General features: G+C 55.2%; 53 protein-coding genes and 1 other annotated feature (1 of these 54 running past the window's edge). Of the genes, 18 read left to right on the forward strand and 35 right to left on the reverse strand.

Annotated features, from left to right (window positions below):
• Nucleotides 1–12 precede the first annotated feature (12 nt).
• Together QRD42_RS04695 and QRD42_RS04700 are read right to left on the reverse strand one after the other, a co-directional pair.
• Entirely contained in the window at nucleotides 13–1,335 is a 1,323-nt protein-coding gene (locus tag QRD42_RS04695; RefSeq protein WP_321988293.1) for a 6-phospho-alpha-glucosidase, read from the reverse strand.
• Nucleotides 1,332–2,939 carry an alpha-glucoside-specific PTS transporter subunit IIBC gene (locus tag QRD42_RS04700; RefSeq protein WP_321988294.1) on the reverse strand — a complete coding sequence of 536 codons (1,608 nt, stop codon included), beginning with the start codon at nucleotides 2,937–2,939 and terminating at the stop codon, nucleotides 1,332–1,334. The genes QRD42_RS04695 and QRD42_RS04700 overlap by 4 nt, the downstream gene beginning before the upstream one ends.
• Before the next feature lie 262 nt (nucleotides 2,940–3,201).
• Here QRD42_RS04700 and QRD42_RS04705 point away from each other — a divergent pair, with 262 nt between their 5' ends.
• Nucleotides 3,202–3,906, forward strand: coding sequence for a GntR family transcriptional regulator (locus QRD42_RS04705; RefSeq protein WP_072570919.1), 705 nt, complete (start codon nucleotides 3,202–3,204; stop codon nucleotides 3,904–3,906).
• A 3-nt stretch (nucleotides 3,907–3,909) separates the two neighbouring features.
• Here QRD42_RS04705 and QRD42_RS04710 read toward each other — a convergent pair whose 3' ends face one another.
• The 3 genes from QRD42_RS04710 to ibpA form a co-directional block, all read right to left on the reverse strand.
• The gene (locus QRD42_RS04710) at nucleotides 3,910–5,571 is read right to left on the reverse strand and encodes a putative transporter (RefSeq protein WP_072570917.1); all 1,662 of its coding nucleotides are present in this window, start codon (nucleotides 5,569–5,571) and stop codon (nucleotides 3,910–3,912) included.
• Between the two features lie 156 nt (nucleotides 5,572–5,727).
• A complete protein-coding gene (gene ibpB, locus QRD42_RS04715) occupies nucleotides 5,728–6,156 on the reverse strand; it encodes a small heat shock chaperone IbpB (RefSeq protein WP_072570916.1) in 429 nt (142 codons plus the stop codon).
• Between the two features lie 108 nt (nucleotides 6,157–6,264).
• A complete protein-coding gene (ibpA, locus tag QRD42_RS04720; protein WP_072570914.1) occupies nucleotides 6,265–6,678 on the reverse strand; it encodes a small heat shock chaperone IbpA in 414 nt (137 codons plus the stop codon).
• Nucleotides 6,672–6,742: a sequence feature (ROSE (Repression Of Heat Shock gene Expression) occurs in the 5'-region of heat shock genes and acts as an RNA thermometer to modulate expression.), on the reverse strand. It overlaps the preceding gene by 7 nt.
• A gap of 233 nt (nucleotides 6,743–6,975) precedes the next feature.
• On the opposite strand from ibpA, the gene QRD42_RS04725 reads away from it, so the two are divergent.
• Complete coding sequence (locus QRD42_RS04725; RefSeq protein WP_072570912.1) at nucleotides 6,976–7,299, forward strand: YceK/YidQ family lipoprotein; 324 nt, start codon at nucleotides 6,976–6,978, stop codon at nucleotides 7,297–7,299.
• A 1-nt stretch (nucleotide 7,300) separates the two neighbouring features.
• Here QRD42_RS04725 and QRD42_RS04730 read toward each other — a convergent pair whose 3' ends face one another.
• From QRD42_RS04730 to dnaA, 6 genes are all read right to left on the reverse strand, one after another.
• Nucleotides 7,301–8,527: a DUF3748 domain-containing protein gene (locus QRD42_RS04730; protein WP_072570910.1), complete on the reverse strand. Its 1,227-nt coding sequence runs from the start codon at nucleotides 8,525–8,527 to the stop codon at nucleotides 7,301–7,303.
• 23 nt (nucleotides 8,528–8,550) lie between these two features.
• A complete protein-coding gene (gene yidA / locus QRD42_RS04735; protein WP_072570908.1) occupies nucleotides 8,551–9,363 on the reverse strand; it encodes a sugar-phosphatase in 813 nt (270 codons plus the stop codon).
• Between the two features lie 193 nt (nucleotides 9,364–9,556).
• Nucleotides 9,557–11,971, reverse strand: coding sequence for a DNA topoisomerase (ATP-hydrolyzing) subunit B (gene gyrB, locus QRD42_RS04740; RefSeq protein WP_321988296.1), 2,415 nt, complete (start codon nucleotides 11,969–11,971; stop codon nucleotides 9,557–9,559).
• Between the two features lie 28 nt (nucleotides 11,972–11,999).
• Nucleotides 12,000–13,073 (reverse strand): DNA replication/repair protein RecF, encoded by a 1,074-nt coding sequence (recF, locus tag QRD42_RS04745; protein WP_072570905.1) that lies wholly within the window; start codon nucleotides 13,071–13,073, stop codon nucleotides 12,000–12,002.
• Nucleotides 13,073–14,173, reverse strand: a complete 1,101-nt coding sequence (gene dnaN / locus QRD42_RS04750) for a DNA polymerase III subunit beta (RefSeq protein ID WP_072570903.1) — start codon at nucleotides 14,171–14,173, stop codon at nucleotides 13,073–13,075. Before dnaN ends, recF begins: the two co-directional genes overlap by 1 nt.
• Before the next feature lie 18 nt (nucleotides 14,174–14,191).
• Complete coding sequence (gene dnaA, locus QRD42_RS04755; RefSeq protein ID WP_072570902.1) at nucleotides 14,192–15,586, reverse strand: chromosomal replication initiator protein DnaA; 1,395 nt, start codon at nucleotides 15,584–15,586, stop codon at nucleotides 14,192–14,194.
• Nucleotides 15,587–16,199: 613 nt separating this feature from the next.
• Between dnaA and rpmH the strand changes: the two genes are divergently transcribed.
• The 7 genes from rpmH (at nucleotide 16,200) to QRD42_RS04790 (ending at nucleotide 21,403) form a co-directional block, all read left to right on the forward strand.
• A complete protein-coding gene (rpmH, locus tag QRD42_RS04760; protein ID WP_000831330.1) occupies nucleotides 16,200–16,340 on the forward strand; it encodes a 50S ribosomal protein L34 in 141 nt (46 codons plus the stop codon).
• Nucleotides 16,341–16,355: 15 nt separating this feature from the next.
• On the forward strand, nucleotides 16,356–16,715 hold the full coding sequence (gene rnpA / locus QRD42_RS04765; protein ID WP_072570900.1) for a ribonuclease P protein component: 360 nt from the start codon (nucleotides 16,356–16,358) through the stop codon (nucleotides 16,713–16,715).
• Complete coding sequence (yidD, locus tag QRD42_RS04770; RefSeq protein ID WP_072570898.1) at nucleotides 16,679–16,936, forward strand: membrane protein insertion efficiency factor YidD; 258 nt, start codon at nucleotides 16,679–16,681, stop codon at nucleotides 16,934–16,936. The genes rnpA and yidD overlap by 37 nt, the downstream gene beginning before the upstream one ends.
• A gap of 2 nt (nucleotides 16,937–16,938) precedes the next feature.
• Nucleotides 16,939–18,585 (forward strand): membrane protein insertase YidC, encoded by a 1,647-nt coding sequence (gene yidC, locus QRD42_RS04775; RefSeq protein WP_072570896.1) that lies wholly within the window; start codon nucleotides 16,939–16,941, stop codon nucleotides 18,583–18,585.
• A 102-nt stretch (nucleotides 18,586–18,687) separates the two neighbouring features.
• Nucleotides 18,688–20,052 carry a tRNA uridine-5-carboxymethylaminomethyl(34) synthesis GTPase MnmE gene (mnmE, locus tag QRD42_RS04780; protein ID WP_318362498.1) on the forward strand — a complete coding sequence of 455 codons (1,365 nt, stop codon included), beginning with the start codon at nucleotides 18,688–18,690 and terminating at the stop codon, nucleotides 20,050–20,052.
• A 213-nt stretch (nucleotides 20,053–20,265) separates the two neighbouring features.
• Nucleotides 20,266–20,478 carry an RNA chaperone/antiterminator CspA gene (gene cspA, locus QRD42_RS04785; RefSeq protein ID WP_003860775.1) on the forward strand — a complete coding sequence of 71 codons (213 nt, stop codon included), beginning with the start codon at nucleotides 20,266–20,268 and terminating at the stop codon, nucleotides 20,476–20,478.
• A 199-nt stretch (nucleotides 20,479–20,677) separates the two neighbouring features.
• Nucleotides 20,678–21,403: a 4'-phosphopantetheinyl transferase family protein gene (locus QRD42_RS04790; RefSeq protein ID WP_072570893.1), complete on the forward strand. Its 726-nt coding sequence runs from the start codon at nucleotides 20,678–20,680 to the stop codon at nucleotides 21,401–21,403.
• Nucleotides 21,404–21,454: 51 nt separating this feature from the next.
• Here QRD42_RS04790 and QRD42_RS04795 read toward each other — a convergent pair whose 3' ends face one another.
• The gene (locus tag QRD42_RS04795; RefSeq protein WP_318362497.1) at nucleotides 21,455–22,792 is read right to left on the reverse strand and encodes an NCS2 family permease; all 1,338 of its coding nucleotides are present in this window, start codon (nucleotides 22,790–22,792) and stop codon (nucleotides 21,455–21,457) included.
• A 171-nt stretch (nucleotides 22,793–22,963) separates the two neighbouring features.
• Here QRD42_RS04795 and yieH point away from each other — a divergent pair, with 171 nt between their 5' ends.
• A complete protein-coding gene (gene yieH, locus QRD42_RS04800) occupies nucleotides 22,964–23,629 on the forward strand; it encodes a 6-phosphogluconate phosphatase (RefSeq protein WP_072570892.1) in 666 nt (221 codons plus the stop codon).
• 75 nt (nucleotides 23,630–23,704) lie between these two features.
• Here the strand turns inward: yieH and phoU are convergent, their stop codons facing one another.
• The 20 genes from phoU to asnC all read right to left on the reverse strand — a co-directional run bounded on the left by phoU (nucleotide 23,705) and on the right by asnC (nucleotide 44,215).
• Nucleotides 23,705–24,430: a phosphate signaling complex protein PhoU gene (gene phoU / locus QRD42_RS04805; protein WP_072570890.1), complete on the reverse strand. Its 726-nt coding sequence runs from the start codon at nucleotides 24,428–24,430 to the stop codon at nucleotides 23,705–23,707.
• Nucleotides 24,431–24,444: 14 nt separating this feature from the next.
• Nucleotides 24,445–25,218, reverse strand: coding sequence for a phosphate ABC transporter ATP-binding protein PstB (gene pstB, locus QRD42_RS04810; RefSeq protein ID WP_088221266.1), 774 nt, complete (start codon nucleotides 25,216–25,218; stop codon nucleotides 24,445–24,447).
• 47 nt (nucleotides 25,219–25,265) lie between these two features.
• The gene (gene pstA, locus QRD42_RS04815; protein ID WP_072570886.1) at nucleotides 25,266–26,156 is read right to left on the reverse strand and encodes a phosphate ABC transporter permease PstA; all 891 of its coding nucleotides are present in this window, start codon (nucleotides 26,154–26,156) and stop codon (nucleotides 25,266–25,268) included.
• Nucleotides 26,156–27,115 carry a phosphate ABC transporter permease PstC gene (pstC, locus tag QRD42_RS04820; RefSeq protein WP_072570884.1) on the reverse strand — a complete coding sequence of 320 codons (960 nt, stop codon included), beginning with the start codon at nucleotides 27,113–27,115 and terminating at the stop codon, nucleotides 26,156–26,158. Before pstC ends, pstA begins: the two co-directional genes overlap by 1 nt.
• A 140-nt stretch (nucleotides 27,116–27,255) precedes the next feature.
• Nucleotides 27,256–28,296, reverse strand: coding sequence for a phosphate ABC transporter substrate-binding protein PstS (gene pstS, locus QRD42_RS04825; protein WP_072570882.1), 1,041 nt, complete (start codon nucleotides 28,294–28,296; stop codon nucleotides 27,256–27,258).
• Nucleotides 28,297–28,620: 324 nt separating this feature from the next.
• Entirely contained in the window at nucleotides 28,621–30,450 is a 1,830-nt protein-coding gene (gene glmS, locus QRD42_RS04830; RefSeq protein ID WP_072570881.1) for a glutamine--fructose-6-phosphate transaminase (isomerizing), read from the reverse strand.
• 211 nt (nucleotides 30,451–30,661) lie between these two features.
• On the reverse strand, nucleotides 30,662–32,032 hold the full coding sequence (gene glmU / locus QRD42_RS04835; RefSeq protein WP_321988299.1) for a bifunctional UDP-N-acetylglucosamine diphosphorylase/glucosamine-1-phosphate N-acetyltransferase GlmU: 1,371 nt from the start codon (nucleotides 32,030–32,032) through the stop codon (nucleotides 30,662–30,664).
• Nucleotides 32,033–32,721: 689 nt separating this feature from the next.
• Nucleotides 32,722–33,141, reverse strand: a complete 420-nt coding sequence (locus QRD42_RS04840) for a F0F1 ATP synthase subunit epsilon (RefSeq protein WP_032615508.1) — start codon at nucleotides 33,139–33,141, stop codon at nucleotides 32,722–32,724.
• Nucleotides 33,142–33,161: 20 nt separating this feature from the next.
• The gene (gene atpD / locus QRD42_RS04845; protein WP_006177559.1) at nucleotides 33,162–34,544 is read right to left on the reverse strand and encodes a F0F1 ATP synthase subunit beta; all 1,383 of its coding nucleotides are present in this window, start codon (nucleotides 34,542–34,544) and stop codon (nucleotides 33,162–33,164) included.
• 26 nt (nucleotides 34,545–34,570) lie between these two features.
• The gene (atpG, locus tag QRD42_RS04850) at nucleotides 34,571–35,434 is read right to left on the reverse strand and encodes a F0F1 ATP synthase subunit gamma (RefSeq protein WP_072570878.1); all 864 of its coding nucleotides are present in this window, start codon (nucleotides 35,432–35,434) and stop codon (nucleotides 34,571–34,573) included.
• Between the two features lie 50 nt (nucleotides 35,435–35,484).
• The gene (gene atpA / locus QRD42_RS04855; protein WP_072570876.1) at nucleotides 35,485–37,026 is read right to left on the reverse strand and encodes a F0F1 ATP synthase subunit alpha; all 1,542 of its coding nucleotides are present in this window, start codon (nucleotides 37,024–37,026) and stop codon (nucleotides 35,485–35,487) included.
• 12 nt (nucleotides 37,027–37,038) lie between these two features.
• Entirely contained in the window at nucleotides 37,039–37,572 is a 534-nt protein-coding gene (gene atpH, locus QRD42_RS04860; protein WP_072570874.1) for a F0F1 ATP synthase subunit delta, read from the reverse strand.
• A 14-nt stretch (nucleotides 37,573–37,586) separates the two neighbouring features.
• Complete coding sequence (gene atpF / locus QRD42_RS04865) at nucleotides 37,587–38,057, reverse strand: F0F1 ATP synthase subunit B (RefSeq protein WP_072570872.1); 471 nt, start codon at nucleotides 38,055–38,057, stop codon at nucleotides 37,587–37,589.
• 58 nt (nucleotides 38,058–38,115) lie between these two features.
• Complete coding sequence (gene atpE, locus QRD42_RS04870) at nucleotides 38,116–38,355, reverse strand: F0F1 ATP synthase subunit C (RefSeq protein WP_000429386.1); 240 nt, start codon at nucleotides 38,353–38,355, stop codon at nucleotides 38,116–38,118.
• A gap of 47 nt (nucleotides 38,356–38,402) precedes the next feature.
• Nucleotides 38,403–39,221: a F0F1 ATP synthase subunit A gene (gene atpB / locus QRD42_RS04875; protein ID WP_072570870.1), complete on the reverse strand. Its 819-nt coding sequence runs from the start codon at nucleotides 39,219–39,221 to the stop codon at nucleotides 38,403–38,405.
• A gap of 8 nt (nucleotides 39,222–39,229) precedes the next feature.
• Nucleotides 39,230–39,610: a F0F1 ATP synthase subunit I gene (atpI, locus tag QRD42_RS04880; RefSeq protein ID WP_072570869.1), complete on the reverse strand. Its 381-nt coding sequence runs from the start codon at nucleotides 39,608–39,610 to the stop codon at nucleotides 39,230–39,232.
• Between the two features lie 616 nt (nucleotides 39,611–40,226).
• On the reverse strand, nucleotides 40,227–40,850 hold the full coding sequence (rsmG, locus tag QRD42_RS04885) for a 16S rRNA (guanine(527)-N(7))-methyltransferase RsmG (protein ID WP_318362495.1): 624 nt from the start codon (nucleotides 40,848–40,850) through the stop codon (nucleotides 40,227–40,229).
• 105 nt (nucleotides 40,851–40,955) lie between these two features.
• A complete protein-coding gene (gene mnmG, locus QRD42_RS04890) occupies nucleotides 40,956–42,845 on the reverse strand; it encodes a tRNA uridine-5-carboxymethylaminomethyl(34) synthesis enzyme MnmG (RefSeq protein WP_072570865.1) in 1,890 nt (629 codons plus the stop codon).
• A 371-nt stretch (nucleotides 42,846–43,216) separates the two neighbouring features.
• Entirely contained in the window at nucleotides 43,217–43,666 is a 450-nt protein-coding gene (mioC, locus tag QRD42_RS04895; RefSeq protein WP_321988302.1) for an FMN-binding protein MioC, read from the reverse strand.
• A gap of 90 nt (nucleotides 43,667–43,756) precedes the next feature.
• Complete coding sequence (asnC, locus tag QRD42_RS04900) at nucleotides 43,757–44,215, reverse strand: transcriptional regulator AsnC (protein ID WP_088221282.1); 459 nt, start codon at nucleotides 44,213–44,215, stop codon at nucleotides 43,757–43,759.
• A gap of 150 nt (nucleotides 44,216–44,365) precedes the next feature.
• On the opposite strand from asnC, the gene asnA reads away from it, so the two are divergent.
• On the forward strand, nucleotides 44,366–45,358 hold the full coding sequence (gene asnA, locus QRD42_RS04905; RefSeq protein ID WP_321988303.1) for an aspartate--ammonia ligase: 993 nt from the start codon (nucleotides 44,366–44,368) through the stop codon (nucleotides 45,356–45,358).
• A 1-nt stretch (nucleotide 45,359) separates the two neighbouring features.
• Here asnA and viaA read toward each other — a convergent pair whose 3' ends face one another.
• A complete protein-coding gene (viaA, locus tag QRD42_RS04910; protein WP_321988304.1) occupies nucleotides 45,360–46,811 on the reverse strand; it encodes an ATPase RavA stimulator ViaA in 1,452 nt (483 codons plus the stop codon).
• On the reverse strand, nucleotides 46,805–48,301 hold the full coding sequence (ravA, locus tag QRD42_RS04915) for an ATPase RavA (protein ID WP_321988305.1): 1,497 nt from the start codon (nucleotides 48,299–48,301) through the stop codon (nucleotides 46,805–46,807). Before ravA ends, viaA begins: the two co-directional genes overlap by 7 nt.
• Before the next feature lie 220 nt (nucleotides 48,302–48,521).
• On the opposite strand from ravA, the gene kup reads away from it, so the two are divergent.
• The 7 genes from kup (at nucleotide 48,522) to rbsR (ending at nucleotide 56,459) form a co-directional block, all read left to right on the forward strand.
• Nucleotides 48,522–50,390, forward strand: a complete 1,869-nt coding sequence (gene kup / locus QRD42_RS04920; protein WP_321988307.1) for a low affinity potassium transporter Kup — start codon at nucleotides 48,522–48,524, stop codon at nucleotides 50,388–50,390.
• A 223-nt stretch (nucleotides 50,391–50,613) separates the two neighbouring features.
• Nucleotides 50,614–51,033, forward strand: coding sequence for a D-ribose pyranase (gene rbsD, locus QRD42_RS04925; protein ID WP_072570852.1), 420 nt, complete (start codon nucleotides 50,614–50,616; stop codon nucleotides 51,031–51,033).
• 7 nt (nucleotides 51,034–51,040) lie between these two features.
• The gene (gene rbsA / locus QRD42_RS04930) at nucleotides 51,041–52,555 is read left to right on the forward strand and encodes a ribose ABC transporter ATP-binding protein RbsA (RefSeq protein WP_318374953.1); all 1,515 of its coding nucleotides are present in this window, start codon (nucleotides 51,041–51,043) and stop codon (nucleotides 52,553–52,555) included.
• Entirely contained in the window at nucleotides 52,552–53,517 is a 966-nt protein-coding gene (gene rbsC, locus QRD42_RS04935; protein WP_072570849.1) for a ribose ABC transporter permease, read from the forward strand. Before rbsA ends, rbsC begins: the two co-directional genes overlap by 4 nt.
• Nucleotides 53,518–53,543: 26 nt before the next feature.
• Entirely contained in the window at nucleotides 53,544–54,434 is an 891-nt protein-coding gene (gene rbsB, locus QRD42_RS04940) for a ribose ABC transporter substrate-binding protein RbsB (RefSeq protein ID WP_218338264.1), read from the forward strand.
• 96 nt (nucleotides 54,435–54,530) lie between these two features.
• Nucleotides 54,531–55,460 carry a ribokinase gene (gene rbsK / locus QRD42_RS04945; RefSeq protein ID WP_321988308.1) on the forward strand — a complete coding sequence of 310 codons (930 nt, stop codon included), beginning with the start codon at nucleotides 54,531–54,533 and terminating at the stop codon, nucleotides 55,458–55,460.
• Between the two features lie 6 nt (nucleotides 55,461–55,466).
• Nucleotides 55,467–56,459 (forward strand): ribose operon transcriptional repressor RbsR, encoded by a 993-nt coding sequence (rbsR, locus tag QRD42_RS04950; protein WP_072570844.1) that lies wholly within the window; start codon nucleotides 55,467–55,469, stop codon nucleotides 56,457–56,459.
• Here the strand turns inward: rbsR and mdtD are convergent.
• Nucleotides 56,456–57,671 carry the 3' portion of a multidrug transporter subunit MdtD gene (mdtD, locus tag QRD42_RS04955; protein ID WP_318376993.1) on the reverse strand. 182 nt of this gene lie beyond the right edge of the window, so the window shows 1,216 of its 1,398 coding nt (coding positions 183–1,398); its start codon lies off the right edge, out of view; its stop codon occupies nucleotides 56,456–56,458. The two genes, rbsR and mdtD, sit on opposite strands and share 4 nt — an antisense overlap.

Consider the following 57,671-nt stretch of genomic DNA (forward strand, 5'->3'; position numbering starts at 1 on the left):
GGCCGGGAAGGATCAACTTAATCGCGGCCAGTAGTCTTTATTGGCTTCAATTAAGTCATCAAGGATCGCTTTGGCAACAGAGGCGCTCGGTACAGTTTTTGAGAGCGTGATGGCCTGCCACAGTTTCAGATATGACCCCTGCTCCCAGGCATCGACCACCAGTTTTTCCACCGCCACCTGCTGGCTCATCAGCCCTTTCTGAAAATGCGGGATAGTGCCGACCGTCAGCGGCTCCGGACCGTTTTTGCCCACCAGACAGGGGATCTCCACCATCGCGTCGGCATCGAAATTGGCGATAGCGCCGTTGTTCGGCACGATCAGCAGCATGCGCTCTTGGGTGTTAAAGGCGATGGCGGCGGCCAGGTCGACGATATAAGAGGCGTGTTCGTCAATTTCCAGCTCCCCGGCTGCGGAATGCCCGGCCTCAATAATGGCGCGACAGGCGCTGAACACGTGCTTTTCACGGTGATCCATCACCTCGTTTGCCCGTGTGCGCCCGGGGTTAGCGTGCGCGACGACATAATCCGGGAAGAGATAATATTTCAGATAGGTGTTGGGCAGCGTAGCCGGATCCAGCGCCTGCACGTCCTTCGCTTTGGCGAAGGTGTCGTTCCAGCTCGCTTCCGTATGCTCATCATTCGACGGAGGAATATACCCGTGTTCAGACACGTACTGGCGCAGCGCGGGCATTAAATCGTTACCGTCCAGGTCCTCTATCCCATGCCACCAGCCAAAGTGGTTCAGCCCGTAATAGCGGGTGATCATCTGTTTGCGGTCTTGTAGGCCGAGGATTTGGGCCATGCGTCCTTCGATGCCAATCGGCATATCGCAAATGTTAAGGATTTTTGCCGTCGGGCGCAGCCGCCGCGTGGCTTCCGCGACAATCGCCGCCGGGTTGGAGTAGTTCAGCATCCAGGCGTGTGGCGACCAGGTCTGCATATAATCCACCAGCTCCAGCACGCCGCCGATGGATCGCATCCCGTAGGCAATACCGCCCGGCCCGCAGGTTTCCTGACCGACCACGCCGTGGCGCAGCGGGATCTTCTCGTCTTTTTCGCGCATCGGGTATTTGCCCACGCGGATATGCGCCATCACAAAATCGACGTCGCTGAACGCGGTTTGCGGATCGGTGGTGTAGCAAAAATCGATGTCCGGGGCTTGCTCGCGCAGAATGATTTTGCAGGCTTCAGCAATCACCTCCTGGCGCGCGCCGTCGTTGTCATAAAACTTCAGCGCCCGTAACGGCAGGCGATGTTGATTAGCGAGTAACATCAACACGATACCTGGCGTAAAGGTGCTGCCGCCGCCGGCAATAACAACCGAGAATTTTTTCATGATATGACCTCTGTCATGGGGGAAGGTTGGTTTGATAACGGGACTTTCATCAGACTTTCCAGCTGATCGCGCACCAGGGGAACGTGCAGGCCGACAATCACCTGAATGGCGTTGCCGCTGCGCACGACACCATGGGCGCCCAGGGCTTTAAAAACATCGTCGCTGTGCGTTTTCGCCATGTCGACCAGCGTGATGCGCAGACGCGTGGCGCAGTTGTTAAGCGTTGCAATATTGCCCGCGCCGCCGAGGGCCGCGAGGTAAGCCGCGGCCGGATTTTTCTCCGCCGCCGGGGTTTGCGCCTGCAACGCTTTGTAATCCGCTTTGCTGTACAGCTTAATTTCCGCGTCGTCGCGTCCCGGCGTTTTCAGGTTGAAGCGCAAAATCAGCGTGCGAAACACCACAAAGTAGATGGCGGTAAAACTCAACCCGATGCCGAGCTGCGTGAATATCATCGGGGCATGATTGTTAAACATCGGGATCCAGTTCTGGGGCAGCATGGTGTCAAGGAAGCCGCCGCCCAGGTTTCCCACCACGCCGCCCATATACATCAGCGTCGCCATGGTCGCCGCCAGCACCGCATGGATGGCGAAAAGCACCGGCGAGATAAACAGAAAAGTGAATTCCAGGGGTTCGGTGATGCCCACCAGCACTGCCGTTAATACTGCCGGGATCAGCAGACCGGCGATTTTTTTGCGATTATGTACGGCGGCGGTGTAGTAGATCGCCAGCGCAATCCCAGGCGAGGCGAACACCTTTGAATTACCGAATAAGCCGAATCCGCCTTCCGGAAAGAGCGTTTTCAGCGGCGTGGTGGTCTGGCTGAATTCCAGCAAATGGTTGGCCCAGTACACCTGAATACCGCCTTCTACCGCCGCCGGGCCGAACATAAAGGGGCCGTAAATAAAATGGTGTAATCCGGTTGGGATCAGAATGCGTTCCAGGAAGGTATACACCCAGACGCCCGCCGCCCCGGCGCTGCGTAAAAAAGCCTGCAATGATTCAATCCCAAACTGTACTTTCGGCCAGCCCCAGAGTGTTAACCATGCGCAGGGCAGCATCATTAAAAACGCCACGATAACCACGAAAGAGGTGCCCTGAAAAACACCTAAAAATACTGGCATGGGTTTATCGAAATAGCGGTTATGTATCGCCGTTACAATACCGGCAATGACAATGCCGCCAATAATACTGGTATCCAGCGTTTTAATTCCGGCAATAGTGGTTAAACCGCTTCCGGCAACAGCATCAATACTAAAGTCAACGCCGAAAAAAGTGCCCCAGGCTACACCCATGGCATTAATAAAATAATTCCATGTCATAAAGCTAATCAGTACGGCTAAACACGCCCGCGCCTGCGCTTTATTTGCGAGGCCAACAGGTAATCCCACAGCAAAAACCAACGGCATATTTCTGAATACTGTCCAGCCACCTTCTTCAATAATATTAATCACTTGTGCAAAGAGTGAATCAGGCGATGTTAATGCTTCGCCTACAAAAAGCGGATTCTGCAATAATATTGCTAAACCGACGACGATCCCTGCAAATGGAAATAGCAATACCGGGGTGAACATAGCGCCACCAAAGCGTTGTATTTGACTCAGCATTTTCATAATCCTTATAAATATTGCATATAACTTCCGGAAGGGCTGATAATGGATAACTGCAATAATCATAAAGCAGGGCAGACACGGCGCTTATTTAATAAATAATTATTTTGTGATGCTGCACAGGATTTTATTTCGGTGCACCTGTCTATATTTTCGGAAATAAGCAGACATGTCATAAATAATGCGGTAGTGATAGCAGAACAGGGACGCCTGGTGACTGACGAGCAGGGAATGAAAATGACAAAAAAGAGGTCTAAAAGTGATCTATAAATCGCTGGCGGAAACATTACGTGCCCGGCTGAATGAAAAAGAGATGCAGACGGGAAGCGTGCTGCCCGGCGAGAAAACGCTGGCGCAGGAGTATGGCGTGTCGCGCATGACCATGCGCAGAGCGCTGGCTGTACTTGTCGAACAGGGGCTGATTGAACGGCGGCACGGCAGCGGCACCCGTCTGCTGAAAAAAGATGTGCACCACGAAACCCGCAATCTCACCGGCTTTTGCGAAATTATGAAAGCGCAGGGGCGCAGCGTGATGAGCGAGGTGCTTGAATTCGAAGTGATGCCCGCCCCACCCGCGATTGCCAGTCAGCTACGTCTGCAAATCAATGAACGCATCTACTATTCACGCCGGTTACGCTATGTGGATGGCGCGCCGTTGCTGCTGGAAGACAGCTATATGCCGGTGAAGCTGTTTCACGACCTGGCGCTGGTGCATCTGGAGGGATCGAAATTCGACTACATCGAAAAAAACTGCGGGATAGATATTAGCGGGAATTATGAGAGCCTGACGCCGGTGCTGGCGGACGGGGAGATGTCGAGACTACTGAAGGTAGCTCGCGATACGCCGTTATTGCGGATCACGTCGCTGTCCTACAGCGACAGCGGCGTGTTTCTTAATTATTCCATCATGTACCGCAATGCCAGCGATTATCAGGTGGATTACCACCTGCGGCGTGGCCGCTGACGCTTAACCTATCCCCCAGAACAGTACCGCCAGCAGCTGCGGGGTGATGATGCGCAGAAACATCACCAGCGGGTAGACGGTGGCATAGGAGAGCGCCGCCGCGCCGCTGGTGGCGTGCAGACCACTGGCGAAGGCCAGCGCCGGGGGATCGGTCATTGAACCGGCCAGCATGCCGCACAGCGTCAGGTAGTTCATTTTGGTGAAGATACGCGCCAGCAGGCCGACGGCGATCAGCGGCACGGCGGTAATAAGGATGCCGTAGCCCATCCAGTTAAGGCCGTCGCCATTGATCAGCGTGTCGATAAAATCGCCGCCGGATTTTAAGCCGACCACCGCCAGAAAGAGCACAATACCCAGTTCGCGCAGCGCGAGGTTGGCGCCGGGCGGCATAAACCAGTACAGCTTACCGATACTGCCGATTCGCCCGAGGATGAGCGCCATAATCAGCGGTCCGCCCGCCAGCCCGAGCTTTAACGCCACCGGAAATCCCGGCACATACAGCGGCAGAGAGCCTAACAGCACGCCAAGCCCGATGCCGATAAACACCGGCAGCATCTGCACCTGCTGGAGTTTTTGCTGCGCGTTGCCCACTTCGGCGGCCACCGCGTCAATAGACGCCTGCCGCCCCACCAGGTTGAGAATATCGCCAAATTGCAGGCTGGCGTGGCTGCTCGCCACCAGCTCCACCCCGGCGCGATTAAGGCGTGAGATCACCACGTCGTAACGCTGTTTAAGGTGCAGATCGCGGATTTTTTTGCCGAGCACTTTTTCGTTGGTCACCACCACGCGCTCGACGTGCAGATCGGTGCCGCGCGTGGACAGCGAGGTATCCACCTCCTGACCGATGACCACCAGCGCGCTGCGCAGATCCGCTTCCTGACCCACCAGATGCAGCAGATCGCCGTGCCTGATGATTGTGGACGGCGACGGCACCATCAGGGTGTCATCGCGTTTCAGGCGGGAGCAGATGATCCTGTCGCTGTTGAGCACCGGCACATCCTGGATCGCCATGCGGTTCAGGTTCGGATTTTCCACGCGGATATTAATGGTTTTAAGCTGCGGATGGCCGTTCCCGGCGCTGTGCTCGTGCTGCTGCGCTTCCTGGTCGATATTGACGCGGAACAGCCGCCGCATCAGCCACATGGTCAGCAGAATGCCGCAGATGCCGAATGGATAGGCCATCGCATAGCTCATACCCATCTGATCGACGACATCCCCCGGCGTGCCTAAATCACGCAGAATTTGCTGCCCTGCTCCCAGCGCAGGGGTGTTGGTGACCGCGCCCGAGAAAATCCCCAGCACTACCGGTAAAGGGATGGCAAAGAGTTTATGCAGCAGCGTGGTGACCAGCCCGCCCATAATGACGATCAGCACGGCGAACAGATTGAGGCGTAATCCTGATACGCGCAGCGAGGCGAAAAAACCCGGCCCGACCTGAATGCCGATGGTGTAAACGAACAGGATCAGGCCGAACTCCTGCATCACGTGCAGCATGTCGCTGCTGAGGCCAATCCCGGCCTGATCGACGAAGTGCCCGACGATAATGCCGCCAAACAGTACGCCGCCAATACCAAAGCCCACGCCGCGGATTTTGATATTGCCGATCCACAAACCCACGACAGCAACCAGCGCCAGAATACTGACCGTTAACGCTATCTCACTCATAAAGGGATCCTTGTGAATAACACTATTATTTACAGGGATTTTCGCAGAGCGCAGCGCGGCTGTATGGGTGGTGGCGCACAAAAGGGAGTAAGCAGAGACAAGCAGGCCGGGTCAGCATGGCGCTGGCCCGGCCAGAAGATCAGAGGTAATAAAGACTTAGCTGTTCAGCGCAGGGCGTTCGCTGATGGCGATACGCTGCGGCGCGATGGCTTCCGGCACATTGCGGGTCAGATCGATGTGCAACAGGCCGTTGTTGAAGGTCGCGTTAGCCACTTCCATATGTTCGGCCAGGGTGAAGCCCAGGCTGAACGGCTGGATGACCAGACCCTGATGCAGCCATTTCGGCTCGCTGGCAGGTTTTTCCGGCGTGCCTTTAATGGTCAGACGCTGACCTTCAAGCTGGATCTCTAAATCGTCCTGACGGAAACCGGCCAGCGCCAGCGTAATGCGGTAGTGGTTATCGTCGCTTTTTTCGATGTTGTACGGCGGGAAAGACTGCCCTTCAGCCGTGTTTTGCAGCGCATTAGCCAGTTTGTCAAAACCGATCCATTGACGCAGAAGTGGGGATAAATCGTAGTTACGCATGGTTTTCTCCTTCTGAGAAGCGAGTAAATATCTGCCTGTATGAAGACAGGCATCTGCTCCCTGACGGCGAGCAAGGTGATTCGGGCACGCCCAGGCATGCCCTGGCAATTAGTTGATTTCGATACGGCGCGGTTTGTTCGCTTCCGGAATGACACGTTCCAGATCGATATACAGCAGGCCGTTGACCAGGTTAGCGCCACGTACGTGGATATTTTCGGCTAACTGGAATTTACGCTCGAAATTGCGTTCGGCGATGCCCTGATAGAGATAAGTACGCTCTTTTTGCTCAGCGGCATGGGCACCTTTCACCACCAGCATATTGTCCTGGGCGGTGATCTCCAGCTCGCTTTCTGCAAAGCCGGCAACGGCAATGGCGATGCGGTAGTGATTTTCGTCAACCAGTTCAACGTTATACGGAGGGTAACCGCCGTTGCTTTGGGTCTGATTATTTTCTAACAGGTTGAACAGGCGATCGAAACCAATAGCAGAACGGTAAAGCGGAGAAAGATCGAAGTTACGCATAAATAAGCTCCTGAAATCAGCGAGAATTTCCAGCCTTCCACCATGGACAGGCTTGTCGGCCCCCGAACACCCCGCAGGCGTGTTCTTTCCGGGACATTACCTAAAATGGGTGCAGTCATTTTCTTTTCAAGGGTGTTTATCTGACTTTTTTTTGCACTTTCGCAGTCATTGCATAGACTGGGTTACAGCATAAATTGTTAAATTGCGATGACCGCCACAGTGTGGCGCTCCATCACTACTCTTTTACGTTCAGGATCGCTATAAGCGTGTACGGCCACTCACTATGATCAAATCGTTATGAAAAACATTCTTCTAATACTGGCTGTCGTAAGCGGGATGATGTCGATCGGCGGTTGCTCCAGCGTGATGTCCCATACCGGCGGCAAAGAGGGGCTTTACCCCGGCACCAGCGCCAGCACAAAAATGCTCGGCGACGATGACACCAGCATCGGCATGAAATCGCTGGTGGCGCTGGATATGCCTTTTACGGCGGTAATGGATACGCTGCTGCTGCCCTGGGATTTATTCCGCAAAGATAATTCGCTGCGGTCGCGCGTCGAGAAAAGCGAGCAGGCGAATCTGGCGACCAACTCGGTGATCCCGCCCGCCGTCGCGCCCTGATTTACAATCCGGTGGCCGTTAACCACAGTTGACGGTATCCCTGCGTCTCCTCCATCCAGGCGATATGCCGCCCGTCCGGCGAAAAGACCACCGCGTCTGCGGCCGGGATATTTTCGTGATCGGTAGTCAAAAAAGTGATGTCGCCGCATTGCGCGTCGCACATCGCGATGCGGTTTTCCAGCACAAAGCCCAGCGCATTACCTGCCGGATGCCAGTTAAACGCCGACTGAATATCACTGGCATTGTGCGTCAGCTGGCGCGGTTCCCCGCCCTCCGGCGATATCAGCCATAACTGAACAATACCCCGCTCATCACGCATCAGAAACGCAATGGAAGTTGCCTGCGGATTGCTGCGCACCCAGTGGCGCGGAGTGTTCACCAGTCCCGGGAAAGCCCGTTCATGAGTAAAGGTCAGACGTTTTTGCAGTACGCCTGCGGGCGGCGCGGGCAGCGTATCGGGCGTTCCGGCTAAAGGTCGATCGCCCGCCTGCTTCCAGGCCGCCTCTGTGCGCGGCAAGGTGACGATAAACAGCTCCGGCACCTTCTCCCCGCGAAGGGACAGCGTATCGCCGATAAACGCCAGCGCGTCGTTCCCCACCCAGCCTTCTTCATAAGCCCGGTTGATGTCATCGCTGCCGGGCTGCGGTGTGGCGGTTGTTTTACTGACCAGCACGCACCAGTGGCTGCCGCAGTATTCCCGCGGATGCGTGCGCGGCGGTTCCACCGGACCAAAGGGCGCTGCCACGCCAACGTTGCGCAAATCCAGCGCCGGGGAGAGCGTATGTATGACATGATCGTTATAGGTAAAGCTGACGTACTCACCGTTCGGGCTATAAACGTGAACATGGCTGCCGCCGCGCAGCGCGCCCGGGGTGAAGGGCGCGGTGATGTCCATCGCGTCCAGATTTTGGGTGTTACCCGCATGCGTCACCACGCCGCGCCGGTGGTGAAAATCGTACTGCCACTCTGCGTCGGGGTTTTCCGGCCCATGGATAAAGACATATTTTTCCGCCGCCGGATGCACCGTCACCACGCCGACATGCGCCCCCTCAGGGGCGGTATAAATCACCTCAACCGCACCGGTGTGTATATTGACGCGCTCAATGGTGCGCCCGGTAAAAGAGGCGCCCGAAGGCCGCACGTCGTAGACCAGCCACTGGCTGTCCGGCGTCCAGGTCCGGGTATTGGTCAGCTGATGGTGTTGTGCGGCAAAGGTGATCTGTTTCATGTCGTTTTGCGTCTTCAGGCCGATCAGTTCAGGACGAATTTTTCGATAGCGTAAGCGACGCCGTCTTCCAGATTGGATTTGGTGACGAAATCCGCGACCTCTTTCACCGAATCAATGGCGTTATCCATTGCCACGCCAAGACCGGCGTATTCGATCATCGCGATGTCGTTTTCCTGATCGCCGAGGGTCATGATCTCGTCAGGCGTAATGCCCAGCGTATCGGCCAGCGATTTCACACCGGTGCCTTTATTGACGCGTTTATCGAGGATTTCGAGGAAGTACGGCGCACTTTTCAGCACGGTGTATTTCTCTTTCACTTCTGCCGGAATACGCGCAATGGCTTTATCCAGAATGGCCGGCTCGTCGATCATCATCACTTTCAGCAACTGGATCGCCGGGTCCATTTTTTCCGCTTCGCAGAACACCAGCGGGATGGTGGCCACGTAGGATTCGTGCACCGTGTAGTAGCTGATGTCACGGTTGGCGGTGTAGAGCGTATTGCGATCCAGCGCGTGGAAGTGTGAGCCCACTTCGCGGGACAGCTGTTCCAGATAGCGGTAATCGTCGTAGCTCAGGGTGGTCTGCGCCACTGTGCTGCCATCGCTCGCTTTCTGCACCAGCGCGCCGTTGTAGGTGATGCAGTAATCACCCGGCTTATCCATGTGCAGCTCTCTCAGGTAGTTGTGTACCCCGGCATAAGGACGCCCGGTGGTCAGCACAACGTTAACGCCCTTTTCACGCGCCGCGGCAATGGCATTTTTAACCGCAGGTGAAATGGTATGGTCCGGCAGCAGCAATGTACCGTCCATGTCGATTGCAATGAGTTTGATAGCCATGAGTTCCCCGCAGTAAATGAGTCTTAACGCATGCTAACGCGATTCTGCCGAAAAAACACGGTAAGAAAGGGGGATGGAGTCCGGGGAGAAGATCCTCCTTTTGCGGCCAAAAAAAAGCCCGGTGGCGCTGACGCTTACCGGGCCTGATGCTGCTGTAGCCCCGGTTAGCAACGCGCCACCGGGGACAAACGGCTTAGATATCGATGTTCGCGGCTTTCAGGGCGTTCTCTTCGATAAAGGCGCGGCGCGGTTCAACGGCGTCGCCCATTAAGGTCGTGAACAGCTGATCGGCGGCAATAGCATCTTTCACCGTGACGCGCAGCATACGGCGGCTGTCCGGATCCATGGTGGTTTCCCACAGCTGCTCCGGGTTCATCTCGCCCAGCCCTTTATAACGCTGAATGGACAGACCACGACGGGACTCTTTCACCAGCCAGTCCAGCGCCTGCTCGAAGCTGGCCACCGGCTGGCGACGTTCGCCACGCTCGATAAAGGCGTCTTCTTCGATCAGACCGCGCAGTTTCTCACCCAGCGCGCACAGACGGCGGTATTCGCCACCGACAATGAACTCATGCTCCAGCGGATAATCGGTATCCACACCGTGAGTACGTACGCGCACGACCGGCTCGAACAGTTTCAGCTCGGCGTTCTCGCGCACCGCGACGTTCCAGGTGCTGCCGTGCATTTCGTTTTCATTCAGCGTGTTGATGAGCTGCGTCACCCAGCCCGTCACTTTCGCTTCGTCGGTGAGATCGTCTTCCGCCAGCGTCGGCTGATAGATCAGCTCTTTCAGCAGCGCGCGCGGGTAGCGACGCTCCATGCGGCCAATCATTTTCTGCGCGCCATTGAATTCAGCCACCAGTTTTTCCAGCGGCTCGCCAGCCAGAGCCGGAGCGCTGGCGTTGGTGTGCAGCGTGGCGCCGTCGAGAGCGATAGCGATCTGATACTGATCCATCGCTTCGTCGTCTTTGATGTACTGTTCCTGCTTGCCTTTCTTCACTTTGTACAGCGGCGGCTGCGCAATGTAGACGTGGCCGCGCTCAACGATTTCCGGCATCTGACGGTAGAAGAAGGTCAAAAGCAGCGTACGGATGTGCGAGCCATCGACGTCCGCATCGGTCATGATGATGATGCTGTGATAGCGCAGCTTGTCCGGGTTGTACTCGTCACGGCCAATGCCGCAGCCGAGCGCGGTGATAAGCGTTGCCACTTCCTGCGAGGCGAGCATCTTGTCGAAACGCGCTTTCTCAACGTTAAGGATTTTACCCTTCAGCGGCAGGATCGCCTGGTTCTTACGGTTACGTCCCTGCTTGGCAGAGCCGCCCGCAGAGTCCCCTTCCACCAGGTACAGTTCGGAGTGAGCCGGGTCGCGCTCCTGGCAATCCGCCAGTTTGCCCGGCAGACCGGCCAGATCCAGCGCGCCTTTACGACGGGTCATTTCACGGGCGCGACGGGCAGCCTCACGGGCGCGCGCCGCATCAATGATTTTACCGACGACGATTTTCGCGTCGTTCGGGTTTTCCAGCAGGTATTCTGACAGCAGTTCGTTCATCTGCTGCTCAACCGCCGATTTCACCTCGGAAGAAACCAGTTTGTCTTTGGTCTGGGAGGAGAATTTCGGATCCGGCACTTTCACCGATACCACGGCAATCAGGCCTTCACGCGCATCGTCGCCGGTGGCGCTGACTTTCGCTTTTTTGCTGTAGCCTTCTTTGTCCATGTAGGCGTTCAGGGTACGGGTCATTGCCGCACGGAAGCCAGCCAGGTGCGTACCGCCATCCCGCTGCGGGATGTTGTTAGTAAAGCAGTAGATGTTTTCCTGGAAACCATCGTTCCACTGCAATGCCACTTCAACGCCGATACCGTCTTTTTCGGTGGAGAAATAGAAGACATTAGGGTGGATCGGCGTTTTGTTTTTGTTGAGGTATTCAACAAACGCCTTGATGCCGCCTTCATAATGGAAGTGGTCTTCTTTACCGTCACGCTTGTCGATCAGGCGAATGGAGACGCCGGAGTTCAGGAACGACAGCTCGCGCAGACGCTTGGCCAGGATGTCATATTCAAATTCAACGACGTTGGTGAAGGTTTCATGGCTCGGCCAGAAACGCACCTGCGTACCGGTAGCGTCGGTTTCACCGGTGACGGCCAGCGGTGCCTGCGGCACGCCGTGCACGTAAGTCTGCTGGTGGATTTTGCCTTCACGACGGATCAGCAGCTCCAGTTTTTGCGACAGGGCGTTAACCACTGATACGCCCACACCGTGCAGACCACCGGACACTTTATAGGAGTTATCATCAAATTTACCGCCTGCGTGCAGTACGGTCATGATAACTTCCGCCGCCGACACGCCCTCTTCCGGGTGAATACCGGTCGGGATGCCACGGCCATCGTCCGTTACGGAGACAGAGTTATCGGCGTGGATCGTCACCACAATATCTTTACAGTGACCCGCGAGCGCTTCGTCGATAGCGTTATCCACAACCTCGAATACCATATGGTGCAGGCCGGTGCCGTCATCCGTATCGCCGATATACATACCCGGGCGCTTACGCACCGCATCCAGCCCTTTGAGGACTTTGATACTGGAGGAGTCATAAGAATTCGACATCAACGTTTCTCGCTCATTTAGTCTTGGGTTAATCCGTTATTTTACCCTTTTCCACGGTGAACATCTTCGAATTTTTGTCCGACATGTCCAGAACGTGTTCAGCGCTGATGGCGCTGACAAAGACCTGTGACTGCGTGGCTTTTAAGCGGCTGGCAAGCAGTCCGCGCCGTGCGTCATCAAGCTCTGAGGCAAAATCATCTATCAGGTATAAACAGCGTCGCCCGCTTTCACGGGTTAAGAACTCGCCCTGCGCCAGACGCAACGCACACATCAGCAGTTTTAACTGCCCGCGTGAGAGCGTATCTTCCACCGGCGCGCCGTCGGCACGAATGCGGAAATCCGCCTTGTGCGGGCCGTGCGCGGTGTACGTCAGCATGCGATCGCGCTCGAAGCTACGCTCCAGCACCTCGCCATAGTCGGTCTCTTTTTCCCAGCCGCGCTGGAAAGAGAAGCTCAGGGTGAATTCGGGTAGAAACTGTTTGCAGGTATCCGCCATATCTTCAGCGATGGCGGCGCTGTATTCGGCGCGCCATTGACTGATTTGTTCCGCCAGCGGGATCAACTCCTTATCCCACGGGCGCAACTGCGCATAGTGACTCACCTGGCGCAGCGCGGCGTTGCGTTGTTTCAGCAGACGCTTCAGGTTGCTCCAGGCGTTAAAGAATCCGGCTTCATTGTGAAAGCATCCCCAGTCGATGAATGCTCTTCTGTATTTGGGGCCGCCGTTGAGTAAAGTAAACCCCTCGGGCGTAATCAGTTGCATCGGCATCAGCAGCGCCAGCTCCGCGACTTTGTGACCGTCGGTGCCGTCGATACGCACCGTGCTGTCGCCGAGCTTGTCTTTAGTCAGGCCGATTAAGGTTTCGCGCTCCTCGCCCTGCAGACGCCCGTGCAGAATAAACGACTCCTGCTCGTGGCGGATGACGCGGCCAATTTGCAGACTGCGAAACGCCCGGCCATGGCCGAGGGTGTAGATCGCCTCCAGCACGCTGGTTTTGCCGCTGCCGTTCGCGCCAACCAGGAAGTTAAAGCCGGGGGATAAAGCGAGATCCGCGCTCTCGATGTTGCGAAAGTCGCGGATCAACAAGCGGGTGAGCGACATTACAATCTCATTGGCATGACAACGTAGGCCGCGCTTTGGCTGGCTGCATCTTCAATCTGCACACTGGAAACCGAATCCGTCAGCATGATGCGGACGTTTTCGCACTTCAGCGCGTTCAGCACATCCAGCACGTAACTGACGTTAAAGCCAATTTCCATATCCGTGCCGCCGTAAGTCACGTCGAGGATCTCTTCTGCCTCTTCCTGCTCAGGGTTATTGGCGGTGATTTTGATCTGGTTCTGGCTCACATAAAGACGTACACCGCGGAATTTCTCGTTGGAGAGGATCGCTGCGCGGGCAAAGGCCTGCTTCAGGATGTCGCAGCCTGCTTCCAGATGCTTGTCCGGATTCTTCGGCAATACGCGGCGATAATCCGGGAAACGGCCATCAACCAGCTTGGATGTGAAGATAAAATCGCCGACGTGCGCGCGAATATTGTTGCTGCCGATTTGGATGCGCAGCGGCGAATCACCGCCGTCCAGCATACGCATCAGCTCGATCACGCCTTTACGCGGCACGATCACCGAATGGTTGGGCAGCGACTGCCCGACCGGCATGGAACAGACTGCCAGGCGGTGACCATCGGTCGCCACGGTGCGCAGCTCTTCGCCTTCGGTTTCAAACAGCATACCGTTTAAGTAATAACGCACGTCCTGATGCGCCATGGAAAACTGGGTCGCTTCGATCAGGCGCTTCATGGTCGCCTGCGGCAGGGTGAATTCCACTTCGCTCTGCCAGTCGTCCAGATTCGGGAAGTCTGCCGCCGGCAGGGTCGACAGCGAGAAACGGCTGCGCCCGGAGCGTACCAGCATACGGTCGCCCTCCAGCTGTACGGCGATCTCGGCGCCTTCCGGCAGGCCACGGCAAATATCAAAGAATTTGCGCGCCGGAACGGTGGTCGCACCGGGTTCGTGCGGCTGCAGCAGCGCGACGCGGGCCACCATTTCCATTTCCAGATCGGTACCGGTCAGCGACAATGCGCCGTCAGCAACCTGCAACAACAGGTTACCCAGAATAGGCAGCGTAGGACGACCACCCAGCGGGCCGCTGACCTGCTGGAGCGGCTTGAGTAAATGTTCACGTTCAACGGTAAATTTCATAGCGTCACTTTCATCGCATCACGAAGATAATGTTCTGATTAAATTGGAAAAGTCTTCTTTGATATCATGACTTTCTTCACGCAACTGCTCGATCTTACGGCAGGCATGCAGCACGGTAGTGTGGTCGCGGCCACCAAAGGCATCGCCGATTTCCGGCAGGCTGTGGTTGGTGAGCTCTTTCGCCAGCGCCATCGCCATCTGGCGTGGACGCGCTACCGAGCGGGAGCGGCGTTTGGAAAGCAAATCCGCCACTTTAATTTTGTAATACTCCGCCACCGTTTTCTGGATGTTGTCGATGGTGACCAGTTTTTCCTGTAACGCCAGCAGATCGCGCAGGGCTTCCCGCACGAAATCAATGGTAATGGCGCGACCGGTAAAGTTGGCGTTGGCAATGACGCGGTTCAGCGCGCCTTCCAGCTCACGTACGTTTGAGCGCAGACGCTTGGCGATAAAGAACGCCACTTCACCCGGCAGACGAATATCGTTTTCGTCGGCCTTCTTCATCAGGATCGCCACGCGGGTTTCTAATTCCGGCGGTTCGATCGCAACGGTCAGCCCCCAGCCGAAACGGGATTTCAGACGATCCTCAACACCGTTGATCTCTTTGGGATAACGATCCGAGGTGAGAATGATCTGTTGATTACCTTCCAGCAGGGCGTTGAAGGTGTGGAAAAACTCTTCCTGGGATCGTTCTTTATTAGCAAAGAACTGGATGTCATCGATCAGCAGGGCGTCAACGGAGCGGTAGTAGCGTTTAAACTCTTCGATCGCGTTGTTTTGCAGGGCTTTTACCATGTCCTGAACAAAACGCTCGGAGTGCATATACACCACTTTGGCGTTCGGCTTACGCGCCACAATGCCGTTGCCCACCGCATGCAGCAGGTGCGTTTTACCCAGACCTGTTCCACCATAAAGGAAGAGCGGGTTATACGCGCCGCCTGGGTTATCCGCCACCTGACGGGCCGCAGCGCGGGCCAGCTGGTTGGATTTACCCTCAACGAAGTTATCAAAGGTGTGTTTGACGTTAACGTTGGAGCGATAGGTTGGCTCCGCGGGAGCCGGGACGTTATCCCAGCCTGAGCGTGCGGGCGCGGGGCGCGGGGTATGCACCGCCGCCACCTGCGCAGGCGCGGCGACGTTCACCGTCTCCCTGACGGTCTGCGTGACCGGTTTGGTTCCCACTTCAAAACGCAGCTGGGGGACATCAGTACCGCAGAAATCATTGAGCAGCCCGTTGATGTTATTAAGGTATTTATCCCTTACCCAATCGAGCACAAAACGGTTTGGCGCATACAAAGCCAGCGTGTTATCACTCAGTTCCGCCTGCAATGGGCGGATCCACATACTAAATTCTGTGGCTGGTAACTCATCCTGCAATCGGGCAAGACACTGCTGCCAAAGCGAAAGTGACACGGCGGACTCCACTCGAACAAAGTCGATAAAATGACAAAGGCTGAATATTCATGATTGTTGACACACGTCGAAAAGGTCTCTGAAAGACCCCTGAAGGGTGACGTGCGAACCGCTATTTGCGATTTGTCCCTTTTTACGATCGAGGATCGCGATCGGGACCGCGGATCATAACGTAAACAGCCGAAGAGATCTTGTGTTTCTCACAGATTCTTCACCATTTATCCACAGGTCGATCCGAACCGGGTAAGTGTAAACGATCCTGGCAGGGTGCGGCAGGATTTAGCCTGCATATTGGAAAATATGCTGAGCAACGCCAAAATTTTGCTTAATTGATCTCAGGAAGATCCTTGAGGATCCTTGCGCTTTCGTCGCCAGCCCGTATAATCCTCCACCCGGCGCGCAGCGTATGATTTTTGTCGTTTAAGGCTGTTCATTTTACAGACAGAATCATGCGAAAATACGCGGGATATAAGGAAAGAGAATTGACTCCGGAGTGTACAATTATTACAATCCGGCCTCTTTATTCACCAACACTGAAGCGTACGCAGTTGGCCTTGCCAAACGAGCAGGCGCAAAAGTCAGTGAAATCATTCAAGTTTAGGTAGAAATCGCCATGAAACGCACTTTTCAACCGTCTGTACTGAAGCGCAACCGCTCTCACGGCTTCCGCGCTCGTATGGCTACTAAAAATGGTCGTCAGGTTCTGGCACGTCGTCGTGCTAAAGGCCGTGCTCGTCTGACCGTTTCCAAGTAATAAAGCTAACCCTGCGTGGTTAAGCTCGCATTTCCCAGGGAGTTACGCTTGTTAACTCCCAATCATTTCACATTCGTCTTCCAGCAGCCACAACGGGCTGGCACGCCGCAAATCACCATCCTCGGCCGCCTGAATTCGCTGGGGCATCCCCGTATCGGTCTTACCGTCGCCAAGAAAAATGTTAAACGTGCGCATGAACGCAACAGGATCAAACGCCTGACGCGCGAAAGCTTCCGTTTACGTCAGCATGAACTCCCAGCAATGGATTTCGTGGTGGTGGCGAAAAAGGGGGTTGCTGACCTCGATAACCGTGCTCTCTCGGAAGCGTTGGAAAAATTATGGCGCCGCCACTGTCGCCTGGCTCAAGGCTCCTGATAGCCCTTATTAGGGTTTATCAACGCCTGATTAGTCCGCTACTCGGGCCACATTGCCGTTTCACTCCAACCTGTTCGGCCTACGGAATTGAGGCATTGCGCAGGTTTGGAGTGATAAAAGGCAGTTGGTTGACGGTGAAACGCGTATTAAAATGCCACCCTTTACACCCGGGTGGCGACGACCCCGTCCCGCCAGGACCTTTTAATACCAGAGAACACTAACGATGGATTCGCAACGCAATCTTCTTGTCATCGCTTTGTTGTTCGTGTCTTTCATGATCTGGCAAGCCTGGGAGCAGGATAAAAATCCTCAGCCTCAGGCGCAGCAGACCACGCAGACTACGACCACCGCAGCGGGTAGCGCCGCAGACCAGGGCGTACCAGCCAGTGGCCAGGGAAAACTGATTACCGTTAAGACCGATGTGCTGTCTCTTACCATCAACACCCGTGGTGGTGATGTTGAACAAGCGCAGCTGTTAGGTTATCCGAAAGAACTGGGTTCTTCTGAGCCGTTCCAGTTGCTGGAAACCACCCCGGAGTTCATCTATCAGGCACAAAGCGGCCTGACAGGTCGTGACGGCCCGGATAATCCGGCTAACGGCGCACGTCCGCTGTATAACGTCACCAGTGACGCCTTTGTGCTGGCGGATGGCCAGAACGAACTGGCGATCCCAATGACCTATACCGACGCGGCAGGCAACACCTTCACCAAAACCTTTACGCTGAAACGCGGTGAGTATGCGGTGAACGTTGGCTACAACGTGCAGAACAGCAGCGCGAAACCGCTGGAAGTGGCAACCTTCGGCCAGCTGAAGCAATCCATCAATCTGCCGGCTCATCGTGACACCGGAAGCAGCAACTTTGCGCTGCATACCTTCCGTGGCGCGGCGTACTCCACGCCAGATGAGAAGTACGAAAAATATAAATTCGATACCATTGCCGACAACGAAAACCTGAACGTCACCGCAAACGGCGGCTGGGTCGCGATGTTGCAACAGTACTTCGCAACCGCGTGGGTTCCGCGTAACGACGTGGCAAACAATTTCTACACCAACAACCTGGGCAATGGCGTTGCCGCTATCGGCTATAAGTCTGCGCCGGTTCTGGTTCAGCCGGGTCAAACCGGTGCGCTGAGCAGCACCCTGTGGGTGGGTCCGGAAATTCAGGACAAAATGGCTGCTGTTGCGCCGCACCTTGATCTGACCGTGGATTACGGCTGGTTGTGGTTCATCTCTCAGCCGCTGTTCAAACTGCTGAAATGGATCCATAGCTTCCTGGGTAACTGGGGCTTCTCCATCATCGTTATTACCTTTATCGTTCGTGGCATCATGTACCCGCTGACCAAAGCGCAGTACACCTCCATGGCGAAGATGCGTATGCTGCAGCCTAAAATTCAGGCCATGCGTGAGCGTCTGGGTGATGACAAGCAACGTCAGAGCCAGGAAATGATGGCGCTGTACAAAGCAGAGAAGGTTAACCCGCTGGGCGGCTGCTTCCCGCTGCTTATCCAGATGCCAATCTTCCTGGCGCTGTACTACATGCTGATGGGCTCCATTGAACTGCGTCATGCGCCGTTCGCGCTGTGGATCCATGACCTGTCCGCACAAGACCCGTACTACATTCTGCCGATCCTGATGGGCGTGACCATGTTCTTCATTCAGAAGATGTCGCCGACGACCGTTACCGATCCGATGCAGCAGAAAATCATGACCTTTATGCCGGTCATCTTTACGGTGTTCTTCCTGTGGTTCCCGTCTGGTCTGGTGCTGTACTATATCGTCAGCAACCTGGTGACCATTCTGCAACAACAGATGATTTACCGTGGACTGGAGAAACGTGGCCTGCATAGCCGCGAGAAGAAAAGCTCCTGACGTCATGTAGGCCGGGTAAGCAAAGCGCCACCCGGCAAACAGAAAAGTTCTGACAGGGCGGTCGATTGACCGCCTTTTTTATTGGTTTTAAAGAGATAAATCATGAGCCATAACGACACTATCGTTGCGCAGGCCACCCCCCCTGGACGCGGTGGCGTGGGCATTCTGCGCATCTCTGGCCTTAAAGCGCGGGAAGTGGCTGACGTTGTGCTGGGCAAGCTGCCGAAGCCGCGTTACGCCGATTACCTGCCGTTTCAGGATGCTGACGGCAGCGCGCTGGATCAGGGGATCGCGCTGTGGTTCCCCGGCCCCAACTCCTTTACCGGAGAAGACGTGCTGGAGCTCCAGGGGCACGGTGGACCGGTTATTCTCGATCTGCTGTTAAAACGCATCCTGAAGATCCCCGGCGTGCGTATTGCGCGGCCTGGCGAGTTCTCTGAACGCGCCTTCCTCAACGATAAGCTGGATCTGGCTCAGGCCGAGGCCATTGCCGATCTCATCGACGCCAGCTCAGAACAGGCCGCACGCTCGGCGCTGAACTCGTTGCAGGGCGCGTTTTCCGCCCGCGTGAATCATCTGGTGGAAGCACTCACTCACTTACGCATTTACGTTGAAGCGGCCATCGACTTCCCGGATGAAGAAATTGATTTTCTGTCGGACGGTAAAATCGAAGCGCAGCTTAACGAGGTCATTGGCGATCTGGATGCCGTTCGCGCTGAAGCGCGTCAGGGCAGCCTGCTGCGGGAAGGGATGAAAGTGGTGATCGCAGGCCGTCCGAATGCCGGTAAATCCAGCCTGCTGAACGCGCTGGCGGGGCGAGAGGCGGCGATTGTCACCGATATCGCCGGTACCACGCGCGATGTGCTGCGCGAGCATATTCATATCGACGGGATGCCGTTGCATATCATTGATACCGCCGGTCTGCGCGAAGCCAGCGATGAAGTCGAGCGTATTGGTATCGAGCGCGCCTGGCAGGAGATCGAACAGGCTGACCGGGTATTGTTTATGGTGGACGGCACCACCACCAGCGCGGTTGATCCAGCAGAGATCTGGCCCGACTTTATCGCCCGGCTGCCGGCAAAGCTACCCATTACGGTGGTGCGTAACAAAGCAGACATTACCGGCGAGACGCTGGGCATCAGCGATGTGAATGGTCACTCACTTGTGCGTCTATCCGCGCGCACCGGTGAGGGTGTAGATGTACTGCGCCATCATCTCAAAGCCAGTATGGGGTTTGATACCCGTATGGAAGGCGGCTTTATGGCGCGTCGTCGTCATTTACAGGCGCTGGAACTGGCGGCTGACCATCTGCAACAGGGTAAGGCGCAACTGCTCGGCGCATGGGCAGGCGAACTGCTGGCAGAAGAGCTGCGGCTGGCGCAGCAGGCATTAAGCGAGATCACCGGTGAGTTCACCTCCGACGATCTACTGGGCCGGATCTTCTCCAGTTTCTGCATCGGTAAGTGATCTCTTTAAAATAAACATTGCTACTCACTAAGGATCTGTGCGTTAATAGACTCATTGGTTTGACGCACAGACCTTTAAAGCAGTTAGTAAAGTAGTCCTCCAGAAGTTATCCAAAGATACCCTTCGTCGTGAGCTTCTCTTAATCGCTTCAAAAATTCTGTCAAGCACACCATCGCGCCGAAAGGCACTAATTCAATATCAAAGGTAATTTCTATGTCTGCTAAAATGACTGGTCTGGTAAAATGGTTCAACGCTGATAAAGGTTTCGGCTTCATCACTCCTGACGATGGCTCTAAAGATGTGTTCGTACACTTCTCTGCTATCCAGAACGATGGCTACAAATCTCTGGACGAAGGTCAGAAAGTGTCCTTCACCATCGAAAGCGGCGCTAAAGGCCCGGCAGCTGGTAACGTTGTAAGCCTGTAAGCTTCTACGTTCTAAGCACAGTATTTTAAAACCCGCCTCTGGCGGGTTTTTTCGTTTTCAGGGCCTGCTGTTAAAGGAAATGTAAAATTCCGGCACGGCGGTTCAAATCCTCTTTTTTCCTCAAGCAAACCTGCGCACAATACAGGCCATTAGCTATCCTCGTTGTCTGATCCTTCAGACCATTATCACGGAGCGAAAAATGGCAACACACTTTGCAAGAGGGATCCTGACCGACGGTCATCTCACCTCAACGAGGCTGCCTTCTGCCTGTCACCACGCCGCACGTCAATTACCTGAACATCAGCGCCACCGCTTTCTTGCCTCCCGGGCGTTACTCGCGGAACTGATGTTTATGCTTTACGGCATCAGTGAACTGCCGGACATCGTGATCCAGCCGAACGGCCGTCCGGTGTTTTTTGATATGCAGTTACCGCATTTTTCCCTCGCCTATGCCGGGAATATGGTTGGCGTGGCGATCACCACCGACGGCATTTGTGGGCTGGATATGGAGTTACAGCGGACGACGCGCGGTCTGCACAGCCCCCATGCGCAGGAACGGCAGATCTTCACTAACAATGAAAAGCTGTGGATCGGTAACCAGAACGATCCCAATGAAGCCCAGACACAGCTTATCACGCTGCGTCAGAGCGTATTAAAGATGGCCAGCCAGACGCAGGACTCGCCGGAGCTGTTACAGCTGCTGCCGGGTTCAGGTCGTCTGCGGGCGGCGCTGGCGGCCCCGGTGGAAGCGTTGTGTGATGCGGAGGATGTGCTGATCTGGTCGGTTGCCGTCTCACCGGCGATGGAAACGCTGCGGATCTGGGCATTTGACAGTAAAAGCGGCTGGAGCAGCCTGCCGGATATTCAACAGCGGGCGAATGCCCCTGCGGCGCGCCTGATGCGGTTCAGCAGTTTGCCTGCCTGAGAGAAGATCTGCCCTCACCCCGGCCATTTTGCCAGGATGAGGGAGCAATGCTTAATGCGCGTCGATAAAGGCAATCTTCAGCACAAACAGCAGCGCCACGACAACCACGCATGGGCTGAGTTCGCGCAGACGACCTGTACCGATTTTCATCACGCAGTAAGAGATAAAGCCCAGCGCGATGCCTTCGGTGATCGAGAAGCTGAACGGCATCATCACGGCAGTGATAAAGGCCGGTACCGCTTCGGTCAGATCATCCCACTTCACCCGCGCCAGGCTTGACGTCATCAGCACGCCCACGTAAATCAGCGCGCCTGCGGCGGCATACGGCGGCACCATGCCCGCCAGCGGCGACAGGAAGATCACCAGCAGGAACAGCACACCTACCACTACCGCGGTCAGACCGGTGCGGCCACCCACGGACACGCCGGACGAGGATTCAATGTACGCGGTCACGGAGGAGGTGCCGATGAATGAGCCTGCCACAGACGACACGCTATCCACAAACAGCGCCTGCTTCATGCGCGGGAATTTACCTTTTTCATCCGCCAGGCCCGCTTTATCCGTCACGCCAATCAGCGTACCGGAGGAGTCGAACAGGTTCACCAGCATGAACGAGAAGATCACGCCCGCGAGGCCCAGATTAAAGGAACCGGCTAAATCCACATGACCGACCACACTGGTCACGCTCGGCGGCGCAGAAACAATGCCACCGTAATGCACATCGCCCAGCATCCAGCCCAGCAGTGTGGTGACCACAATGGAAACCAGCACGGCCGCGTGAATATTACGCGAGGCCAGAATAGCGATGATAAAGAAGCCCAGCACGCCCAGCAGTACGCTGTGAGACGACAGGTTGCCAATAGTGACGAGGGTTTCTGAATTCGCCACGATCACGCCGGCGTTTTTCAGACCCATCATGCCGATGAATAAGCCGATACCGCTGGTGATACCCACGCGCAGGCTGACCGGGATATTGGCAATCATCCAGTAACGTACGCGGAAAATGGTCAGCAACAGCAGGCCAATCGCGCCCCAGAAGATCGCGCCCATGCCGATCTGCCACGGCAGCCCCATGGCGCCCACCACCACAAATGCAAAGAAAGCGTTCAGACCCATTGCCGGTGCCAGCGCGACCGGCAGGTTAGCGAACACGCCCATCAGAATGCTGCCAAGCGCGGCGATAAGACAGGTGGTCACAAACACCGCGCTGGTATCCATGCCAGCGGCGCCCAGGATTTGCGGGTTAACAAAAACGATATAGACCATCGTCAGGAAGGTGGTGAACCCGGCGATGACTTCGGTGCGTGCCGTTGTGCCGTGTTCACGCAGTTTAAACACGCGGTCGAGCAACCCCTGGCCTGATGGCTGGGTGGTGTGTTGTTGGCTCATTATCAATTTCCAAACATGGGAGGGAAAAATCCGTCGCTATCCTATACCAAAATGCGACAATGGTGATGGGTATCACCCATTTTTTTTCATTGATTTTGCTTATACGGCAACGATTGCGCGGCGTAATCTGCATCACGTAATCGTTAAAATTGCATTAAAACAGGAAACGGCATGTCCCAAATTGACGCGGTATTTTTCGACTGTGACGGCACGCTGGTCGACAGTGAAGTGATTTGTTCCCGGGCTTATGTCCATATGTTCCGGGAATTTGGCATTACGCTTGATCTTGAGGAGGTATTTAAACGCTTTAAGGGCGTAAAACTCTACGAGATTATCGACATCGTTAACGCCGAAAACGGCGTGGATCTGGCGAAAGCCGATCTAGAACCTGTCTACCGCGCCGAGGTCGCACGTCTGTTCGACAGCGAACTTGAAGTGATTGCGGGTGCAAATGCGTTGCTGGACGCGATGACCGTACCGATGTGTGTGGTGTCCAACGGGCCGGTAAGCAAAATGAATCATTCGCTGGGTAAGCTGGGAATGCTGCATCATTTCCCGGATTTATTGTTCAGCGGCTACGATATTCAGCGCTGGAAACCCGATCCGGCACTGATGTACCACGCCGCGAAAGCAATGAACGTCGATCCGACGAAATGTATTCTGGTGGATGATTCCTCCGCCGGGGCGCAGGCGGGTATCGCGGCGGGCATGGAAGTGTTCTACTTCTGCGCCGATCCGCATAATAAGCCCCTTGACCACCCGAAGGTGACGACCTTTACCGATCTGGCTCAGCTGCCGGAATTGTGGAAGGCGCGCGGGTGGGATATTACCCGCTAAAAAATGCCGGATGGCGCTGACGCTTATCCGGCCTACAGGTTCTGAAATTAAGGCCGGATATCCGGCCTTAAAAGATCACTCTTTCGGATCGCTGCCGGCGAGCAGTTTGTCCAGCTCGTCGCCGCCCACGTGACGGAAATCCTGACCTTTCACGAAGTAGAAAATGTATTCGCAAATGTTCTGGCAACGGTCGCCGATACGCTCGATGGAGCGCGCGCAGAACAGCGCTGTCAGTACGCTTGGGATCGTGCGCGGATCTTCCATCATGTAGGTCATCAGCTGACGCACAATGCCTTCATATTCCTGATCCACTTTCTTGTCTTCGCGGTAAATACGGATCGCTTCATCGAGATCCATACGCGCGAACGCATCCAGCACATCATGCAGCATCTGCACCGTGTGGCGGCCAAGGGACTCCAGGCTCACCAGCAGCGGCTGGTGTTGCTGAGAGAATTTCTCCAGCGCCGTGCGGCAAATTTTGTCGGCCACATCGCCAATACGCTCAAGCTCGGCGATGGTTTTGATGATCGCCATCACCAGACGCAGGTCGCTGGCGGTAGGCTGACGCTTGGCGATGATGCGCACACAGGCTTCATCGATTGCGACTTCCATCATATTGACCTGCTGGTCGCCTGCCACCACGCGCTTGGCCAGCTCGCTGTCCTGATTGTGCATGGCGGTGATAGCGTCAGAGAGCTGCTGCTCCACCATTCCACCCATGGTCATGACCTGAGTGCGAATACTTTCCAGCTCGGCGTTGAACTGGCCGGAAATGTGTTTATTGAGGTTAAGGTTATCCATAGCGTGCTCCTGAATCAGCCGTAGCGACCCGTGATGTAATCTTCAGTTTGTTTCTTAGCCGGCTTGGTAAACAGATCGTCGGTGTTGCTGAACTCAATAAGCTCGCCAAGGTACATAAACGCCGTGTGATCGGAGCAACGCGCAGCCTGCTGCATGTTGTGGGTCACGATAACCACGGTGTAATCCTGTTTTAACTCGGTGATCAGCTCTTCAATACGGCCGGTAGAGATAGGATCCAGCGCCGAGCAGGGCTCATCCAGCAGCAGCACTTCCGGACGAATGGCGATGCCACGGGCGATACATAAACGCTGCTGCTGACCACCAGAGAGCGAATAACCGCTCTGGTGCAGTTTATCTTTGGTTTCATTCCATAACGCGGCCTTGGTCAGCGCCCACTGGACACGCTCGTCCATGTCGGTGCGGGAGAGCTTTTCAAACAGGCGCACGCCGAAGGCGATGTTATCGTAAATCGACATCGGGAACGGCGTCGGCTTCTGGAAGACCATACCGACTTTGGCGCGCAGCAGCGCGATGTCCTGGGTATTGGTGAGAATATTGTCGCCATCCAGCAGGATTTCGCCTTCTGCACGCTGCTCCGGGTAGAGCGAGTACATTTTGTTAAAAGTACGCAGCAGGGTGGATTTGCCACAGCCTGACGGGCCGATAAACGCCGTCACCTGGTTTTTGGCAATATCCAGACTGATATTTTTCAGGGCATGGAATTTCCCGTAATAGAAGTTCAAATCACGAACCTGGATCTTACCGGATGCAGTATCAACCATACTCATTTTACTCTTTCCTCATTCGGCGCGGCCCGTGGCCCCGCCGCAAAATATTAACCGTGTTTCTTCTTCGCGAAGATCACGCGCGCCAGAATGTTCAGCAACAGTACGCACAGGGTGATAATCAGCACGCCTGCCCAGGCCAGTTCCTGCCACTCGGCAAACGGACTCATGGCAAATTTGAAAATTGTCACCGGCAGGTTGGCGATAGGCTGCATCATGTCCGTGCTCCAGAACTGGTTGGAGAGCGCGGTAAACAGCAGCGGCGCGGTTTCACCGGCGATACGCGCAACGGCCAGCAGAATGCCGGTCAGGATGCCGGAAACAGAGGCTTTTAACGTGATGGAAGAGATCATCTTCCACTTGGGCGTGCCCAGCGCATAAGCGGCTTCACGCAGGCTGTCCGGCACCAGTTTCAGCATGTTCTCGGTGGTACGGATGACAATAGGCACCTGCAACAGCGCCAGCGCGATCACGCCTGCCCAGCCAGAGAAGTGCTCCATCTGCGCCACCACAATGGTGTAAACGAACAGACCAACCACAATCGACGGCGCAGAGAGCAGAATATCGTTAATGAAACGGATCACTTCTGACAGCCAGGATTTGCGGCCATACTCCGCCAGATAAATACCGGCCATAATGCCCAGCGGCGTCCCGATTGCGGTGGCCCAGAAAATTAACAGGCCGCTGCCCGCCAGGGCGTTTGCCAGGCCCCCGCCCGCCGTATTAGGCGGCGGCGTCATTTCGGTGAATAACGCCAGCGACATGCCATCGATACCACGCGTCACCGTAGAAAACAGGATCCAGACCAGCCAGAACAGACCGAACGCCATGGTCGCCATCGAGAGCGTCAGCGCGATACGGTTCTTGAGACGACGACGGGCCTGCATTTTACGACGCGATTCCGCCAAAGCCGTGGTGTTTTGCATTTCGAGCGTTGCCATTATCGTGCCCCCTCGTTTTTCGCCAGGCGCATGATCATGACCTTAGAAATCGCCAGCACGATAAAGGTGATCACAAAGAGGATCAGCCCCAGCTCCATCAGCGCCGATACGTGCAGCCCGGATTCGGCTTCCGCAAATTCATTCGCCAGCGCAGAGGTAATACTGTTACCCGGCATATACAGCGAGGCGCTGTCGAGCTGGTAGGTGTTGCCGATGATAAAAGTCACCGCCATGGTTTCACCCAGCGCGCGGCCAAGGCCAAGCATCACGCCGCCGATCACCCCATTTTTGGTGAACGGCAGAACAATGCGCCAGATCACTTCCCAGGTGGTGCAGCCGATGCCGTATGCCGACTCTTTCATCATCACCGGCGTTTGTTCGAACACGTCGCGCATTACGGAGGCGATGTACGGAATGATCATGATGGCGAGGATCACCCCGGCCGCCAGAATACCGATACCGAATGCCGGGCCGGAAAAGAGCGCGCCCACAAACGGAATGTTCGACAGTACGTTGCCGACCGGCTCCTGGAAATATTTCGCAAACAAGGGCGCGAAGATGAACAGCCCCCACATGCCGTAAACGATACTGGGGATAGCCGCCAGCAGTTCAATGGCGATACCGAGCGGGCGACGCAGCCAGCCAGGCGCCAGTTCAGTCAGAAACAGGGCAATGCCGAAACTCACCGGAACGGCGATCAGCAGCGCGATAAATGAAGTCACCAGCGTGCCGTAAATCGGCACTAACGCCCCGTAAATATCGTTAGGCGCGTCCCAGTCTTTGGTCCACAGGAAAGAGAAACCAAACTTCTGGATGCTTGGCCAGGAGGAGAAAATAAGCGACACAATAATGCCGCCCAGCAGCAATAGCACAATCAGCGCAGCCAGTTTTACCAGTGCGCTGAAGATCATGTCGCCTTGTTTACCCGGTGGGTTAAAAGCGGGCTTAGTTGCAGCCATAGGTCACTCTTTTAGTTGAACTCTGTTTTGAACGATGCCCGGTGGCGTCGCCGCTTACCGGGCCTACAAAAAAAGCATGTTAGCGGATTTTTGCAGGGCGGATAAGCGAAAGCGCCATCCGCCATCATTAACTACTTTGATTAATACAGTGCTTTACCGCTGCTGTCTTTCACGTTGGTTTTCCATGCAGCACGGATCTGCTCAACCACATTGTCTGGCAGGGTTGCGTAATCCAGGTCATTCGCCTGTTTAGCGCCATCTTTATAAGCCCAGTCAAAGAACTTCAGCACTTCTGCGCCCTGCTCAGGTTTCTTCTGCTCTTTATGGATCAGGATGAAGGTGGTGGAAGTGATCGGCCACGCATCATCGCCTTTCTGGTTAGTCAGGTCCTGAGCGAAGGTTTTGCTCCAGTCCACGCCTTTGGCGGCGTTAGAGAAGCTTTCTTCGGTCGGGGATACCGGTTTGCCATCCGCAGACACCAGTTTGGTGTAAGCCAGGTTGTTCTGTTTAGCATAGGCGTATTCAACGTAACCGATAGAGCCCGGCAGACGCTGAACGAACGCGGCGATGCCGTCGTTACCTTTACCGCCCAGACCGGTCGGCCAGTTTACGGTAGAGCCTGAACCGATTTTAGATTTCCACTCTTCGTTCACTTTCGCCAGGTAGCTGGTGAACACGAAAGAGGTGCCGGAACCATCAGCGCGACGCACAACGGCGATGTTCTGCGAAGGCAGTTTCAGGCCTGGGTTGAGTTTAGCAATCGCGGCGTCATCCCATTTTTTGATTTTGCCGAGGTAAATATCACCCAGGGTTTTGCCGTCCAGCACCAGTTCGCCGGATTTCACGCCCTGCAGGTTAACCGCCAGCACCACGCCACCGATCACGGTAGGGAACTGGAAGAGGCCTTCCTGAGCCAGTTTTTCATCAGACAGCGGAGCATCAGACGCGCCGAAATCAACGGTGTTAGCGGTAATTTGCTTCACGCCGCCGGAGGAGCCGATACCCTGGTAGTTTACTTTGCTACCGGTGGCTTTCTGGTAAGTATCAGCCCATTTGGCATACACCGGCGCCGGGAAGGTTGCACCCGCGCCAGTCAGGCTTGCTGCTGCGTTAACAGCAAAAGCGCTCAGAGATAAGGTCGCAGCGACAACAGTGGCGACAGTGGTACGCATGGCTTTCATAATGACTCCTGCAAGATTTCGTAAATCGTTGTTTGAGTAGCTCCGGTATGCAAAATAGGACAAACAGGTGACAGTAAAATGTACGAAATATGACAGTTTTGTGACAGCCGGGGCCACTGGCGGGATGGCCAAAATAAAATCATTATAATCAAATAATTATAGGATTTATGAACAGAGCATGACAGCGTGATTTTATTTTTATTACAGGATTAAAAGTAGCTGAAGATGACAGTTTGTCATAAAGAAGGGTGCCGCAAATGTGTATAAAAACAGAACAGCGCAGACAGTAAAAGCCCCGCCTTTGCAGACGGGGCTGTGTTTTATTTACTCAACCGTAACGGATTTCGCCAGGTTACGCGGCTGGTCAACGTCGGTGCCTTTGATCAGCGCAACGTGATAGGCCAGTAACTGCAGCGGCACGGTATAGAAAATCGGTGCGATCACCTCTTCCACATGCGGCATTTCGATAATGTGCATGTTGTCACTGCTGTTGAAACCGGCATCACGATCGGCGAAGACGTACAGCTGGCCGCCACGGGCGCGCACTTCTTCAATATTGGATTTCAGTTTTTCCAGCAGTTCGTTATTCGGTGCCACCACGATCACCGGCATATCGGCGTCAATCAGCGCCAGCGGGCCGTGTTTCAGCTCGCCCGCCGCATAAGCTTCAGCGTGGATATAGGAGATCTCTTTAAGCTTCAGCGCGCCTTCCAGCGCGATCGGATACTGATCGCCACGGCCAAGGAACAGCGCGTGATGCTTGTCGGAGAAATCTTCTGCCAGCGCTTCGATGCGTTTGTCCTGCGACAGCATCTGCTCGATACGGCTCGGCAGCGCCTGCAGACCATGCACAATGTCATGCTCAATGGACGCGTCCATGCCTTTCAGACGGCTTAACTTCGCCACCAGCATCAGCAGCACCGTTAACTGGGTGGTAAAAGCTTTGGTGGAAGCCACACCGATTTCAGTCCCGGCGTTGGTCATCATCGCCAGATCGGATTCACGCACCAGCGAGGAGCCCGGCACGTTACAGATCGCCAGCGAACCGAGGTAACCCAGCTCTTTCGACAAGCGCAGCGCGGCCAGGGTATCTGCCGTTTCACCGGACTGGGACAGGGTGATCATCAGGCTGTTGCGACGAACCGCGGATTTGCGGTAGCGGAACTCAGAGGCAATCTCCACGTCACAGGGCACGCCCGCCAGGGATTCAAACCAGTAGCGTGACACCATCCCGGAGTTATACGAGGTGCCGCAGGCCACAATCTGGATATGCTCAACCTGTGACAGCATGTCATTGGCATTCGCGCCCAGCTCGCTTAAATCCACTTCGCCGTGGCTGATACGCCCGGTCAGAGTGTTTTTGATGGCGTTCGGCTGCTCATAAATCTCTTTTTGCATGTAGTGGCGATAGATACCTTTATCGCCCGCGTCGTATTGCAGATTAGATTCGATGTCCGGGCGCGTAACTTCGTGGCCAGACTTATCAAATACGGTCACGCTGCGACGCGTAACTTCAGCGATATCGCCTTCTTCCAGATAGATAAAGCGACGGGTGACCGGCAGCAGGGCTAACTGATCGGAAGCGATGAAGTTTTCGCCCATGCCGAGGCCAATGACCAGCGGGCTGCCGGAACGGGCGGCCAGCAGGGTATCCGGATGACGGGTATCCATGATCACCGTGCCGTAGGCACCGCGCAGCTGCGGGATAGCACGTAACACGGCGTCACGCAGCGTGCCGCCCTGCTCCAGCTCCCAGTGAACGAGGTGAGCAATCACTTCGGTATCGGTTTCGGAGGCAAAGACGTAGCCACGTGCCTGCAATACTTCACGCAGCGGCTCATGGTTCTCAATAATACCGTTATGGACCACCACAATGTGTTCGGACACATGCGGGTGCGCATTCCCTTCCGAAGGTTCACCGTGGGTTGCCCAGCGTGTATGTGCGATCCCCGTACCGCCATGGAGCGGATGTTCTTCCGCAGCCTGAGACAGCATCTGAACTTTACCCAGACGACGCAGACGGGTCATGTGCCCTTCGTTATCGACGACGGCCAGTCCCGCAGAGTCATAACCACGATATTCCAGACGACGTAAGCCTTCGAGAAGGATTTCAGCAATATCACGCTGCGCGACTGCGCCAACAATTCCACACATAGTTAATTTCCTGATAATGATGCGTTGTCGCCGACCTGTTTTGCCCGTATCGGGCGCCCCGAGCCTTGTAGAGAGTGGGGTTATTTTTATGGTTACTGCTGGTGGGCGGGAGATATATGTTTATCTCCTCATCCCTGTTTGCCGGATGGCACTAACGTTTATCCGGCAGAAAACCGTAGGGCGGGTTAGCGAAGCACCACCCGCCACATTGTTACTTCTTCTTCACCGGACGTTTCCAGCCCTTGATATGGGTCTGACGTACCCGGCTGATAACCAGTTCATTTTCCGCGATGTCATTCGTTACCGTGGTGCCCGCGCCGATGCTTGCGCCGCTGGCTACCGTCACCGGCGCCACCAGCTGCGTATCGGAGCCGACAAACACGTCATCGCCAATAATGGTTTTATGCTTATTGGCGCCATCGTAGTTGCAGGTGATTGTGCCCGCGCCGATGTTCACGTTATCGCCAATTTCCGCATCGCCCAGGTAGGTGAGATGACCCGCTTTCGAGCCTTTACCCAGACGCGCTTTTTTCATTTCCACGAAGTTGCCGACGTGCGCGCCTTCCAGCAGCTCGGCACCCGGACGCAGACGCGCAAACGGGCCGATGGTGCAGGCGGCGGCCAGTTCAGCATCTTCCACCACGCTGTAAGGACTGATTTCGCAGTCATCGCCGATCACGCTGTTTTTGATCACGCAGCCTGCGCCGATCTTCACGCGATGCCCCAGGGTGACGTTACCTTCGAGAATCACGTTAGTATCGATTTCCACATCGCGCCCGTGGGTCAGGGAGCCGCGTAAATCGAAACGCGCCGGATCGCACAGCATAACCCCTGCCAGCAGCAGCTTTTCAGCCTGCTCAGCCTGATAGACGCGCTCCAGACGGGACAGCTGCAGGCGGTTGTTCACGCCTTCCACTTCGCTCAGCCTTTCCGGGTGGACGGCGGCAATTTCACGCCCTTCGTGATAAGCCAGCGAGATAATATCGGTGATGTAGTATTCACCCTGCGCATTGTTGTTGGTCAGTTTCGCCAGCCAGCGCTTCATGTCTGCACCATTGGCGATCAGAATGCCGGTATTGATTTCCTGGATCTGACGCTGCTCATCGGTGGCATCTTTGTGCTCCACGATACCGGTCACTTTGCCGTTCTCGCGGGTGATACGGCCATAGCCGGTCGGATCGCTGAGATTTACCGTCAGTAAGCCAATGCCGTTCTGCGGTTTGGCGTCACGCAGGCGTTGCAGAGTAGCGACCGAAATCAGCGGCACATCGCCGTAGAGCATCAGAATATCTTCGTCATCAGCAAAATTCGGCGCGGCCATCTGCATGGCGTGTCCGGTGCCCAGTTGTTCAGCCTGTAGCACCCAGTTCAGCTTGTCGTCGCGCAATGTCTGCTTCAGCAAATCGCCGCCGTGCCCGTAAACCAGATGAACGCGGCTGGCGCCAAGTTCATTCGCGGCATCAATGACATGCTGGACCATCGCTTTCCCTGCAAGGGTGTGCAGCACTTTGGGAAGATCGGAATACATGCGGGTCCCTTTACCAGCGGCAAGGATGACCACACTCATAGCACTGTTCAACATACGCGTCCTGACTGTAATTTGAGGGTGAATTTTTACTTTTTCACATTGAAAATACTACATTTTTTTCGCCGTGAATTGGGTCGCAGATTAAATGCCAGCAGACCGGTAATAATCCCCTTCTGCGCCCCGTTTTCCGGCCGTCATGATGCCATTTACCGTAAAAAATGAACATATCACGGGCTGTAAAGTTGTTATGCCGATGTTTTACTTATTTTTTCGCAGAATGAATAAAGAAAACGTAGCCAGGCTGACAGCAGCAAAGGTGAGTATAGAGGAGTTAAGCGGGGCGCGAAGCCGTACGAACGGGGGATATTTTGACTGAATTATTAAAAGCATAAAGGCCGCCTCGGGCGACCTTTATTGATGTCTGTTCACGCCACCAGCGGTTGTCGTTTTAATTGGCGGCACTACGTGATTACAGATTAAAAGTACCAAAAGAAACGTTCATGTTGTTGAAGAAAGCGATAATTTTCTTAATCAGTTTCATGATGTTTTCCCGGCGGTTGAATTCGTTTATGTGACTTACTTCACAAAAATAAGTCTACACCTCAAATTTTAACCGATCAATATTTTTGTGATGTTAATCACAAAAAATAAGAAACACCATTTCATTTATCAACCCATTCTCGTGGAAGCATAAAAAAAGCCAGCCTGGCAACCAGACTGGCTTTGTGCTTTTCAAGCCGGTGTTACATCGCTTTTTTGGTCAACTCGATAACACGCAGTTTCGCGATCGCTTTGGCCAGCTCCGCAGACGCCTGAGCGTAATCCACGTCGCCATGAGAGCTCTTAATGTGCTCTTCTGCTTTACGTTTCGCTTCCAGAGCTCGCGCTTCGTCGAGATCCTGGCCACGAATAGCAGTATCAGCGAGAACGGTCACGCTGCCAGGCTGCACTTCAATAATGCCGCCGGACAGGTAGATAAACTCTTCATGACCGAACTGTTTAACGATGCGGATCATACCAGGCTTAATGGCGGTGAGCAGCGGGGCGTGACCCGGGAAAATACCCAGTTCACCTTCACTGCCCGTTACCTGGATTTTCTCGACCAGCCCGGAGAACATTTGTTGCTCTGCGCTGACGACGTCCAGGTGGTAAGTCATTGCCATATCACCCTCCGATTAAGGCGTTAAAGTTTTTTGGCTTTTTCCACGGCTTCGTCGATGGAACCAACCATGTAGAACGCCTGCTCCGGCAGGTGATCGTATTCGCCTTCCATGATGCCTTTAAAGCCACGGATGGTGTCTTTCAGGGAGACGTATTTGCCCGGAGAACCGGTAAATACTTCTGCCACGAAGAACGGCTGGGACAGGAAGCGCTGGATCTTACGTGCGCGAGCTACCACCAGTTTGTCTTCTTCAGACAGTTCATCCATACCCAGGATGGCGATGATGTCTTTCAGTTCCTGGTAACGTTGCAGCAGGGACTGTACGCCACGCGCGGTGTCGTAGTGTTCCTGACCAACCACCAGCGGATCCAGCTGACGGCTGGTGGAATCCAGCGGGTCAACGGCCGGGTAGATACCCAGAGACGCGATCTGACGGCTCAGTACCACGGTTGCGTCTAAGTGCGCAAAGGTAGTGGCTGGTGACGGGTCAGTCAGGTCATCCGCAGGTACGTATACCGCCTGAACGGAGGTGATAGAACCGGTTTTGGTGGAGGTGATACGTTCCTGCAACACACCCATCTCTTCTGCCAGGGTCGGCTGATAGCCTACCGCAGAAGGCATACGGCCCAGCAGTGCGGATACTTCCGTACCGGCCAGGGTATAACGATAGATGTTATCGACGAACAGCAGAACGTCACGACCTTCGTCACGGAATTTCTCAGCCATGGTCAGGCCGGTCAGCGCAACGCGCAGACGGTTTCCCGGCGGCTCGTTCATCTGACCGTAAACCAGGGATACTTTGTCCAGAACGTTGGAGTCAGTCATTTCGTGGTAGAAGTCGTTACCCTCACGAGTACGCTCACCCACGCCTGCAAACACGGAATAGCCGGAGTGCTCGATCGCGATGTTACGGATCAGCTCCATCATGTTTACGGTTTTACCCACACCCGCACCGCCGAACAGACCGACTTTACCGCCCTTAGCGAACGGACACATCAGGTCGATAACCTTGATGCCGGTTTCCAGCAGTTCCTGAGAGCTGGACAGTTCTTCGTAGCTTGGTGCCGCGCGGTGGATCGCCCAACGCTCTTCTTCACCGATGTCGCCTTTCATGTCGATCGGCTGACCGAGCACGTTCATGATACGACCCAGTGTTGCTTTACCTACCGGTACTTCAATCGGGTGCTCAAGGTCTTTTACTTCCAGACCACGACGCAGACCGTCAGAAGAACCCATGGCGATAGTACGCACGATACCACCACCGAGCTGCTGCTGAACTTCCAGCACCAGGCTTTCGTTACCATTTTGTACCTCAAGAGCATCGTACACACGCGGTACGGCATCCTGAGGGAATTCGACGTCAACCACGGCGCCGATTACCTGGACAATTTTTCCAGTAGCCATCTTGAATCCTCTACGAATTAACCTGGTTATACCGCGGATGCACCACCGACGATTTCGGTGAGTTCCTGAGTAATGCTGGCCTGACGAGCTTTGTTGTATACCAACTGCAGCTCTTTAATCAGGCTGCCGCCATTGTCGGTCGCGGCTTTCATCGCCACCATACGTGCGGCCTGCTCGCTGGCCAGGTTTTCTACCACGCCCTGATAAACCTGCGACTCAACGTAACGACGCAGCAGGGTATCCAGCAGCGGTTTCGGATCGGGTTCATACAGGTAATCCCAGGCTTTCTGCTTCAGCTCACCGTCTTCTGATGCCGGTAACGGCAGCAGCTGGGTGAGGGTCGGAACCTGAGACATGGTGTTAATAAATTTGTTGCTGACAATGTACAGCCTGTCCAGACGGCCTTCATCGTAGGCCTGCAACATCACTTTTACCGGGCCGATCAGTTCGGACAGGGACGGGTTATCACCCATACCGGTCACCTGGGCGACAATATTGCCCCCCACGGAATTGAAGAAAGAGACGCCTTTAGAGCCGATCATCGCGATATCGCTCTGAACGCCTTTATCGGACCATACTTTCATTTCCGCCAGCAGTTTTTTGAACAGGTTAATGTTCAAGCCACCGCACAGACCACGGTCGGTCGACACCACCAGGTAGCCCACGCGCTTAACGTCGCGTTCTTCCAGGTAAGGGTGCTTATATTCCAGATTGCCGTTCGCAAGGTGACCAATCACTTTGCGCATGGTATCTGCATAAGGACGGCTGGCCGCCATTCTGTCCTGCGATTTACGCATTTTGGAAGCGGCGACCATCTCCATCGCTTTAGTGATCTTCTGCGTGTTCTGGACGCTTGCGATCTTACTACGTATCTCTTTTGCGCCGGCCATGAGCTTCTCCTCAATGCCTTGCGGTCTGCCCTAAGACAGACCGCCAGACGTTACCAGGACTGGGTTGCTTTGAAGGAATCGAGGATGCCTTTCAGCTTGCCTTCGATTTCGTCGTTATAGCCACCGGACTGGTTGATCTCTTGCATCAGCGGAGCGTGGTCACGGTCAACGTAAGCCAGCAGAGCGGCTTCGAAGCTACCGATTTTCGCCAGTTCCACATCTTCGAGGTAACCGCGTTCAGCCGCGAACAGCACCAGGCCCTGTTGTGCAACAGACATTGGGGCATACTGTTTCTGTTTCAGCAGCTCGGTCACTTTCTGACCATGGCTCAGCTGTTTACGGGTAGCTTCATCCAGATCGGATGCGAACTGAGAGAACGCAGCCAGTTCACGATACTGTGCCAGCGCGGTACGAATACCACCGGACAGTTTCTTGATGATCTTGGTCTGAGCAGCACCACCAACACGGGATACGGAGATACCCGGGTTAACCGCCGGACGAATACCGGAGTTAAACAGGTTGGTTTCCAGGAAGATCTGACCATCGGTAATAGAAATTACGTTGGTCGGAACGAACGCAGAAACGTCACCCGCCTGGGTTTCAATGATCGGCAGCGCGGTCAGGGAGCCAGTTTTACCTTTCACTTCACCTTTGGTGAAGTTCTCAACGTATTCCGCGTTTACGCGGGATGCGCGCTCCAGCAGACGGGAGTGGAGATAAAACACGTCGCCCGGGAATGCTTCACGTCCTGGCGGACGGCGCAGCAGCAGGGAAACCTGACGGTATGCAACAGCCTGTTTGGACAGGTCATCATAAACGATCAGCGCATCTTCACCGCGGTCACGGAAGTATTCGCCCATGGCGCAACCGGCATACGGAGCCAGGTATTGCAGCGCAGCGGATTCAGAAGCGGTAGCCACCACAACGATAGTGTTGGACAGCGCGCCGTGCTCTTCCAGTTTACGCACCACGTTAGAGATGGTGGACGCTTTCTGGCCGATTGCCACGTATACGCATTTGATGCCGGAGTCACGCTGGTTGATGATCGCATCGATAGCCATCGCGGTTTTACCGGTCTGACGGTCGCCGATAATCAGCTCACGCTGACCACGACCGATTGGGATCATGGCATCAACGGATTTGTAACCGGTCTGTACCGGCTGATCGACGGACTGACGATCGATTACGCCCGGTGCGATAACTTCGATTGGCGAGAAGCCATCGTTATCAACCGGACCTTTACCGTCGATTGGCGCACCCAGGGTGTTCACCACGCGGCCCAGCAGGCCACGGCCTACCGGTACTTCAAGAATACGGCCAGTACATTTAACCTTCATGCCTTCGGCGAGGTCAGCATACGGACCCATCACAACAGCACCTACGGAGTCGCGCTCCAGGTTCAGTGCGATAGCGTAACGGTTACCCGGCAGGGAGATCATTTCACCCTGCATACAATCGGCCAGGCCGTGAATGCGGATAACACCGTCACTTACAGAAACAATAGTACCTTCGTTATGAGCTTCGCTCACAACACTGAACTGAGCAATGCGCTGCTTGATCAGTTCGCTGATTTCGGTGGAATTCAGTTGCATGCTCCAGTCCCCTTAAGACTGCAAGACGTCTGCGAGGCGTTGTAGACGGCCGCGTACGCTGCCATCAATGACCATATCACCCGACTGGATGATTACGCCCGCCATTACAGACTTATCGATATTGCAATTCAGCTTAACTTTGCGTGACAGACGTTTTTCCATCGCGGCGGTAATCTTCGCAAGCTGTTCTTCACTCAGTTCGGTCGCCGAGGTTACTTCAACTTCAGCGGTAGCTTCACTAAGGGCACGTAAGTGCTCAAACTGCTCAAGAACATCCGGGAGCACTCTCAGACGACCATTCTCAGCCATCACCTTGATCAGGTTCTGGCCGTTGGTATCAAGTTGCTCGCCGCAAACGGCGATGAACGACGCGGCGAGAGTTTCCGGTGCCAGTGCACCTGAAAGCATCTCCGCCATATGTTCGTTTTTCGTTACCTCTGCGGCAAACGCCAGCATGTTCTGCCAGCGATCGACACTTTGGGTTTCGACAGCAAAGTCAAAAGCTGCTTTGGCGTAGGGGCGAGCTACCGTAACAAATTCAGACATCAGCCCCTCCCTCCTTACAGTTCAGCGACAAGTTTGTCCACGATGTCGCTGTTAGCAGCTTCATCCACGGAACGTTCGATGATCTTCTCGGCGCCAGCAACAGCCAGGATAGCAACTTGCTTACGCAGTTCCTCACGAGCACGTTTACGCTCAGCATCAATTTCTGCCTGAGCCTGTGCAACGATTTTGGTACGTTCCTGTTCTGCTTCGGTTTTGGCTTCGTCCAGGATCTGAGCACGACGTTTGTTCGCCTGCTCAATGATTACCTGGGCTTCCGCTTTCGCCTTTTTCAGCTGGTCGGTCGCATTGGCCTGTGCAAGGTCCAAATCCTTTTTAGCTCGTTCTGCAGAAGCGAGGCCGTCAGCGATTTCTTTTTGACGTTTCTCAATGGCAGCGATCAACGGCGGCCATACATACTTCATGCAGAACAGAACGAACAGGACAAACGCGATGGCCTGGCCGAGGATTGTTGCGTTAAGATTCACAGCACAATGCCTCTTATCTGGTTAACGTTCTAAAAATTGCTTAATCAAGCAACGCTTACTACGCGACAGCAAACATCACGTACAGACCCAGACCTACAGCGATCATCGGGATAGCATCCACCAGACCCATAACGATAAAGAACTGAGTACGCAGCAGAGGGATCAGATCCGGTTGACGCGCTGCGCCTTCCAGGAATTTGCCCCCGAGGATGCCGATACCGATCGCAGCACCGATTGCCGCCAGACCCATCATCACAGCGGCAGCCATGTACAGCAGATCCATATTCAGGTTTTCCATGACAGTCTCCAGTTTGTTTCAGTTAGAACGTAGTAGTGTTGGTAAAATCAATGCTCTTCAGATGCCATCGACAGATAGACAATCGTCAGAACCATGAAAATGAAGGCTTGCAGCGTAATGATCAGGATGTGGAAAATGGCCCATGGCACATTCAGGATCCACTGTGACCACCATGGCAGAAGTCCTGCAATCAGAATGAAGATCAACTCACCGGCATACATGTTGCCGAACAGTCGCAGACCGAGTGATACCGGTTTAGACAGCAGGCTTACCCCTTCAAGGATTAAGTTGACAGGAATAAATGCCCAGTGGTTGAACGGCTGTAAGGTCAGCTCTTTGGTGAAGCCGCCAATGCCTTTCATTTTGATGCTGTAGAACAGAATGAGGATAAATACGCCCAGCGCCATCGACAGGGTGATGTTCACGTCAGCGGACGGAACCACACGCAGAGCCGGCAGGCCGAATACATGCTCGCCGATATACGGCAGCAGGTCGATAGGCAGCAAATCCATCAGGTTCATCAGGAATACCCAGACGAAAATCGTCAGGGCCAGCGGAGCAATCAGTTTGCTCTTGCCGTGGTACATGTCTTTCACGCTGCCGTTGACGAAGCCAATGACCAGCTCGATCGCCGTCTGGAATTTTCCCGGAACGCCGCTGGTTGCTTTTTTGGCAACGCTACGGAACATCACGAGGAACAACAGACCCAGAAGCACCGAGAAGAACATGGAGTCGATGTTAAGCGTCCAGAAAGTGGCTGGGGGGTTATGCGGATCCACCAGCGAAAAGGTACGCAGGTCAATCTGAAGGTTATTCAGATGGTGGCCTATGTACTCCTGCGGTGTTGAGATTTCTCCTGCAGACATGATGCCTCTTACCCTTTGTTGTTAATTACAGCGGGTGCCAGTATCTGTACAACCAGCACCGAAACCCACGTGACGATGAGCGGCAAAAAGACCGCCTTCAAAACCGCCAGCGCCACCACCAGTAGGGTAAAGGTCGCCAACACCTTGAACACTTCCCCGAAGGCGAAGGACCAGGCCATGCGGCCTTTAGCAGGTGTATGCGCCTGATGACGCCAGGCAAAAATCATAAACAACATATTTGGCAGTACCACTGCCAGCCCACCGCATACTGCGGAGACGCCCCAGAAGGGGTCTTTAAGGCAAAATAGCAATGCGCTTGCTATCACTGCCAGGAACTGAATGAACAGAAGCTTACGAGCAACGTTTCGACTCAAGAGCGACAAAGACATCACGTTTTTTACTCCTGCCCCCAACGAGGTATGTCGCGTGTCGTATAAAACGTTCTTTAAGGCTCAGAGTCAAGCATCAAAAAGCGAGCAAATTATACGGTGCGGCCTCGTGATTTCAAACAATAAGTAGCGAAAAGGTGAATAAATGTTTAAATAAATTTCTCGAGGGCTATTTTTCCACTTTTTTGTAAAGTGTGAACCATCGAACAGGATTGCCAATCGCGCGAAAAGCCTGATGCTAAAGCGTGCACCAGATCACAAATTGCGCATTTGCGTTTAAGCTTCTTTCATCGAAGCATAATAATCCCACTCACCATCTTTCTGATATTCAAGATGAATAACTGCGACTATTTCCAAAACAGCTTCATATACAACAAAAACCTTTTATTGACATTCTTAATAAATTTTTAACATCGCTAAACGTTAAGCATTACTGATTTTTAGCAGACATATACTTCCCTGGTTGATTATTTTGCCGGTTAACAAAAAATGCCAGGTTAACAAACAGAAAAATCCCAGTAAAAATAAGGTTAAGCCTAACGGGATTTATTCCGTTTCTGCGTGCTGATTTTTAACACATTCACTACAGTACGGAATTAACATTTTTTGATAAAAATTAAATATTGTTTGGTTTAATCATCACCAGATGACGTTCGCCGTCCAGTTGCGGAACGCGCAATTTGATCACCGATTCCACCGCAAAGTCTGCCGGTAGTTTTTCGATTTCATCATCAGGCAACTGGCCCTTCAGCGCATAGAAACGCCCCCCCTGCCCCGGCAGGTGATGACACCAGCTCACCATATCGTTCAGGGAAGCAAAGGCACGGCTGATCACTCCGTCAAACGGCGGCTCCGCCGGGAAATCCTCAACGCGGCTCTGCACCGGCGTGATGTTAGTCAGGCCAAGCTCGTGCTGCACCTGGCGCAGAAAACGCACCCGCTTGCCGAGGCTGTCCAGCAGCGTGAAGTGCGCGTCAGGTAAGACGATTGACAGCGGGATCCCCGGCAGCCCTGGTCCGGTACCCACGTCGATAAAGCGCGAACCTGCCAGGTGCGGCGCAACCACCACGCTGTCCAGAATATGACGGATCAGCATCTCGTTCGGATCGCGTACCGAGGTCAGATTGTACGCTTTGTTCCATTTGTGCAGCATATCGACATAGGCCACCAGCTGGTTTTTCTGGTGATCGGTGAGCGAAATATCGGCTTCATCCAGCAGACGAGAGAGTTTGTTGAGCACGGTGATTACCTGTTTAGATACTTAACGGCGGGTGGCGCTTCGCTAATCCGCCTTACGGGTTCTGTAGGCCCGGTAAGCCAGCGCTACCGGGCGGGTAAAGTTGAATTAAGCGCTACGGCGCAGCATACCCTGCTTTTTCAGCCACACCAGCAGAATGGAGATTGCCGCAGGAGTAATACCGGAAATACGCGATGCCTGACCGATGGATGATGGTTTGTGATCGTTAAGCTTGGCGATCACTTCATTGGACAGACCGCTCACCTGGCGGTAGTCCAGGGTCGCAGGCAGCACGGTGTTCTCGTTACGCTGCTGTTTGTCGATCTCGTCCTGCTGGCGCGCAATATAGCCTTCGTATTTCACCTGGATCTCGACCTGCTCGGCGGCCTGCGCATCGCTGAGTCCCGGCGCAAACGGCGACAACTGCACCATCTCGCGATAGGTCATTTCCGGTCGACGCAGCAGATCTTCGCCGTTCGCCTCACGTGACAGCGGCGCGCTCAGCTTCGTATTCACTTCGTCAATCTTTTCAGACTGCGGGTGCAGCCAGATATCTTTCAGGCGCTGGCGTTCACGCTCGATATTTTCCAGCTTCTCGTTAAAGCGCGCCCAGCGTTCGTCGTCCACCAGGCCCAGCTCACGACCCGCCGCGGTTAAACGGATATCCGCGTTGTCTTCACGCAGCATCAGACGGTATTCCGCGCGGGAGGTGAACATGCGGTACGGCTCTTTGGTGCCCAGGGTGCACAGGTCATCCACCAGCACGCCCAGATAAGCCTCGGAACGGCCCGGCGCCCAGCCCTCTTTTTCGGCAGAGAAGCGGGCAGCGTTCAGACCGGCCAGCAGACCCTGCGCGGCCGCTTCTTCGTAACCGGTGGTGCCGTTGATCTGACCGGCAAAGAACAGGCCAGCGATAAATTTGCTTTCCAGCGTCGGTTTCAGGTCACGCGGATCGAAGAAGTCATATTCGATCGCATAGCCCGGACGGACGATCTTCGCGTTTTCCATGCCCTGCATGGATCGGACGATCTGCATCTGTACATCGAACGGCAGGCTGGTGGAGATGCCGTTCGGGTAAATTTCGTTAGAGGTCAGGCCTTCCGGCTCAAGGAAGATCTGATGCTGGTTACGATCCGCAAAGCGCATCACTTTGTCTTCGATCGACGGGCAGTAACGCGGGCCGATCCCTTCGATCACGCCGGCATACATCGGGCTGCGATCGAGGTTATTGCGGATCACGTCGTGGGTTTTTTCGTTAGTGTAGGTGATATAGCACGGCACCTGGCGCGGATGTTGATCCACATTGCCCATGAACGAAAAGACCGGCAGCGGCGTGTCGCCGTGCTGTTCCGCCAGCACGCTGAAATCAATAGTTCGCGCGTCAATACGCGGCGGCGTCCCGGTTTTCAGGCGGCTGACGCGCAGCGGCAGCTCGCGCAGACGGCGGGAAAGGGAAATCGACGGCGGATCGCCTGCGCGACCACCGCTGTAGTTATCCATGCCGATATGAATTTTACCGTCGAGGAAGGTGCCGACCGTCAGTACGACAGATTTGGCACGGAACTTCAGGCCCATTTGCGTCACGGCACCGACGACACGATCGTTTTCGACGATCAGATCCTCAACCGCCTGCTGGAAGATCATCAGGTTCGGCTGATTCTCAAGGGCCGTGCGCACTGCCTGACGGTAAAGCACGCGGTCTGCCTGAGCACGGGTGGCGCGAACGGCCGGGCCTTTGCTCGCGTTTAGTATCCTAAACTGAATGCCTGCCTGATCGATGGCCTTTGCCATCAGTCCGCCCAGCGCATCCACTTCTTTTACCAGGTGTCCTTTCCCAATACCGCCGATTGCCGGGTTGCACGACATCTGTCCCAGGGTGTCGATATTGTGTGTCAAAAGCAGGGTCTGCTGACCCATACGCGCAGCGGCCATTGCGGCCTCAGTGCCTGCATGACCCCCGCCAATGATGATGACGTCGAAAGGATCCGGATAAAACATGGTGGTTTGCCTCGCCTGAGCGGTTAGAAAGTGGATTGGTGCCGGGCCGTGGATTCTACTCAACTTTAGCCCATCGAGAAAGAGTCGGGATCCTGGCTGTTATTAAGAGATCTTTTTCTTTTAGAGATCTTTTTTACTATGATCTCTTATTAGGATCGTGCCTCTCTGTGGATAACCCGGATCCGGCTTGGAAGATCAAGACATTAGAAAGGATCGTTACCTGTGAATGATCGGTGATCCCACTCAGTATAAGCTGGGATCAAAATGAAGGGTTATGCACAGCTCAAAAACTCGTCAAACCTTATACAGTGGATAAATACCGGTTGATCCAAGCTTTTAACCAGACTTATACACAACTGATCGCACGATCTTTACACAATCTTGAGTAAATTAATCCAGGATCCCAGCCAGATTTCTGCCGGATCCTCGGGAATATCATGATCGAGGATGTTGATCCGCAGGGTTTCGCCGATCTGTTTTGCCCCGCAAGCCCGCATTTCGCTTTCCAGCTTGTCGATCGCCCCGCAGAAGGTGTCGTATTCACGACTGCCGATCCCGATCGCCCCAAAGCGTACCTGAGACAGATCCGGTTGCTGTTCTTTCAGTTCTTCATATAAAGGAAGAATGTTATCCGGCAGATCCCCTGCGCCATGGGTACTGGAAACCAGCAGCCACACGCCTTCTACCGGCAGATCCTCAAGCAGTGGGCCGTGAAGGGTGCTGGTGCTGTACCCCGCCTCGTCCAGCTTTTCAGCCAGGTGCTCCGCCACATACTCTGCTCCGCCCAGGGTGCTGCCACTGATAAGCGTAATATCTGCCATGATCGTCCGTCCTCAATTAAGCGTGGCATATTGTACGCTGTGAATGAGCTGGGATCTACCTGTGGAAAACAGGGTGATTATTTCAGAGGATCACGGGCGGATGGTGCGCATGATCGGGTTCTGCAGCGAGATCAGCGTCTCGGTGGACTGAATTTCATCAATTGTTTGGATCTTGTTGATAAGTACCTGTTGCAGCGCGTCGATCGATTTGCACATCACCTTAATAAAGATGCTGTAGTGCCCGGTGGTGTAATACGCTTCGGTCACTTCTTCCAGACTCTCCAGCCTCGCCAGAGCCGACGGGTAATCTTTAGCGCTTTTGAGAATGATGCCGATAAAGCAGCAGACGTCGTAGCCGAGCTGTTTAGGGCTGACATCGATACGCGCGCCGGTAATGATGCCCGCCTGTTTCATCTTCTCCACGCGAACGTGAATGGTGCCGGGGCTGACGCCAAACTGCTTGGCGAGTTCGGCATAAGCCGTGCGCGCATTTGCCATCAGCGCCTCTAGGATGCCGCGATCCAGATTATCGATCTGATAATTTTCCATAGGTTTTTCTTATGTAGATTAATGATTCAGTCCAGTTTAACGCCATATTTTATGGAATCAAAAGTGAACCGGGCTTTTTATCTGTTGATTATTGAATATCGCTCTCGTTTTGTTGCTTAATCAATGGCAACAGGACACAGGAGTTCAATAATGAAAACCGCTTACATCGCAAAACAACGCCAGATCAGTTTCGTCAAAGCTCACTTCTCCCGCCAGCTGGAGGACAAACTGGGCCTGATCGAAGTTCAGGCTCCGATCCTCAGCCGCGTGGGGGATGGCACGCAGGACAATCTGTCTGGTTGCGAAAAGGCGGTACAGGTGAATGTGAAAACCCTGCCAGACGCGCGCTTTGAAGTGGTGCACTCGCTGGCGAAGTGGAAACGGCAGACGCTGGGACAACACGACTTCAGCGCGGGGGAAGGGCTTTACACGCACATGAAAGCCCTGCGCCCGGACGAAGATCGTCTTACGCCGATCCACTCGGTCTATGTCGATCAGTGGGACTGGGAGCGCGTCCTCGGTGACGGCGAGCGCCATCTGGGCACGCTGAAAGCGACCGTCTCGGCGATCTGGTCAGGCATTAAAGCGACAGAAGCGGCGGTGAGCGCGGAGTTTGGTCTGGCGCCGTTCCTGCCAGAGCAGATCCACTTTGTGCACAGCGAAGAGCTGCTGACCCGCTTCCCAGGTCTCGACGCCAAGGGCCGTGAACGGGCCATTGCGAAAGAACTGGGCGCGGTGTTCCTGATCGGTATCGGCGGCGACCTGAGCGACGGCAAACGTCACGACGTGCGCGCCCCGGATTATGATGACTGGACGACCCGCACCGAAGCCGGTTTTGCCGGTCTGAACGGCGACATCCTGGTGTGGAACCCGGTGCTGGAAGATGCGCTGGAGCTCTCCTCCATGGGCATCCGCGTTGACGCCGAAACCCTTAAACGCCAGCTGAAGCTGACCGGCGATGAAGATCGTCTGGCGCTGGAGTGGCACCGCGCGCTGCTGGAAGGGCAAATGCCGCAGACTATCGGCGGCGGCATTGGCCAGTCACGTCTGACCATGTTGCTGCTGCAACTGCCGCACATTGGCCAGGTACAGTGCGGCGTATGGCCTGCGCAGGTACGCGACAGCGTCTCATCCCTGCTCTGATTCAGCGCCGCCAGCGTCGCAGCAGGCGGCTGCGCATCCCGGTATCAAAGCGCCAGATATGATCGAAAATGCGCAAGATGCCGGGCTTGCCGTGGGCGGACATCGCCACCGCATGAAAGCGATGCTGATGGACGCGCTGCAGTTCATTAATTTTGCCGATCACCTCGTCCGGCAGGCGCTGGGCGATAAAATCGGAGATCACCACTGCATCCGCATCGAACCACTCGCCGCCCTGCATCCGCTCGATGATGGCGCGAAAACAGCTGGCGAGATCGGTGCCGCCGCGAAAACGCTGGCTCAAAAAGCGGATCGCCTGCTCAATGCCTTCCCTGCCCGACAGCTCATAGCGCACCACTTCGCTGGAAAACAGCATGATAAAACAGCGGCGTCGATCCGCCAGCGCCACGCGCATCAGCGCGAGGCAAAACGCTTTCGCACACTGCTCATTAAAACCGCCCATTGATCCGGACGTATCGACGCAGACGATAAAAGGCCCGCGCGGCTGCTCGTCAAAATCCTGATGCACCACCGGCCGCTCGGTGATCTTCTCCCGCCAGGCTTCGCCCTGTAAGCGATAGGTCAGCAGTTGTTTCTCCACCAGGCGACGATAAAACTCATACTCCAGCTCGCTGATGCCCAGCGTGGCCAGCTCCGGTGGCAGCAAACGTAAAATATCATCGCTCTGTTGCAGGCCATCAACCTGTTCGGGCACCGAAGACGGCTCGCGCACCAGCGTGCGGAAGGTTTCCATCGGCGCATCGTTGCGTGGTACGGACTTCGCCTCACGCGATCGCCCCAGCTGTTCCGCCAGCTTTTTCAGTTCAGGCTGCGCGGCCAGAAAATCCCCGTATTTTATTATGAGCTGATAGTCGCCGCGTTTTAGCTGCCCGGCGCTCATATCCCACAGCCGTCCGGCCGCATTGTCGTTTTCCACCAGCACTGGATCCAGCTGCCCGCTCAGCGTCATACGCTCCTGCACCTCACTGAGCAACTGCTCGCGCTCTTCTTCCAGTAATTGCTGGTTGAGCGCCGTGGTCTGCACCACCAGGCTTAAGCGCCAGCGCTGCAAAAACAGCGTGTGCATGGCCGGCGTAAAGGTGGCGTTATCCGCTACCAGCTGTTTTGCCTGGGCGGCATAGGGGGAGTGGACTTTTTCCAGCAGGCTGAGGATCTGTGGCAGCTGAATGGTCAACTGCGTGGTGGAGAGCAGCTGGCTTTGCTGATAGCTGATCACTTCTTCCGTCAACTCCGGCGGTACGCGGGTGTCTTTCAGCCGTCCCTTTAATGCCTCCCGCCAGCGGGGAATATCCTCGGTGATGGCATGGCGCAGACGGGGGAATTTCTCAAAAAAAACCGCCAGCTGCGGAGAGGCCAGCAGGGCGACGATTAACTCTTCAATCATCCCCTCTTCACTGACCGCCAGCATCACGTTGAGGGTATCCAGCGTCAGCATTGACGCGCCTGTTTGATCTGCGCGCCAACGTCCTGCAGGCTGCCTTCAATACGACCCGCCCAGTCGCTGTGAATAAACAGGCATTTTTGCTGTTCACTGAAGCGCGTATGCTGCTGGTGCCATTCATTTTCCAGCGCTTCCAGCTGGTGAGTGATCTCATCCGGCACGTTTTCCTGCGCGCTGCCCGGCAGGGCAAGGCGCGATCCCTGCAGGCTGACGTCGCGCACTATCAGATGTAATGTGCTGTCGACTTCCAGGTTCAGCAACTGTGCAAAACCAATGCCGTTAAGTTTGCCGCGGATCTCCCCGCCTTTCGCCAGCCACTGCTCAAGCGCGGCCCGCTCAATGGTCAGATGGATCACCTGCATATCATGCAGTTTCAGCGGCTGCTGAAGAAGCAGCGTCAGGGTCGCGTCGGTAAGTTCCGGCGGCAGTTCATAGTGCGGGCGGCGGCTGAACATGCCGCTCTGACGCAGAACCCGTAGCGCCGTTTTATCGCTTTGCTGCTGTTGCAGCTGAAGACGGCGCTGCCCGATGGCCGCCAGTTTCGTCAGCATCGCCTGTTGCTGCCATGCGTGAACGGTCATCAAAATATCTATTTGTTGTGTAAGCAGATTCATGCTATCCGCGTCATGCCACAGGCAGTCTTTGAGCAGGATCAGATCGATCGGCGCGACGACATCGCGTCCTGAGAAAAAGGCGCTGGCCTGTAACAGGCGAATGGCTTTTTTCCAGCGGCGATCGGAAACATAAGGGGCGTTCGGCAGACTATCCAACTGCTGGCGCAGCTGGAAGATCAGTTCAAAGACGGCATCGGGCAGGGCAATTTTTCCAATGTCCTGCTGCCACTGCTGATACTCTTCGTCGCTGATCTGCAGGGCATCGGCAACCGGATTGTCGTTTTCATCCTGCTGGCTCACCAGCATGGCGCGGAAATTCCCCTTGTCCTGCACTTTATCCAGCCACAGGCGGATCAGCATACGGTCGTACAGCGCTTCGAGGCTGCTGTCCGCTTCCGGCAGTTCGTTGGACGCCGCCACCAGCAAACGCATGGGGATTTTTTCTTCCGTAGCGCCGTTGCGGAAACGACGTTCATTGATGGCCGTCAGCAGCGTGTTGAGGATCGCCGGACCGGCCTTCCAGATCTCATCTAAAAAGACAATTTCCGCTTCCGGTAAGTAGCCTGCGGTAAGACGTTCATAACGCCCTTCATCTTTTAATGCCTGGATCGACAGCGGGCCGAAAACCTCTTCCGGTGTGGAAAAGCGCGTCATCAGATACTCAAAAGCCCGGGCATGGCGGAAGGCGAACTTCAGCCGCCGGGCGATAAGGCTTTTGGCTATTCCCGGCGGGCCGAGCAGAAAGACGCTCTCGCCGCTGAGCGCCGCCAGCAGGCACAAGCGGATCGCGTGGCTGCGCTCAAAAAGCCCTTTTTCCAGTGCAGCACTGAGACGGGAAATTCTTTCAGCTAATAAGTGTGGGTGAGCCATAATTCATTTACTTCCTTTCGCCGGGTTTCAGGCGCAGAGCTGCGAGTATAAACGTTTCAACAGGGGCTTGTAATAGACTGAAGTACCGGTTCATTTTCATTGAGGCAGGATAACCCGGCCGCATTTAGGGGTACGATTTGGCAAAGAATCGTGCATACTGTGCGCTTTTGTGGGCCAAGGGACTAAGCACACAGTTGGCATTCAAACAAAAGATTAGTCTATGAGCACAGATAATAAGCAATCGTTGCCTGCGATAACGCTCGCAGCCATCGGCGTGGTGTACGGTGATATCGGTACCAGCCCGCTTTATACCCTCCGTGAATGTTTGTCTGGTCAGTTTGGCTTTGGCGTTGAGCGCGATGCCGTGTTCGGCTTTTTATCGCTCATTTTCTGGCTGCTGATCCTGGTCGTTTCCGTTAAATATCTGTCCTTTGTAATGCGCGCCGATAACGCCGGTGAAGGCGGGATCCTGACGCTGATGTCGCTGGCCGGGCGTAATACCTCGGCCCGTATGACCTCGGTGCTGGTGATCATGGGGTTGATTGGCGGCAGCTTCTTCTATGGTGAAGTGGTGATCACACCGGCGATTTCGGTGATGTCCGCGATAGAGGGGCTGGAGATCGTCGCGCCCTCGCTGGAAACCTGGGTGGTGCCGCTGTCGATCATCGTCCTGACGCTGCTGTTTATGATCCAGAAGCATGGCACGGGGCTGGTGGGCAAACTCTTTGCGCCGATCATGCTGGCGTGGTTTTTGATTCTGGCGGTGCTCGGGCTGCGCGGGATTATCGGCAACCCTGAAGTGTTGCAGGCGCTGAATCCGGCCTGGGCGGTGCATTTCTTCCTTGAATATAAAGCCGTCTCTTTTGTGGCGCTCGGCGCGGTAGTGCTGTCGATCACCGGCGTGGAAGCGCTGTACGCGGACATGGGTCACTTCGGCAAGCTGCCGATCCGGGTGGCCTGGTTCAGTCTGGTGCTGCCGTCGCTGGTGCTGAACTATTTCGGTCAGGGCGCGCTGTTACTGAAAACCCCTGAAGCGATTAAGAACCCATTTTTCCTGTTAGCGCCTGAATGGGCGTTAATTCCGATGCTGATTATCGCCACCCTGGCGACGGTTATCGCTTCGCAGGCGGTGATCTCCGGCGTCTTCTCCCTGACCCGCCAGGCGGTGCGCCTGGGCTATTTGTCGCCGATGCGCATCATTCATACCTCGGAAATGGAATCCGGGCAGATCTACATTCCGTTCGTGAACTGGCTGCTCTATTGCGCGGTGGTGATTGTTATCGTCAGCTTCGAGCATTCCAGCAACCTGGCGGCGGCCTACGGCATTGCGGTGACCGGCACCATGGTGCTGACCACTATTCTGTCGGCGACCGTGGCGCGCAAAAACTGGCACTGGAACAAACTGCTGGTGGGCTTCCTGCTGATCGCCTTCCTGTGTATTGATGTGCCGCTGTTCTCGGCGAACCTCGATAAGTTGCTCTCCGGCGGCTGGCTGCCGTTGAGCCTTGGCATGGTGATGTTTATCATCATGACCACCTGGAAAAGCGAGCGGTTCCGTCTGCTGCGCCGCATGCACGAACACGGCAATTCCCTGGAAGCGATGATCGCTTCGCTTGAGAAATCGCCGCCGGTGCGCGTGCCAGGCACCGCCGTGTATATGTCCCGTGCGCTGAACGTCATCCCCTTTGCTATGCTGCATAATCTCAAGCACAACAAAGTGCTGCACGAGCGCGTGATCCTGCTGACGCTGCGCACGGAAGATGCGCCTTATGTGCATAACGTCCGTCGCGTGCAGATCGAGCAGCTGTCACCGACCTTCTGGCGCGTGGTGGCCAGCTACGGCTGGCGTGAAATTCCCAACGTGGAAGAAGTGTTCCACCGCTGCGGGCTGGAAGGCCTGAGCTGCCGGATGATGGAAACCTCGTTCTTTATGTCCCATGAGTCGCTGATCCTCGGCAAACGTCCGTGGTATCTGCGTCTGCGCGGCAAGCTGTTTTTGTTACTGCAACGTAACGCACTGCGTGCACCCGATCAGTTTGAAATCCCGCCTAACCGGGTGATTGAACTGGGAACGCAGGTTGAGATTTAATCTCTGAACGCCTCCGCCCGGCGGCGCTTCGCTTGCACGGGCCTACAGACCGTAGGCCGGGTAAGCGCAGCGCCACCCGGCATATTGCCTGGCATTATCCCTCTCCATTTGACTTAGCGAAACGTTTCGACGGCGATCACAATTCCGTTACGTCGTGATGGTTTTCTGCACACCCTTCAGCATAAACTCACCTTAGCGAAACGTTTCGCTAGTGGAGATAAATATGAAGAAAGGGTCTGTACTGAATTCTGACATTTCGTCGGTAATTTCCCGTCTTGGACATACTGATACGCTGGTCGTGTGCGATGCCGGATTGCCGGTGCCCCATAGCACGCAGCGCATTGATATGGCGCTGACTCAGGGCGTGCCCTCCTTTATGCAGGTGCTGGAGGTCGTGACGACGGAAATGCAGGTTGAGGCGGCCATTCTCGCGACGGAAATTAAAGATCATAATCCGCAACTCCACGAAACGTTGCTCCGCCACATAGAGCAACTGCAACAACACCAGGGAAACACCATAGACGTTCGTTATGTTTCACACGAAACGTTTAAACAACAAACCGCAGACAGTCAGGCGGTGATTCGCAGCGGGGAGTGTTCCCCGTATGCGAATATCATTCTCTGCGCTGGCGTCACATTCTGAGGCTGCCATGGACGCATTACTGCAACTGAAGGGGATCGATAAAGCGTTCCCCGGCGTAAAAGCCCTGTCCGGCGCTGCGCTTAACGTTTATCCCGGCCGCGTTATGGCGCTGGTGGGCGAAAACGGCGCGGGTAAATCCACGATGATGAAAGTCTTAACCGGCATTTATCAGCGTGATGCAGGTTCACTGCTGTGGCTCGGCCAGGAAACCACCTTTACCGGTCCTAAATCTTCCCAGGAAGCCGGGATCGGCATCATCCATCAGGAACTGAACCTGATCCCGCAGCTCACCATTGCGGAAAACATCTTTTTAGGCCGCGAATTCGTTAATCGCTTCGGCAAGATCGACTGGAAAAAGATGTATGCCGAAGCCAACGTCCTGCTCGCCAAACTTAACCTGCGCTTTAAAAGCGACCGGCTGGTGGGCGATCTGTCGATTGGCGATCAGCAAATGGTGGAAATCGCCAAAGTGCTGAGCTTTGAGTCGAAAGTCATCATTATGGATGAACCGACCGATGCGCTGACTGATACCGAAACCGACTCCCTGTTCCGCGTCATTCGCGAGCTGAAATCCCAGGGGCGCGGCATTGTTTATATTTCCCACCGCATGAAAGAGATCTTCGAAATCTGCGATGACGTGACGGTATTCCGCGACGGGCAGTTTATCGCCGAGCGGGAAGTGTCGACGCTGAGTGAAGATACGCTGATTGAAATGATGGTGGGACGTAAGCTGGAAGAGCAGTACCCGCATCTTGATAAAGCCCCCGGCGATGTGCGCCTGAAAGTGGATGCCGTGTGCGGGCCGGGCGTGGATAACGTCTCCTTCGTGCTGCGCAAAGGCGAGATCTTAGGCGTGGCGGGGTTGATGGGCGCCGGACGTACTGAACTGATGAAAGTGCTGTACGGCGCGCTGCCGCGCACCAGCGGTTATGTCACCCTCGACGGCCATGAAGTGATCACCCGCTCACCGCAGGATGGCCTGGCGAACGGCATCGTGTATATCTCCGAAGATCGCAAGCGCGACGGGCTGGTGCTGGGCATGTCGGTTAAAGAAAACATGTCGCTTACCGCGCTGCGCTATTTCAGCCACGCCGGTGGTCGCCTGAAGCATAAAGATGAACAGCAGGCGGTGGGAGATTTCGTCCGTCTGTTTAACGTCAAAACGCCGTCGATGGAGCAGCCGATCGGTCTGCTTTCCGGCGGGAATCAGCAAAAGGTTGCCATCGCCCGCGGGCTGATGACGCGTCCGAAAGTGCTGATTCTGGACGAACCCACGCGCGGTGTGGACGTGGGGGCAAAAAAAGAAATTTATCAGTTAATCAATCAGTTTAAGGCTGAAGGGTTGAGCATCATTCTGGTGTCGTCGGAAATGCCGGAAGTCATCGGCATGAGTGACCGCATCATGGTGATGCATGAAGGGCATCTGGGCGGAGAATTCACCCGCGAACAGGCCACCCAGGAAGTGCTGATGGCGGCTGCCGTCGGCAAGCTAAATCGCGATACGCAGGAGTCCAGGCAATGAGTACCCAAACCGTTTCTACCCGCCGCTATTTCAACAAAGCGTGGCTGATGGAACAAAAATCGCTGATTGCCCTGCTGGTGCTGATTGCGATTGTCTCCACCCTTAGCCCGAACTTTTTTACCGTGAATAACCTGTTCAATATTCTGCAACAGACGTCGGTTAACGCCATTATGGCGGTGGGGATGACGCTGGTCATTCTTACCTCCGGGATCGACCTGTCCGTCGGTTCGTTACTGGCGCTGACCGGCGCAGTGGCTGCCTCGCTGGTGGGGATGGAAGTGAATGCGCTGGTGGCTGTAGCGGCGGCGCTGGCATTAGGCGCGGCTATCGGGGCCATGACCGGGGCGATCGTCGCGAAAGGCCGGGTGCAGGCGTTTATCGCCACGCTGGTGATGATGCTGCTGCTGCGCGGCGCGACCATGGTTTATACCAACGGCAGTCCCATGAATACGGGCTTTACGGAAAACGCCGATCTGTTTGGCTGGTTCGGTATCGGTCGTCCGCTGGGGATCCCGGCGCCGGTGTGGATCATGGGGTTTGTCTTCCTTGCCGCATGGTATGTGTTGCATCACACCCGTCTTGGTCGGTATATCTATGCGCTGGGCGGTAACGAAGCGGCAACGCGTCTGTCCGGCATCAGTGTGAATAAAATCAAGATTATCGTGTATTCGCTGAGCGGCCTTCTGGCTTCTCTGGCGGGCATTATTGAAGTTGCGCGTCTCTCCTCTGCCCAACCGACAGCGGGCACCGGCTACGAGCTGGATGCCATCGCGGCGGTGGTGCTGGGGGGAACGAGCCTTGCGGGCGGTAAAGGCCGGATTGTCGGCACGCTTATCGGCGCATTGATTCTGGGCTTCCTCAATAATGGTCTGAATTTGCTAGGTGTTTCCTCCTATTACCAGATGATCGTTAAAGCAGTGGTGATTTTGCTGGCGGTCCTGGTAGACAACAAAAAACAGTAATCAATGACATTACAGGACATCTGAATATGAACATGAAAAAACTGGCTACCCTGGTTTCTGCTGTAGCACTGAGTGCGACCGTAAGCGCGAATGCGATGGCGAAAGACACCATCGCGCTGGTGGTCTCCACCCTGAACAACCCGTTCTTCGTTTCCCTGAAAGACGGCGCACAAAAAGAAGCTGATAAACTGGGCTACAACCTGGTGGTGCTGGATTCTCAGAACAACCCGGCGAAAGAGCTGGCGAACGTGCAGGATTTAACCGTTCGTGGCACCAAATTACTGTTGATCAACCCGACCGATTCTGACGCGGTAGGTAACGCCGTGAAGATGGCAAACGAGGCTAAAATCCCGGTGATCACCCTCGACCGTATGGCCGCCAAAGGTGAGGTGGTCAGCCACATCGCTTCTGATAACGTGCTGGGCGGCAAAATCGCTGGCGACTACATCGCTAAAAAAGCCGGTGAAGGCGCAAAAGTGATCGAACTGCAGGGTATCGCCGGTACCTCTGCGGCGCGTGAGCGTGGCGAAGGCTTCCAGCAGGCCGTTGCCGCCCACAAATTCGACGTGCTGGCCAGCCAGCCGGCTGACTTTGACCGCACCAAAGGTCTGAACGTCATGCAGAACCTGCTGACTGCGCACCCGGACGTGAAAGCGGTGTTCGCACAGAACGATGAAATGGCGCTGGGCGCACTGCGCGCGCTACAAACCGCCGGTAAAACTGACGTAATGGTGGTGGGTTTTGACGGTACGCCAGACGGTGAAAAAGCGGTAAACGACGGCAAACTGGCGGCGACCATCGCCCAGTTACCGGAGCAGATCGGCGCGAAAGGCGTTGAAACCGCTGACAAAGTGATCAAAGGCGAGAAAGTACAGGCGAAATACCCGGTTGATCTGAAACTGGTTATCAAACAGTAATGTGATTGTCCTGCCGCCGCGTGTGGCGGCAGGAAAAAGAACATAAGAAAAGCAGGGTACGCGCCGCTCAGGGTGGCGCATTTACAGGATGAAACTATGAACATGGCAGGTAAACTCGTCGTCCTTGGCAGTATTAATGCCGATCACATTCTCAACCTTGAATCCTTCCCGACGCCGGGTGAAACCGTCACCGGCAGCCAGTATCAGGTCGCTTTTGGCGGTAAAGGCGCCAACCAGGCGGTTGCTGCCGGACGCAGCGGCGCATATATTGCCTTTATCGCCTGCACGGGCGACGACGACACTGGCGAACGGGTCCGTACACAGCTGGCGAGCGACAACATTGATGTTACGCCGGTCAGCGTCATCACCGGTGAATCCACCGGCGTGGCGCTGATTTTTGTGAACGGTGAAGGGGAGAATGTCATCGGTATTCATGCTGGCGCTAACGCTGCGCTCTCTGTGGCGCTGGTCGAAGCGCAGCGCGAGCGTATCGCCGCGGCATCCGCGCTGCTGATGCAGCTGGAATCGCCGGTGGAAAGCGTGCTGGCGGCGGCGAAAATCGCTCACCAGAACCGCACGCGCGTGGCGCTCAACCCGGCTCCGGCACGGGAGCTGTCTGACGAGCTGCTGGCGCTGGTGGATGTGATTACGCCAAACGAAACCGAAGCGGAAAAACTGACCGGCATTAAAGTGGAAAAGGATGACGATGCCGCGCGCGCCGCGCAGGCGCTGCATAGCAAAGGCATCGAAACTGTCATCATTACGCTTGGTAGCCGCGGCGTGTGGGCCAGCGTTAACGGCGAAGGCCAGCGCATTCCGGGCTTTAAAGTGAAAGCCATTGATACTATCGCTGCCGGTGACACCTTTAACGGCGCGCTGATGACCGCGCTGCTGGAAAACAAGCCGCTTGAGCAGGCGATCCGTTTTGCCCATGCGGCGGCGGCCATCGCGGTAACGCGTAAAGGGGCGCAGCCTTCCGTGCCGTGGCGCAGTGAGATCGACGATTTTCTGGCGCAGCAGGGGTAACCTCTCATGGCAACCATGAAAGATGTTGCCCGGCTGGCGGGCGTGTCCACCTCCACCGTCTCGCACGTCATTAATAAAGACCGGTTCGTCAGCGAGGCGATCACCGCGAAAGTGGACGCGGCGATCAAAAGCCTGAACTACGCCCCTTCGGCGCTGGCGCGCAGCCTTAAGATCAACCAGACCCGTACTATCGGCATGCTGATCACCGCCAGTACCAACCCCTTCTATTCCGAGTTGGTGCGCGGCGTTGAGCGCAGCTGCTTCGAGCGTGGCTACAGCCTGGTGCTGTGTAATACCGAAGGCGATGAACAGCGCATGAACAGTAATCTGGAGACGCTGATGCAAAAGCGCGTCGATGGCTTACTGTTGCTGTGCACCGAAACCCATCAGCCCTCGCAGGAAATCATGCAGCGTTACCCGTCCATTCCGACGGTGATGATGGACTGGGCGCCGTTCGATGGTTACAGCGATCTCATTCAGGATAACTCGCTGCTGGGCGGTGATATGGCAACGCAGCACCTGATTGATAAAGGCCATACCCGTATCGCCTGCATTACCGGGCCGCTGGATAAAACCCCGGCGCGTTTACGTCTGGAGGGATATCGCGAAGCCATGGCACGCGCAGGCCTCGAAATTCGTGAAGGCGATGAGATCGTCGGTAACTTTGAGTTTGGCGGCGGCTATGAGGCGATGCAGATCCTGCTGGCGCAAAAAGCGCGTCCGCAGGCGGTGTTTATCGGTAACGACGCCATGGCCTTTGGCGCGTACCAGGCGTTATATCAGGCCGGACTGAAGGTGCCGCAGGATATGGCGATTGTCGGCTACGATGATATTGAGCTGGCGCGTTACATGACGCCCCCGCTGACCACCATCCATCAGCCGAAAGATGAACTGGGTGAGCTGGCTATCGATGTGTTACTGCATCGCATCACCGATCCCACCCTGGTCCAGCAGCGTCTGCAACTGACGCCGGTGTTAATGGAACGCGGCTCCGCCTAAGCTTTATGCCGCTCTTTAATCAGGTTACGGCCGTCTTTGGCTTTTAACAGCATAAAGACGGAAGCGGATATCAGCGTGACTACCCCCATGGTAATAAAGGTGTAGTGAAACTGCTCCACGGTATTCGCGTTCTCAAACCCTTCATAAAAGCGCAGCACCGCCGCGCTGACCGCCACCCCCAGACTGATGGATAACTGCTGCGTCACGGCCAGCATGCTGTTACCGCTGCTGGCGTTCTCATCATTCAGATCGGCAAGGGTAATGGTATTCATGGCGGTAAACTGCGTGGACATCGCCATCCCCAGCACAAACAGCGGCAGGATCAGCATCCACAGCGGCATGGCGGGGGATTGCAGCGCGAACTGGGCGATCATCACGCCGATAATCACCGTAATGCCAACCAGCGTATTACGATAACCAAAGCGGCGCAGAACCTGAGTCACCGCGGATTTCGCCAGAATAGAACCCATGGCGGTGGGGGCCATAATGCAGCCCGCGATCAGCGCCGGATAGCCAAAGCCGACCTGTAACATCAGCGGCATTAAAAAGGGCACGCATCCGGTTCCAAGGCGGGACGCCAGATTACCGGCGATGCCGACGGAAAAGGTACGCGTCTTAAACATCGGCAGCGCAATCAGCGGTGTCGGGTGTCGGCGGGCGTGGCGGATATAAGCCAGCAGAAGCAAAAGGCCGCTGACGATCACCGACAAGGCGATCCAGCTGGCGACAATCTTCTCGCCAAACAGCTCCATGCCGCAGGAAAACAGCACCAGGCTCAGGCCGAACAGAAAAAAGCCCCGCATATCGAAGCCCCGGCGCGGCGTCGTGAAGTTCGGCATATATTTACGGGCATAAAACAGCCCGGCAATACCGATGGGAATGTTGATCAGGAATATCCAGTGCCAGCTCGCCCAGGTCACCATTACGCCGCCCAGTACCGGGCCGAGGATCGGGCCTATCAGACCAGGCATGGTGACGAAGTTCAGCACCGGCAGCAGTTCACTGCGCGGATATGCCCGCAGTAATGCCAGACGCGCCACCGGCATCATCATTGCGCCCCCGATACCCTGCACCACGCGGAAGATAACCAGCATACCGAGCGAACTCGACAGGGCGCAGGCCAGCGATCCGAGGGTGAACAGCGAAACGGCCAGCATAAAGACGCGGCGTGTGCCGAAGCGGTCCGCCAGCCAGCCGCTCGCCGGGATCAGC

The sequence above is a fragment of the Enterobacter sp. PGRG2 genome (assembly GCF_030291195.1).
Taxonomy (GTDB): Bacteria; Pseudomonadota; Gammaproteobacteria; order Enterobacterales; family Enterobacteriaceae; genus Enterobacter_D.

Excerpts from the sequence above, each read along its gene's own strand:
- rbsB (WP_218338264.1), top strand. The coding sequence starts at position 53,544 with ATGAACATGAAAAAACTGGCTACCCTGGTTTCTGCTGTAGCACTGAGT.
- QRD42_RS04790 (WP_072570893.1), top strand. The coding sequence starts at position 20,678 with ATGGCAACACACTTTGCAAGAGGGATCCTGACCGACGGTCATCTCACC.
- rbsD (WP_072570852.1), top strand. The coding sequence starts at position 50,614 with ATGAAGAAAGGGTCTGTACTGAATTCTGACATTTCGTCGGTAATTTCC.
- asnA (WP_321988303.1), top strand. The coding sequence starts at position 44,366 with ATGAAAACCGCTTACATCGCAAAACAACGCCAGATCAGTTTCGTCAAA.
- atpD (WP_006177559.1), bottom strand. The coding sequence starts at position 34,544 with ATGGCTACTGGAAAAATTGTCCAGGTAATCGGCGCCGTGGTTGACGTC.
- mnmG (WP_072570865.1), bottom strand. The coding sequence starts at position 42,845 with ATGTTTTATCCGGATCCTTTCGACGTCATCATCATTGGCGGGGGTCAT.
- rbsK (WP_321988308.1), top strand. The coding sequence starts at position 54,531 with ATGAACATGGCAGGTAAACTCGTCGTCCTTGGCAGTATTAATGCCGAT.
- pstB (WP_088221266.1), bottom strand. The coding sequence starts at position 25,218 with ATGAGTATGGTTGATACTGCATCCGGTAAGATCCAGGTTCGTGATTTG.
- viaA (WP_321988304.1), bottom strand. The coding sequence starts at position 46,811 with ATGCTGACGCTGGATACCCTCAACGTGATGCTGGCGGTCAGTGAAGAG.
- pstA (WP_072570886.1), bottom strand. The coding sequence starts at position 26,156 with ATGGCAACGCTCGAAATGCAAAACACCACGGCTTTGGCGGAATCGCGT.
- yidD (WP_072570898.1), top strand. The coding sequence starts at position 16,679 with ATGGCGCCGCCACTGTCGCCTGGCTCAAGGCTCCTGATAGCCCTTATT.
- yidA (WP_072570908.1), bottom strand. The coding sequence starts at position 9,363 with ATGGCTATCAAACTCATTGCAATCGACATGGACGGTACATTGCTGCTG.
- QRD42_RS04725 (WP_072570912.1), top strand. The coding sequence starts at position 6,976 with ATGAAAAACATTCTTCTAATACTGGCTGTCGTAAGCGGGATGATGTCG.
- glmS (WP_072570881.1), bottom strand. The coding sequence starts at position 30,450 with ATGTGTGGAATTGTTGGCGCAGTCGCGCAGCGTGATATTGCTGAAATC.
- QRD42_RS04730 (WP_072570910.1), bottom strand. The coding sequence starts at position 8,527 with ATGAAACAGATCACCTTTGCCGCACAACACCATCAGCTGACCAATACC.
- rbsC (WP_072570849.1), top strand. The coding sequence starts at position 52,552 with ATGAGTACCCAAACCGTTTCTACCCGCCGCTATTTCAACAAAGCGTGG.
- kup (WP_321988307.1), top strand. The coding sequence starts at position 48,522 with ATGAGCACAGATAATAAGCAATCGTTGCCTGCGATAACGCTCGCAGCC.
- atpE (WP_000429386.1), bottom strand. The coding sequence starts at position 38,355 with ATGGAAAACCTGAATATGGATCTGCTGTACATGGCTGCCGCTGTGATG.
- dnaN (WP_072570903.1), bottom strand. The coding sequence starts at position 14,173 with ATGAAATTTACCGTTGAACGTGAACATTTACTCAAGCCGCTCCAGCAG.
- gyrB (WP_321988296.1), bottom strand. The coding sequence starts at position 11,971 with ATGTCGAATTCTTATGACTCCTCCAGTATCAAAGTCCTCAAAGGGCTG.
- yidC (WP_072570896.1), top strand. The coding sequence starts at position 16,939 with ATGGATTCGCAACGCAATCTTCTTGTCATCGCTTTGTTGTTCGTGTCT.
- atpI (WP_072570869.1), bottom strand. The coding sequence starts at position 39,610 with ATGTCTTTGTCGCTCTTGAGTCGAAACGTTGCTCGTAAGCTTCTGTTC.
- cspA (WP_003860775.1), top strand. The coding sequence starts at position 20,266 with ATGTCTGCTAAAATGACTGGTCTGGTAAAATGGTTCAACGCTGATAAA.
- ibpA (WP_072570914.1), bottom strand. The coding sequence starts at position 6,678 with ATGCGTAACTTCGATCTTTCTCCGCTTTACCGTTCTGCTATTGGTTTC.
- atpB (WP_072570870.1), bottom strand. The coding sequence starts at position 39,221 with ATGTCTGCAGGAGAAATCTCAACACCGCAGGAGTACATAGGCCACCAT.
- QRD42_RS04695 (WP_321988293.1), bottom strand. The coding sequence starts at position 1,335 with ATGAAAAAATTCTCGGTTGTTATTGCCGGCGGCGGCAGCACCTTTACG.
- recF (WP_072570905.1), bottom strand. The coding sequence starts at position 13,073 with ATGTCGCTCACCCGCTTGTTGATCCGCGACTTTCGCAACATCGAGAGC.
- ibpB (WP_072570916.1), bottom strand. The coding sequence starts at position 6,156 with ATGCGTAACTACGATTTATCCCCACTTCTGCGTCAATGGATCGGTTTT.
- QRD42_RS04710 (WP_072570917.1), bottom strand. The coding sequence starts at position 5,571 with ATGAGTGAGATAGCGTTAACGGTCAGTATTCTGGCGCTGGTTGCTGTC.
- phoU (WP_072570890.1), bottom strand. The coding sequence starts at position 24,430 with ATGGATAACCTTAACCTCAATAAACACATTTCCGGCCAGTTCAACGCC.
- atpH (WP_072570874.1), bottom strand. The coding sequence starts at position 37,572 with ATGTCTGAATTTGTTACGGTAGCTCGCCCCTACGCCAAAGCAGCTTTT.
- glmU (WP_321988299.1), bottom strand. The coding sequence starts at position 32,032 with ATGTTGAACAGTGCTATGAGTGTGGTCATCCTTGCCGCTGGTAAAGGG.
- QRD42_RS04795 (WP_318362497.1), bottom strand. The coding sequence starts at position 22,792 with ATGAGCCAACAACACACCACCCAGCCATCAGGCCAGGGGTTGCTCGAC.
- rbsR (WP_072570844.1), top strand. The coding sequence starts at position 55,467 with ATGGCAACCATGAAAGATGTTGCCCGGCTGGCGGGCGTGTCCACCTCC.
- asnC (WP_088221282.1), bottom strand. The coding sequence starts at position 44,215 with ATGGAAAATTATCAGATCGATAATCTGGATCGCGGCATCCTAGAGGCG.
- mnmE (WP_318362498.1), top strand. The coding sequence starts at position 18,688 with ATGAGCCATAACGACACTATCGTTGCGCAGGCCACCCCCCCTGGACGC.
- QRD42_RS04700 (WP_321988294.1), bottom strand. The coding sequence starts at position 2,939 with ATGCTGAGTCAAATACAACGCTTTGGTGGCGCTATGTTCACCCCGGTA.
- QRD42_RS04840 (WP_032615508.1), bottom strand. The coding sequence starts at position 33,141 with ATGGCAATGACTTACCACCTGGACGTCGTCAGCGCAGAGCAACAAATG.
- rbsA (WP_318374953.1), top strand. The coding sequence starts at position 51,041 with ATGGACGCATTACTGCAACTGAAGGGGATCGATAAAGCGTTCCCCGGC.
- atpA (WP_072570876.1), bottom strand. The coding sequence starts at position 37,026 with ATGCAACTGAATTCCACCGAAATCAGCGAACTGATCAAGCAGCGCATT.
- yieH (WP_072570892.1), top strand. The coding sequence starts at position 22,964 with ATGTCCCAAATTGACGCGGTATTTTTCGACTGTGACGGCACGCTGGTC.
- ravA (WP_321988305.1), bottom strand. The coding sequence starts at position 48,301 with ATGGCTCACCCACACTTATTAGCTGAAAGAATTTCCCGTCTCAGTGCT.
- atpG (WP_072570878.1), bottom strand. The coding sequence starts at position 35,434 with ATGGCCGGCGCAAAAGAGATACGTAGTAAGATCGCAAGCGTCCAGAAC.
- rpmH (WP_000831330.1), top strand. The coding sequence starts at position 16,200 with ATGAAACGCACTTTTCAACCGTCTGTACTGAAGCGCAACCGCTCTCAC.
- pstC (WP_072570884.1), bottom strand. The coding sequence starts at position 27,115 with ATGGCTGCAACTAAGCCCGCTTTTAACCCACCGGGTAAACAAGGCGAC.
- mioC (WP_321988302.1), bottom strand. The coding sequence starts at position 43,666 with ATGGCAGATATTACGCTTATCAGTGGCAGCACCCTGGGCGGAGCAGAG.
- pstS (WP_072570882.1), bottom strand. The coding sequence starts at position 28,296 with ATGAAAGCCATGCGTACCACTGTCGCCACTGTTGTCGCTGCGACCTTA.